The organism is Flavobacterium sp. FlaQc-49 (assembly GCF_044005985.1).
Classification (GTDB): Bacteria; Bacteroidota; Bacteroidia; order Flavobacteriales; family Flavobacteriaceae; genus Flavobacterium; species Flavobacterium cupriresistens.
On record NZ_JBIPCS010000006.1, the window covers coordinates 170,480 to 228,150 of the forward strand.

At 35.2% G+C, this 57,671-nt stretch carries 14 protein-coding genes (2 of these 14 running past the window's edge); all 14 read left to right on the forward strand.

The window, feature by feature from the left end:
* Window positions 1–37 carry the final stretch of an outer membrane beta-barrel protein gene (locus tag ACHRV3_RS14355; protein ID WP_047773459.1) on the forward strand. The gene continues 665 nt to the left of window position 1, outside the view, so 37 of the gene's 702 nt are visible here — the last part of the coding sequence; the start codon falls outside the window, past its left edge; it ends in the stop codon at window positions 35–37.
* 14 nt (window positions 38–51) lie between these two features.
* A complete protein-coding gene (locus ACHRV3_RS14360; protein WP_395435107.1) occupies window positions 52–786 on the forward strand; it encodes an outer membrane beta-barrel protein in 735 nt (244 codons plus the stop codon).
* 28 nt (window positions 787–814) lie between these two features.
* Window positions 815–2,779: a T9SS type A sorting domain-containing protein gene (locus ACHRV3_RS14365; RefSeq protein WP_395435106.1), complete on the forward strand. Its 1,965-nt coding sequence runs from the start codon at window positions 815–817 to the stop codon at window positions 2,777–2,779.
* Between the two features lie 71 nt (window positions 2,780–2,850).
* Window positions 2,851–12,621: a SpvB/TcaC N-terminal domain-containing protein gene (locus tag ACHRV3_RS14370; protein WP_395435105.1), complete on the forward strand. Its 9,771-nt coding sequence runs from the start codon at window positions 2,851–2,853 to the stop codon at window positions 12,619–12,621.
* Window positions 12,614–12,967: a hypothetical protein gene (locus tag ACHRV3_RS14375; RefSeq protein WP_395435104.1), complete on the forward strand. Its 354-nt coding sequence runs from the start codon at window positions 12,614–12,616 to the stop codon at window positions 12,965–12,967. Before ACHRV3_RS14370 ends, ACHRV3_RS14375 begins: the two co-directional genes overlap by 8 nt.
* A gap of 73 nt (window positions 12,968–13,040) precedes the next feature.
* On the forward strand, window positions 13,041–13,427 hold the full coding sequence (locus ACHRV3_RS14380; RefSeq protein ID WP_395435103.1) for a hypothetical protein: 387 nt from the start codon (window positions 13,041–13,043) through the stop codon (window positions 13,425–13,427).
* Window positions 13,428–13,929: 502 nt separating this feature from the next.
* A complete protein-coding gene (locus ACHRV3_RS14385; RefSeq protein ID WP_395435102.1) occupies window positions 13,930–22,629 on the forward strand; it encodes an amino acid adenylation domain-containing protein in 8,700 nt (2,899 codons plus the stop codon).
* Between the two features lie 796 nt (window positions 22,630–23,425).
* A complete protein-coding gene (locus tag ACHRV3_RS14390) occupies window positions 23,426–29,809 on the forward strand; it encodes an amino acid adenylation domain-containing protein (protein ID WP_395435101.1) in 6,384 nt (2,127 codons plus the stop codon).
* An 8-nt stretch (window positions 29,810–29,817) separates the two neighbouring features.
* Window positions 29,818–33,213, forward strand: coding sequence for an amino acid adenylation domain-containing protein (locus ACHRV3_RS14395; protein WP_395435100.1), 3,396 nt, complete (start codon window positions 29,818–29,820; stop codon window positions 33,211–33,213).
* 1 nt (window position 33,214) lies between these two features.
* Window positions 33,215–37,687, forward strand: coding sequence for a MupA/Atu3671 family FMN-dependent luciferase-like monooxygenase (locus ACHRV3_RS14400; RefSeq protein WP_395435099.1), 4,473 nt, complete (start codon window positions 33,215–33,217; stop codon window positions 37,685–37,687).
* A 52-nt stretch (window positions 37,688–37,739) separates the two neighbouring features.
* A complete protein-coding gene (locus tag ACHRV3_RS14405; RefSeq protein ID WP_395435098.1) occupies window positions 37,740–42,143 on the forward strand; it encodes a beta-ketoacyl synthase N-terminal-like domain-containing protein in 4,404 nt (1,467 codons plus the stop codon).
* A 9-nt stretch (window positions 42,144–42,152) separates the two neighbouring features.
* On the forward strand, window positions 42,153–45,545 hold the full coding sequence (locus ACHRV3_RS14410) for an amino acid adenylation domain-containing protein (protein WP_395435097.1): 3,393 nt from the start codon (window positions 42,153–42,155) through the stop codon (window positions 45,543–45,545).
* Window positions 45,546–45,643: 98 nt separating this feature from the next.
* The gene (locus tag ACHRV3_RS14415; RefSeq protein ID WP_395435096.1) at window positions 45,644–50,014 is read left to right on the forward strand and encodes a beta-ketoacyl synthase N-terminal-like domain-containing protein; all 4,371 of its coding nucleotides are present in this window, start codon (window positions 45,644–45,646) and stop codon (window positions 50,012–50,014) included.
* 3 nt (window positions 50,015–50,017) lie between these two features.
* On the forward strand, window positions 50,018–57,671 hold the 5' portion of the coding sequence (locus ACHRV3_RS14420; RefSeq protein WP_395435095.1) for an amino acid adenylation domain-containing protein. The gene runs 3,434 nt beyond the window's last position; only the first 7,654 of its 11,088 coding nucleotides appear in the window; its start codon is at window positions 50,018–50,020; the stop codon falls past the right edge of the window.

Genomic DNA, 57,671 nt, shown 5'->3' on the forward strand with positions numbered 1-57,671 from the left:
TTGTTTCTCTTTAGGTTATAGTTTTCATCAATGGTAATTTCAATTAAAAAAATGAAAAAATTTATTTTGCTTCTTCTTTTAGTAAGCACAAAATCTTTGTTTGCACAAGGCGACAGAGAGATTACGTATGGCTTTTTTGCAGGTGGAATTTATTCTAAAATGTCTAATCTTCCGAAAGTAATTATTCCAAACGAGAGCCTTTATGCTGGTTATAATTTAGCTGAAGAAGGGAAATTTGGTGCGACAACGGGATTTGTAATCAATTGGAAATATCCGTATGCCAATGTGGCTATTCAGACCGAAGTCTCTTATTCCATGCAGGGGACAGATTTAAATTATACAGATAAAAAAGGGCTTCGTTATAAAATGACTTTTGGATACAGTTATATAAACGTTGGAGCGTCTTTTAAATATTATCCGATTGAAGGTTTTTATGTTGGTGTCGGGCCTTATGTAGGTTTTAATCTGGACGGCAATAATATAAAATACAGCTCTAACGCTCAGCAAGTGTTTGGTAATTCAGGTGTTTATTTTGAGCCGGACGCCAATGTGCAGAAAGTACTGAAAGAGTCCCTTACCGGTAAGAATTATTTTTACGGAATGTTGTCTGCAGGATACGAATTCAGTTCGAATTTGTCTGTTGGTGCCCGTTATACTTTAGGACTTACCGATGCTTTAACTACCGAAGAAAATGGCCATCGTTACAGTGAAAACAAAAATAAAATGAACAGTATTTCATTGATTATTGGATATTCATTTGATTTTGATGACCTGGGTAATTTTTAATAAATGATCATCTTGAAAATCAGGAGATATGAATAAGAAGATTTTTTTACTGCTAATGCTGCTGTCCACAACGACAGGTAGTTTGGTTTTTGCACAACAAAAAAGCGTACCCGGCAATGTTCAGGAACTTTTTTTTTGGATAAAATCAAGAGCCAATAACGACGCTTACTATTGGGAAAGCCTTACTAAAACAGAAGCAAAAGTACCAACGAATACGCAAAAAGGAACGGCTTTTAATTTTAACCCGAGTATTATTTTTGATACCGCTCAGGATTCTTTAGTCCTGCCTTTGGGCGTTAACAGCAAAAAAAAGCAAACCGTATTTATGGTTTACAAAGTAAAAGACAGTTTGAAAGAACAACTTTTATGGACGATAAATGATACTAAAAAAACGGTTTCTGTTGCAACAAATAAACGCCTTGTTGATTTGAAAAAATACAGTTACAGGTCGTACAACGAAAAAGTCAAACTTCAAAAGGCGAATATTCATTTTTTTCAACAAAACATAACCGACACTGTTGCGAAACCTTCTTCGCTGACTATTGGTTTAAAATCTAAGTTTGAAAAATTACCACCCGAAGAATTCAACGGAAACATAAGCGAAATTTTGGTTTATAACCGTGTTTTATCAGGTGTTGAAACTCAGAAAGTAGCGAGTTATCTCGCGGTTAAATACGGTATTTCATTGTCACAGTTTGAAATCAAAAATTATCTCAACAGTTCGGGAATGACCATTTGGGACAATGATAAACACAAAGGATTTCAGTCTTCGATTACGGCAGTAGGGCGAGACGATGTCAGTGGATTATTGCAGCTAAAAAGCAGTAATATGGCCGAAGAAGGTTTATTGACGATGGAACTTAAAAGTAAAACGAACAAAATCCCAAATGATTATTTTGTTTTTTGGAGTGATAATGCAAAAAATCTTCTCGTAAAAAAGCAAGAACAAGGAGAGCCGGTAGGTGTTGACAGACAATGGCAACTGGATTTTACACGTACTTCAGATCTAAACCTGGATTGGACTTTTGACCCAAAATTTATCAAAGGGACTTTACCTAAAGACACTTATTACTGGTTGTTGGTAGATCATTCGGGAAAAGGAACTTATGAGGAGAATAATTCCGAGTACATTAAATTAGGAAGCACATCGAGTAAAGAAAAATTGGTACTAAAAGATTTTAACTGGGATCAGCAAAAATCAGGCAGTGTTAAATTTACTTTGAAAGTAGCGCCTCAAATGTTCAGTCGTGTCTGGATTACGCAGGCAAATTGTGGTGTAAATGCTTCAGGAGAATTAAATTATACGATTGAAGGTGGAGAAGGCCCCTTCACAGTAACCGTTAAAAAACAAGGAACTGAAACCATTTTAAAACAATGGAGCCAAACAGCAAAAAGCAGCAACGGAGTGAAACTTTCTTCGGGGAATTATGATTATATCGTAAGAGACGCCAAAGGAAATTTATATTCGGAAACTGTTTTTGTGGCAGACAAACAAGGTACAGTTCCCAACTTAAAACCAGAATATCAATTAACAAACGGAAACGCTTTAACGCTGGACGCAAGTCTTGGTTTGCCAACCGGGAATTATGAATATGAATGGTATTACGAGGGTAATTTTATCGATAATAATCCTAAAATTCTCGTAGATCAGCCGGGTAATTATGAGGTAAGATTGTCTAATGAGCAGGAATGTAAAACGTCAAATAAAATTGCAATTGCGACAGATGGAAAAGAAAATACAGACTCAAGTGTATTGATTTTATATCCAAACCCTACTGTTGACGGTCATTTTACTATTGCCATGCAGTTTGCCACAAAAACAAATGCCACGGTTAGTATTTATAGTCCAACGGGTACTTTGGTACAACAAAAGCAGTTTTCTCAGATTGAAAATTACATTTACGATGATGTGATTAAAGCCTCATCAGGAATGTATCTCGTTACCGTTAATTCAGATTTCGGAACAAAGACTTTTAAAGTTATTGTGCGATAATCTGACTGCTTAAAATTTAAATATTTTATACGAATAAACAAAATAAACGATTGCTCCCAGTCGATTACTATATGAAAAATAAAATTATAATTCTTGTCCTTTTAGTAAGCTCCTTTTTGTTTGCAGTGAATTTTAAGAACTATCCTGTAGTTTCTTCGTTTGCACAAGATCTTTTTGAAAATGAAAACGAAAGTAAAGCTCCAGTAGCAGATTCAATTGATACGGCTCCAAAAGCAGTTAATAAAATAAAAGTATTTGATGCCGATATCAAAGAAGGTTTTATCGGTGTAAAAGACGAATCGGATACGGATGATGCCTACGATAATGTTTTTCATCTTGCGATAAACGAGATGCCTACTGTTTATGAAAATGCTTATTTGGAGTATGAATTATACGGTTACGATCAGTCGGCTTCGATTTCGAGAAGTTTAAATAATCAGGCAAGTATCGGGGGGCAATTTTTGTCTAAGAATACGAGTTGGAGTTTACAATCAGAATTGCTTTCAGAAAAATCTCTGAGACAAGGAGATAACGTAATATTGTTCACCGCTCCCGAAGGAACTTCGAATAATTATAAAGTTAAAAACGTACAAATTGTATATCGTCCATTAAAACTTTCGAGTACGTATACTTTATTGAAATCGGATGATAAATTGTATATCAAAGGGACTAATTTTCCTTCGCATATTAGCAAATTGAGTATTGATGGTATTGCTGTTAATGTCAATCAGCCGGAGTTTGAATTGATTTTGGATCGTAAAGATTTAAATTCGGATCAATATGTTACGGTTTATAAAGAAACCACAACAGGAGTTGGTAGCACTGAAAAATTAAAAATCAATGATTTCTTAAAAGTAGCTAGTTTCAGACCGCTTGAAAATGCTAAAGAAAGTTTTTCTAAGATCATCGATTTTAAAACGGCGAATACCCTTTCGTATAAAGATTTTTTTGCAGTTTTTCCATTAGGAGCATTAAAATCAGATGTTCAGGTGTCGGTAAGTGGTTTGCGTAAAATTGATATTGCGCCTTTAAACTCCGCAATGGTTAACGTTACGGGAGCAAATGCCGGATTCAGATTATTGCCACACGGAACTCTTTTCGAAAAAGCAGTGCGTTTATCACTTCCATTTGATAAAAAAGCAATTCCGGAAGGTTATACGGAGAAAGATATCAATGTCTTTTATTTTGATGAAAACAAACGTCTTTGGCAAGAAGTAAGCAAAGATTCGTTAGATATTAAAAGAGGAATTATCACTGCGAAAACAACGCATTTCACGGATTTTATTGCCGGAATTATAAAAATGCCCGAATCTCCTGAAACTTCAGGGTATACACCAACAAGTATAAAAGATTTAAAAGCAGCAAGTCCGCTAGTTGGAATTCAGTCGATCGCACCACCTTCAGCAAACGGAAGAGGAACGATGAGTACTGGTTTTAGTATTGTTTTACCAAGTGGAAGAGGGGGTATGCAACCTTCGTTTAATTTGCAGTATGATAGTGATGGCGGGCACAGTTGGGCAGGAACGGGTTGGGATGTTTCGGCTCCTGCAGTAAGTATAGAAACCCGTTGGGGAGCACCACGTTATGATGCTCAAAACGAAACAGAAAGTTATGCGATTGCGGGTGAACAGTTAATCCCTAATTCACATAGAGCGACCTGGGTAGGCAGAACAGCAGACAAACAGTTTTATCCAAGAAGAGAAGGCGCTTTCCAGCAGATTATTAGAAAAGGATCTTCGACTAAAGATTATTATTGGGTGGTAAGAGACAAAAGCGGTGTTGCCAGTTATTATGGTGGAAATGCATCCGGTCTGGCAACAAATGCAGTATTGCAGGATGCTTCGGGAAATATTGGTCATTGGGCACTTTGTTTCCAAGTCGATTTAAAAGGAAACTCGGTTAGTTATGAGTACGATAAAAAAGAGGGAGAGCTGTATCTTAAAAATGTTTATTACACCGGTTTTGGATCAGAGAAAGGAAATTACAGTGTCTCTTTCATTAAAAATAGCGATTTAGGAGAAGTCAATAGACCCGATGTTCAGGTTTCGGCCAGACTTGGTTTTAAACAAACGAACAATCAGTTGTTGCGAAAGATAGAAGTTCGCTATAAAAATCAAATGATTCGCAGTTATGAACTGAATTATAAAGAAGGAGCTTTTAAGAAAACCTTACTGAAATCGGTTGCAGAATACGATTCAGAATCGAAATTATTCTACACGAATACGCTGGATTATTTTGATGATGTACGAGAGACTTCAGGCAAATACAATCCTTTTGGACCCGAGCAGGTATGGAGTGTCCCAAGTGATAATATCAAACAAGGATTTACTGGAATTAAAGACTTTGAAAGCAATCATACTTTAGCCGGAAGTACCAATGGAACTTCAACCGGAATCAATTACAGAATAGGTATAGGACTTCCTACTTTAGGGACTTTTAAATCGAATACGATAGGACCACACGGAGGAAATAGCTGGGGATCATCAGACGTTTCTGTCGTTTTACAAGACTTAGACGGAGATTCATTTCCGGATAAAATTTTTAAGATTGGTAATGATGTTTATTATCGCAAAAACTTATACGGTTCAGGGCAAAATGCCTTTGGAGAAGCGATTCGCATTGAGAACCTGGGGAATTTAGGTTTTACGAAATCAAAAACATTCAGTTGGGGAGTTGACGCGACCGTAGGTTTTGGATCGGCTTCTGTAAATGTCGGTTATGACGAACAGCGCTCGACCAATAAAACCCAAAGTTACTTTATGGACTTTAACGGGGATGGACTGGTAGATTTTGCAGATGGCGGAAAAGTATATTACAACCGTATTATCAATGGGGTGCCTCATTTTTTGCCCAACAGTTCAGGAACTCCTTCGCCTGTTTCGGGTGATGGAAATCTAATTATAACGACTCCGGATCGTACTCAGGAATTACAGGAATTATTAGATAAAAATCCTTTGCATGATGTGGTAAGAGTATGGCAGGCTCCGGCAACGGGAGAAATTACTGTGACCCAAAGTTTTGCCTTACTAGAAGATCTTTCCGTAGAACGTCAACAGTATAAAACGCGTGACGGACAAGGGAAAGCAGATGGTGTGCATTTGTATTTTCAAAAAAACAACAATTTGATATGGGATCAGGTTATTGGAGCTGATGATTATGGATTAAAAATAAAACCGGCTACAACTTTGTCCGTTCAAAAAGGAGAACGTTTGTATTTCAGGGTAAGTTCTATAAAGGATGGTAACTATGATAAAGTGGTTTGGGATCCAAAAATAGAATATACCAAAGCAATCGATTATTATAACGAGAGTGGGATTATAAGAAATAAATTAATTGATGTCAATACTGTTGCAGATGCAAACTTATTGTCTTTAAAAACTTATCAGGCTTCGAAAGACTTTTTTGTAAGTTCATCCAATCCGATAATAGTTCCAAAAGCCGGATTGATTCGTTTTTCAGGGCAATTTAAAAAACCGCTGACATCAGATCACGTTACTTTAAAAGTGGTTAAAACGGTAGTGGGTTCGGTAAACGAAACGGTGTTGTACGAAAAGAGATTTTTAGCTTCAGAAGTTGTTACTTTAGATTTAGCGACACTTAGTTTTGCTATTGCAGAAGACAATGCTTTTGTGCGAATGAGGATTGAGACGGTTACGAATATTGATTTGAAAACATTGGTGGTTAATCCAACCGTTACGATTCCGGGAGTAGCAGGAACAAGACCGGAAGACAATATTAAAAAGGTAGAGATCTCGCATTCGTTTTATAATAAAATTGATGGAAACTATATTATAACAGGAAAGAAACCTACTATTAACGGTAAATTAAATCTATCTATAAATCCGGCAGATTACCAATTAATTGCAGGTCCTGTCGCTTCAAGATACAATGGTAGACTAGTAATTTCTGCCAAACAGGGCACTAATTTAGTGGCTAGAAAAACGTTTAATGTGGTCAATGGAACATTGGTAGAAACGACTTCCGTTTTTGATGGTACCTATGCCTATGCAGAGGCTAAAAAAGACATTCCAATTGAATTGGAACTCTATGTAAGTGATCCAACTTTAACAGATATTGTCAGAGCTTATCCTAAAAATAATGCGCTGCAAATTGCTTATAATATAGTTGATGCGATCACAGATCCATTACTACCTGTGGTTTGGAATGACACTACAACTGAGTTTTCAATTTACAGTAACCTGCCATCGGAAGCCATTACTTTAGGATTATTGTACCGAAATTGGGGAAGTTTTATTGTAAATGGAAATCTTGCCGGTACTACAATTGATCAGGCGAGATTAAAACCGCAGACCAATACTGTCGATCCAAACAATTTTCCGGATTTAAACAATCTGAATCCGGATGCGATGCCTCCGGGCTTTGAAAGTTTCAAAGATTATTTTACTCAGTCTACCCAGATTTATTCCGAAAATATAGTATTTGGTGCAGAAAAAGCATCTTTTATTCAAAATGAATTTATTGGAAGTTCCCGTTTAGGAGAAGACGATATAGCGGAGTATGTCGATTTTTCGTTGCCTCCAAACAATTTAGCAGGAGGAGCGACCGCTGCATTTGATATGATCACCGAAAGCAAAAGTAAAAGTTTTGCTGCCGGTGCCAGTGCAGGCCCTGTTGGAGGAGGTTTGAGTACTTCTAAAGGAGATTCTTATGTGGTGCAGACCATGAGTGATTTTAACGGTGATGGTTTCCCCGATTATATCAGGGACGGTCAGGTGCAGTTTACCTCGCCTACAGGAGGACTTACTGGCAATAAAGCTGCGATAGGTGATTTTAGCCACTCCGAAAATACAGCTCAAGGGGGTAGTTTGTCCGGTAGTTATAGTCATGGTTCACCTGCAAATTCACTACAGTTAAGTGTCAGTAAAGCGGCTGTTACAAAAAATTACATGCAAACAGGAGCCTCGGGAGATGCCGAAAAAGGAGGGAAATCCGTTTCCTTAGGTGGAAATATAGGGAAAGGAGAAGACCATTCTGAGCAGGTATTTTCAGACGTAAACGGTGACGGACTGGCAGATAAAATCATAGCTGACGGAAGAGTGTCTTTAAACACGGGATACGGCTTTTTACCCGAAGAAAATTGGACGAATCTTAATTTTATCAATAAAGGAAAGTCAAAAGATTTTAGTGCCAATTTAGGATATAGCATCTATAATGGTTCTTTCTCCGGTGGTTTGAATTACGGAAGTTCTGTTTCTGACGGGACAAATACCTTTATGGATGTAAACTCAGACGGATTAGCAGACAAAATTACGTATCGAGACAATGATGTTTTGGTTGAATTGAATATGGGTAATTATTTTGGTGCCCCTATTACTTATCCAAAATATTCGGCGATGTCAAGAAATAAATCCGTTAGTTACGGAGCCAGTATTGGTGTTTCTTATGATATTCCGTTGGTTCCACCAATTATTGTTATGAAATTAACACCAAGTATCGGTGGTAGTTTTGGAGCCAGTACATCCCGTTCCGAAGCTTCATTTTCTGATGTCGACGGGGATGGCAACATAGATTACATCGTGTCAAAAGATCAGAATAATTTAATTGTACGTCTTTCAAACATAAAAAGAACCAACAAATTAAAAAGCGTTACCAACGCGGCCGGAAACAGCTATGTGGTCGAATATGAGTTATTAAAGCCAACATATGAAAATCCTGCGTCTAAATGGGTTTTGCAATCCGTTGATATTTTTGACGGACATATTGGTGATGGTATTGATCATTCGATTACTAAGTTCAGATATGAAAATGGTTATTTTGATCGTCGTGAAAGAGAATTTTATGGTTTCGGAAAAATAATTCAGGAGCAAATTGATGCTGCCGATAATTCAGTTTTTTCAACTTTTATTGAAGAATTTTACAATCAGGATTATTTCAGAAAGAATCTTCTAAGATATAGTGCTAAGATTGACAAAAATAATAAAACACGTCAGGAATCAGAAAACGAATATAGTTTTATAGATGTGGCTACACAGGCAAGTGTTTCGGTTTCTGACTTGAATTTACCGGTGTGTGATGCCAAACGTATTTTTGTTGGATTGATACATACCAATCAAAAATCGTATGAAGGAGGAAGTGAGTATCTGGAAACTAACCTTTTTAATACTTATGATGCTAAAGGAAACATTACGCAATATGAAGATTTAGGGAATGGTAGTGCAGATGATAAGGTTACCGCTAAAATTACTTATCATGAGAGTACGACACCTTATTACAGTGGAATTGCAAAACAATTAGAAGTATATACTATTGAAGGATTACGTCGTAAAAGAGTAACAGAAATAAAAGCGACAACAGCTGACGTTACCCAAATTAGAAATTACAGCGCAGCGGATAAGATCGCAATTACTGATTTTATCTACGATGCATATGGGAATCTTCAGAAAATAACGGGGCCAGAAAACCACAAAGGGCAACGTATGACACTCGATTATACATATGATCCTGAAAATCATAGTTTTCTAACCGAAATAAAAGATGCTTTTGGATATCATAATACAATGGAATATGATTATCGTTTTGGAGATCTATTAAAAACGACTGATCGTAATGATCAGAGTACAGAATATAAGCTTGACGCCAAAGGTCGTACGGAATTGGTTCGTGGCTCTTATGAAATTGCCAGTGGAAAACCGTATACGATTTTTTACGAATATTTTCCGGAGGCAAAGGTACCATATGCTAAAACAAGAAATTATGATCCTGAATTGGATAAAGATATTGAAACTTACAGTTATACAGACGGGTTAGGACGGGCTTTGCAAGTTAAAAAAACAGCAAGTTTATTTACACAATCCGGCAGTCCTGATCAAGAAGCACAAATTATATCAGGTAAAATTATTTACGATGGTTTAGGACGTCCGACAGCGAGTTTTTATCCAACAACGACGAGTGTAATAGATAACAATTTTAGTACAGGAGTTTCAAATATAATGCCGACTAAAACGGACTATGATGAAATGGGACGTCCCGTTAAAGAAACCTTACCGGATGGAAGTTATAATACAACGAGTTTTGCTTTAGATAACATTGATGGTTTGCCAGTTTTACGTGCCACACAGACGGATGCCTTAAATAACACTATTCAAACCTTTACCGATACTAAGGGAGAAAATATTGCTAGTCAGCACAATGATTTGCTGACTAAGTTTGAGACAAATGCGTTGGGTGAAACTGTAAAAGTAACTGATGCAATGGATCATGTTACTAAAAGTAGCTATGATTGGTTGGGGAGACGCGTTGAGTATATAAATCCGGACGCTGGAACAACAACGACAAAATACGATTTGGCAGGAAACATGACTTCCCGAATTACACAGGATATTAAAAATACAGTTCCAAATGGTGGTGCGATACAATATGAATACAATTTTAACCGACTTGAAAGTATAAAATACCCTAAAAATCCACAGAATAATGTACAGTATAATTTCGGTAAAGCTGACGGAACTGCATCCCGCAGAGGAAGGTTATGGTTTGTTCAGGATGCAAGTGGGGGACAAGAGTTTTTTTACGGAAAACTAGGTGAAATCGAAAAAGAAATTCGTACGCTTCGTATTACTCCTACAGATGTACAAACCTATATTTCACAGTTTGAATATGATACTTGGAATCGTATGCAAAAAATGACTTATCCGGATGGAGAAGTAGTTGATTACACCTATAATCGTGCTGGAAACCTGCAAAGTATGCAAGGTAAAAAAGAAAGTCATGTATATGATTATATAAAACAATTGTCGTACGATGAATTTGAACAGCGTAAGTACTTAAAATACGGAAATAATACAGAAACGAACTATACTTACGATTCGTCCATGCGCAGATTACAGCAGTTACAGGTCAAAAGTGGTTCGCGACAAGTGTTTGACAATTCGTATAGTTATGATTTAGAGGGTAATGTATTAAGCATAAAAAATGTTGCGCCTATTGTAAACAATACTCTTGGAGGTACAGCTTTGCACGAATATCAATATGATGGATTTTACAGGCTAAAATCAGCGAAAGCAACCTATCAGGGAGAATTTGTTAAAGCACAGTATGAGCTGAATATGAGCTATAATAAAATGCATAATATTACCAAAAAAGATTTGGTACATATCGTGAACAATGAGCAAAAAGGTTATGTTTTAGATTATAATTATGATAATGAACTTCATCCTAACGCTCCTAATAAAATTGTAGAAGCAGGAAAGACTGAACCAAGAGAATATGTTTATGATGGTAACGGAAACCCAACGAGTTATTCTGAATCTCAGAGTTTCAGAAAAATGACATGGGATGAAGAAAATCATTTGATGGGAATTAATGATAACGGACGAATACATCAATATACTTATGATTCAAATGGAGAGCGTGTAATAAAGAGTAGTGGTGACAGTCAAAACATAGCCATTAATGGTCAAACTGCTGCAACGATAGTTCATTCGGATGATTACACGGGTTATGTAAGCCCTTATTTCGTAATCAGCAAAGGGAAATTTACGAAGCATTATTATGAGAGTATGCGACGTATAGTAAGTAAGCTGGGTAATGGTGCGTTTGCACAACCATTAGGTATAACAGCCGGAGGTATAAACTATACGAAGCGAACTGCTGAACAGCAAAAAGCTTTGGATGCTTATGTAAAAAGTTTAGGCGTGCCTCCCGGGCCACCAACACAACATGGGATTTATGGAACACCTGAATTTACCGGTGACCCATATCCAGCTGAAGTTATTAAGCCAGTAGAGGAAAATCAGGAACCACCGGAAGGCTGGCCGAGAAATCCAATTTTCAACGCACCGGGTGATGTACCGGGACCACCCGTACAGTTTGGTCCGCCAATTGAACCAACAACAGTTAAAGCAGGTCAAGGTTTTACCGGAATTGGTTTGCCTGAAAATGATATTTTTTATTTTCATCCGGATCATTTAGGAAGTACGTCATACATTACTGTTAAAAACGGTAGTGTAAGTCAACATGTCGAATATGTTGCTTTTGGTGAAATACTGTTTGAGGAGCATAATTCGTCATTTTCTTCTCCTTATTTATTTAATGGAAAGGAATTAGACAGAGAAACAAACTTATCTTATTACGGAGCCAGATACCTGGACATGAAAACCAGTATGTGGTTGTCTGTGGATCCCTTGACTTTAAGAGAAGACTTTTTTGAAGCAGATGAAGAGAATCAATCGTCTACCGTTTTTAATCCTCAAAATCTTTCTTCTTATGTTTATTGTTATCAATCACCAGTAAAATTTAATGATCCTGATGGGGAAAACCCTATATTAGGAGCCGTTTTAGGAGCTGCTGTTGACTATGGTATTCAAGTTGCTTCAAATTATGCTCAGGGTAAAAGAGGGATGGATGCATTTACTAAAAACATAAATTTATCCTCCATAGCGCTTTCTGCCGTTGAGGGTGGACTTACGTCAGGTGGAAGTGTAATAAAGAAAATAGCGGTTAAGAGTGCTGTTTTAGTGGTTAATAATGTTGTCGAAATTAAAACAAATGATAAAGGTGGCTTTGAAGCAAAAGTGGATAAGAACCCTAGAAATATTATTAAAAATATAGCTATTGATGCCACTGTAAATGGTCTTGCTAAAGGGGTAGGAACGAAAGGAGTTAAATTGCTTTCAAAAGCTGATATCAATAAAGGTACAATCGCTAAAACAATTAAAAAAGTTATAAGAGCAAGCGGCGGACGAGTAACTCGTGATGTAAATAATAAGGTTAAGAAGTTTTCAACAAAACTAATAGAACAAACAGCAAAAACTTTAGAAAATACGGCAAAGGCCGCTACATTAAAAACTGTTAATGATGCAAAAGACAAAACAAATGAATAATAAGAAAAAGAACAGTTTTTTAGTAAAACTAAAAAAGAGGATGTATTTACTACTTGCATTAAGTCCAATTCTTTACTTGTGCTTTAGTATATTTAAATGGCCCGTTTATAATTCTTTATTGGATAAGTATGCTGTCGTAAAAGAGGCAACAATTATTAATGAAAAAAACATTCAAGGTAAGGGAGTCATAACTCAGATGTTTACCTATTCATATGCATTTTCTGCGAATGGGAAATTATATAACGGAGATTCCAAAAAAAGAGGCTATAAAATCGGTAATAAAATTGAGGTAGAGTATTTGGAATCTTTTCCAAGTATTAACAGACCCAAACAAATAAAAGAATAAGAGAAAAAGTTTTTTAATTAAGGTCTTTGGGTATTTCTTTATTGGGAATCCTTTGTTTTATTAAACTTTTAGGATGAAAATAAAAGATAAAATGGATACTTATACTAATGATAAAAAAATACCAACCAAGCCAACCACCAAAGAGTACTTTAAATTAGCAGGTGTATTGCTTGGTATTATAGCTTTTTTTGTATGGCTTTGTATCTATCTTATTGATGAAAAAACGGATGAAATTCAATATGTTAAAGAGGATTATACCACTTCGAAAGGAATAATTACTAAAATGTCTTTGTATAAAGGAAAAGCAGTGAGGATTAAATACGTTGTCAATGGAAAAGTATATGAGGAATCTGATGGAATGGGGAAAAAATTAAATAAAGAAGAAGGAGATTCAATAGCCATCAAATATTCCAATAAAAAACCGGAATTAATGATTAGTGAATACAATTGGGATTATTAAAAAATCTCCCGTGTTTTGTCAATATGATTTTCAGTAGGAACGAGCACTGAAAATAAAAAAAATAAGAATAATCGTAAGGATAAGTAAAAGGTACAGCAAAATATTTGACTGTACCTTTTTTTATTTTTGGAGCTTATGAAAAAAGATATCCAGCTTAAAAATCGTTTGACCGCAAAGAATGTGCGTAGATTTGAAAGCTTCGCTTAGGAAAACTGATCAAAGGTTAGGTGTTTGTGAAACCCTTTGTTAGTTGTTTTTCTGTTGCGAATAACTGCCCGTAATTTTTATACCGAAAGTCCGTAATTTTTAGTGGAGTGTTGCTTTTATTTTCGCTTAGGGTCAATTATGCGATCTGCGTTGTGACCTGAATTGCAAGAACATAAAAGTAGATTACAGGCTTCAGATCATTTGTTATATAGCTTCTTGGTAACAAAAGACAACAGTGATTAGCCTGCTTAACTCCTTGTTAAATAAACTAATGGTATAAAAGAATTACACTAAAATGGATCACATTAATCACAAAATTGGTAAAGACTATTGGAATAAAAAAATCAGTAAACTTACTTATTCTAAAGAAAATTTTCCGGAAAACTCTTCAACAGATTTTAGTACCGTTTCGGCTTCTGAACTTTCTTACTTCTATAAATTAACGGCTGAAAATACTATTGTAGAATTTACGGTGTTGATTGCGCTTTATAATATGTTGCTTCAAAGGTATTTTGAAGAGTCTAATTTTGTGTCCTCTAACATGTTTTTGAATGCTGAAAAAGCAGTGTCATTTTATGTATTTCAAGCCATAGCTCAAAAAACGGTAAAGGAATTTATACAGGAAGCAAAAGAAGAAGTTCAAGACGTTTATAAACATACAAACTATTACGAAGAGCATAGTATTGCCATGACATCGAATGTAAATGCTATTCCTTTTCAGTTTAATTACGGAGCAGAAAAAGAACAGCAAGTATTGTGCTGCGGCTGGTCCTTTCAAATCGAAAAACTGGAAAACAAAGATTTTAGAATGGCATTACATCATTCGGATAAATTTGTGGAAAGTGCTCTCGCCGGACATTTTTTAGCAAATTTTAAAAATTTGTTAGCAGGACTAGAAGACAATATTACGACTTCAATTTCTAAGCTGCCTTTAGTTTTGAATGAAGAAAAAGAGTTGCTGTTGCATACTTTTAATGCGACAAAAACGAACTATGATACGACTCTGTCATTAGCCGAAATAGTAGAAAAACAAGTACAGAAAACACCGCAGCATATTGCCGTTGTTTGTAAAGAAACAGCACTTACCTATGAGTCGCTTAATGAGCAGGCCAATCAGGTTTCGGATTGGCTGATTAAAGAGTATGCTATTGCAGCAGGTGATTTTGTCGGGGTTAAAATGGAGAGAAGCGAAAAACTACTGATAACTCTATTAGCGGTTCTAAAGGCGGGGGCTACCTACGTACCCGTAGATGTCAATTATCCGGAGGAAAGAATTGCCTTCATTGAAAAAGACAGTAATTGCAAGCTCGTTGTTGATACTGTTCTTTATAAAGATTTTGAGGAGAAACAGAACAACTACTCCAAAGAAAATCAGTCTGCGAACCGAAAATCAGCGGAGTTGGCGTACATTATATACACTTCAGGAACTACCGGAAATCCTAAAGGCGTGATGATCACACATCAAAATGCTGTAGCCTTAATTGATTGGGCACAAAGAGAGTTTGACACAGATAGTTTTGATGTAGTGTATGCCGCCACATCACATTGTTTTGATCTTTCAGTGTATGAGATGTTCTACACACTTTCTGTTGGAAAAAAAATCAAAATACTAAATAATGCTTTAGAGATTGGTGCAGAATTGGCCAAAGATCAGAAGATTTTATTAAATACAGTACCTTCAAGTATTCGAAAGGTTTTAGAGGAAGGTTTTAGCCTTAAAAACGTGAGTGTAATTAATCTTGCAGGAGAACCTTTTCCGGTAGATATTGCAAAAAAGTTGTTACTAACGAATGCCGAAATAAGAAACTTATACGGCCCTTCAGAAGATACTACTTATAGCACTTGTTACAAGTTATCTTCAGAAAAAAACTACACGACCATTCCTATTGGTAAACCCATTAGCAATACACAGGCTTATATTTTAGATGACGCTTTACAACTGGTACCGGCTGGTATTGTTGGAAAATTATATCTTTCGGGAGACGGTGTGACAAAAGGATATCTCAATCAGCCCGAACTAACTTCGGCCAAATTTATAGAAAATCCTTTTGAGGAAGGGGTCAAGATGTACGATACCGGTGATTTGGCAAAATGGGGGCCTGACGGGAATCTGATTTTCTTGGGAAGAAAAGACCATCAAATAAAACTCAGAGGATATCGTATTGAACTTGGAGAAATTGAGAACGCCATTTCTTCTTTTTCAGAAAACATACTACAAGCCGTTGTGGCGGTCAAAGAGCGTAAAGGGGAAGATGTTTTAGTAGGCTATTATGTAGAAAACGAGTTTATCGATAAAACAGTTTTAAGGGGACATTTAGAAAAACTCCTCCCGGGATATATGATTCCTGCTTATTTTATTAAACTAGAGACAATTCCGTTGACTCCAAATGGTAAAGTAGATAAAAAAGCGCTTTCAGAAATTACGGAAACGGCAATCGTAAAAAGAGAATATGTAGCTGCGGCTGATGTTCTTGAAAAAACACTAGTTGAGATTTGGGAACAAGCCTTAGGAGTAACGCCTATTGGTATGAACGATCATTTTTTTGAAATGGGAGGCCATAGTTTAATGATTTCGCAAATTATTAATGCCATCTACAAAAAACTGGAGAAGAGTGTTCCGTATAAACTGTTTTATACCAATCCAACCCTCTCCGAGTTAAAAAAAGTATTAAAAAATAAAGAATATTTGCCAATTCCTTTGGCTGCTTTTTCAGAATCCTATCCATTGACACATTCACAAAACCGATTGTGGTTGTTAAGTCAACTCGACGGTGGGAATGATGCCTATGAGATTTCAGGAGCGGTGGTGCTAAAAGGAGCGGTCAACCAAGCCAAATTTATTGAAGCCTTTAATCAAGTAGTAGCACATCACGAAATTCTGAGGACTTTTTTTAAGAAAGATCAAAATGGAGCGGTAAATCAATACATTCTGCCCAAAGAAGAATTTCATTTTGCCATAGACACTAAAGATTTTTCTCATCAGCAATCGCCTTACGATGAGGTTAAGCATTATATTGAAGGAAAAAGTAAAAACTCCTATGATCTGACGAAAACTCCTTTATTCAGTGCTTCGTTATTGAAAACTACACCGGATAATTTTGTGTTTTATTTATCAATGCATCACCTGATAAGCGATGGATGGTCATTGGAAGTATTGACCGCACAGGTTTTAGCCTGTTATGATGCTTTGCATATCGGAGAGACAATCAAGTGGTCTCAGGAAGCTGTTCAATTTAAAGATTATGCCGTATGGTTGTTGGAGGAACAGAAAAAAGAGAACTATCAGACCGCTAGATTGTATTGGCTTAAACAATTTGAAGACACCGTTCCGGTACTTCAATTACCGGTTTATGCGAACCGTCCCGCAGTAAAAACGTATGGAGGAAGTCAGTTGTATCATGTTTTAACGGCAGAAGTACTTACTGAGCTAAAAAACCTTGCCAAAAACTATCAGGTAACGCTTTTTACAGTGTTAATGGCGGGTATAAAAGCAGTATTATCCCGATATAGCAATCAAGACGACATTATCATCGGAACGCCAATAGCAGGGCGGGAGCATCCTGATTTAGAAGATCAAATTGGGTTGTTTACCAATACGCTGGCCATACGAAATTCAGTAAATCAAAACGAAGGATTTTCGACCTTACTTCAAAGAGAAGGAAAACTGCTTTTGGAAGCTTATGAGCATCAGAATTTTCCATTTGATGCCTTGGTAGAAGAACTAAAAATAGCAAGAGACACCACAAGATCACCTTTGTTTGATGTGATGGTAGTGCTGCAAAACCAACAGCAATTAGCCAACTTTAAGCACTCCGATTCTTCTACGGTAACGATCGAAGAGTTCGAAATCAACAGAGCAATTGCTCCTTTTGATATTGTATTTACTTTTACAGAAAAAGAGGAACTTACTTTAGAAATACTTTACAATACAGACCTTTATACAGAGAATTTCATCAAAGGATTGTCGCAACATTTGGAGAATCTTTTTGTTCAAGTGATAAAGAGCCCCGAAATGGTAGTAGGAGAAATAGATTTGGTTTCCGAAAATGAAAAAGAAACTTTACTACAGGTATTCAACGATACTGATATCGCTTTTGATACGGAGAAAACGATAATCCATTTGTTTTTAGAGCAAGTAGAAAAAACGCCACACCATATCGCTGTCCGATCAGAAAATCAGTCTTTGAGTTATGCCGAACTGAATAAAAGATCAAATAAATTGGCGAATTACCTGATTGAGAACTATCAAATTGTTCCGCATGATCTGGTAGCAGTTTTATTAGAAAGAAACGAACACTTGGTGGTTTCCTTGTTGGCCATACTAAAAACTGGTGCTGCATATGTGCCAATAGACAAGAATTATCCCGAGAACAGAATTAAAGATATTATAGATGATGTTGCGGGCAAAGTAGTGATAGACAATGCTTTTTTGGATGTTTTTTATAATGAAAAACAATTGTCCGCCGTTCAACCCGATGTAAAAACTGAAAGTACAGATCTGGCCTATGTAATCTATACTTCCGGATCTACCGGAAAACCGAAAGGCGTGATGATTGCACATCAGGGATTGGTTAATCTGTGTTTTTGGCACAAAGAAGTCTACAACGTTACAGCATCCAGCAGAGGAACTTTGTTTTCTGGGGTTGCCTTTGATGCATCGGTTTGGGAAATCTATCCGTATTTGCTATCAGGCGCCACACTTTACCCTATTGAAAACGAAGAAGTACGTCTGCAAACCAAATTGTTGACTTCTTTTTTGAAAGAAAACGAGATTACGCACGCCTATCTGCCTTCAAAAATATGTCAGGATATCATGGCAGATAACGGTTTGGCGGTATCAACTACGATACTTACAGGAGGAGAGAGTTTAAATTATGCAGTGGATACTTCTTTACAAGTATATAATAATTACGGACCAACAGAAAACACGGTCGTAACAACCTATTACGATTGTAAAGAAAGCACAAAAGAGAAAGTATCGATCGGAAAACCTATCGCAAATACAAAGGTTTACATACTGTCTGAAAGTTTAAAATTACAACCAATTGGCGTTATTGGAGAATTGTGCATTTCAGGAATCGGACTTTCAAAAGGGTATTTGCATCAACCGGAGCTTACAGCTGAAAAATTTATTCAAAACCCATTTGCAACAACAGAAAAATTATACAAAACTGGAGATTTAGCCCGATGGTTGCCCGATGGAAATCTTGAGTTTATAGAAAGAAAAGACAATCAGGTAAAAATAAGAGGCAACAGGGTTGAATTGGCAGAGATAGAACATGTGATCAGAAGCTATGAACCTGCAATTTCTAATGCCCTGGTTCTGGCCAAAGAAATCAACAATGAACAAACCGTTATTGCCTATTATACCGCAACGGTGGCTATAGACAGAAAAGCACTTAGAGCCTATTTAAAAGAACAGTTAGCCGATTATATGGTGCCGGCGTATTATATTGCATTAGAAACAGTGCCCTTAAATGCAAACGGAAAAATTGACCTTGCCAAGCTACCTGCAATCACCGAAGCCGATGTTCTGAAAAAAGAATACGTGGCACCGGTTAACGAAACTGAAACAAAAATAGCCGTAATCTGGCAAGAACTTTTGGGGCATCAAACCATAGGTAGCACCGATGATTTTTTTGAACTTGGAGGACATAGTTTACTCCTAACAAAATTAGTAAGCGAATATCAAAAGACATTCAAAATAGCGATTCCGCTAAAAACGCTTTATGCCAATACCAGTCTGAGAAGCCATGCCGCTCTTTTAAATGAATTAGCTCCAGACGTATATGAGATTGATAAATTGCCTTTTCAGGAATATTATGAATTGTCTCCATCGCAAATGCGCTATTGGTTGCTTTATAAAATCAAAGGAAAATCAAGAGAGTTTAATATATACAGTACACTGCAATTACCGGATAACTTTGATCTAACCGCTTTTAAAACCGCTTTTGATCTTCTTTTAAAACGTCATGAGATTTTAAGAAGTGTATTTGTAGAAGAGGCCGGAATTCCAAAGCAAAAAATCCGATCCCATTTATCAGTAGAAATTCCATGCTTCGAATCGGAATCGGTTGCTAAAAAAGAGGTATTCGAACAAGAGTTTGATCTCGAAACAGATGTTTTGTTTAAAGTCGCTATTTTGAAAGAAGGCTCGGCTCACCGTTTGTATTTTAACATCCATCATAGTATAAGCGACGGCTGGTCTATGGGAATTATATCCAGAGATTTGATGGATATTTATACGGCCACCATAAGCAACAAGCCCGTTGAACTTCCCGAATTGGCGATACAATATAAAGAATATGCCCACTGGCAAAATAAGGTATTACAGTCGTCGGATGTTAGTGTTTCCGAAAAATACTGGAAAGAACAGTTTGCCGGACAATTATCGTATTTGCAATTGCCAACAGACTACACGGCAAAAGTAAAAACGAACGATGGAACCTCTTCATCTTATACCGTTTACATTTCAGAAGAACAGAAGAAAAAAATAGAAAAACTATCGGGAGAAAAAAAGACGAGTGTTTTCGCAATTTTTGTGGCTACGCTAAAGATCCTGTTGTTCAGACTCACTTCCGAAGAAGATATTACACTGGGGATTCCGGTGGCCAACCGAAATCATTACCAATTAAAAGAGGTAGTGGGTTGTTTTATAAATACGCTTATGTTGCGGGATAAAATAAGTGAGAAGGAGTCTTTTGAAACCTGGTTGCAACGCGTTAATGAAACTTTAATAAACGCTCTGGCACATCAGAACTATCCTTTTGAACAGTTATTGGAGCTCATAGAGGCACCCCAAAATGATAATGGTTTTCCGCTAAGTCCCGTGTTTTTGAATATGGTTGATTTTGATACAAAACCGTTGGAAAGGATAGCCGATTTTAGTCCAAATCACGAACTATTGGAAGCAACTCCAAAGTTTGATATAGAATGTTACATAAAAAGTTTTACAAACGGATACAGTATCAACTGTGTATACGATCAGGAACTCTTTAAAAAAGAAACCATAACCTATTGGATAGACGCCTATTTGTCAATCATAGATCAGGTGTTGGTCGATGACAAAAAAGCAGTACAGGACATACAAATATTTGAAGACTATATTTTTGAGGAAGACGATTCAAAACCGACCAATGATTTTGATTATTTTGAAGCGAGTGAAATTGAACAAAGTATCACACAGCGATTTGAAAAACAGGTAGCCAAATTTCCGAATCATTCCGCTGTATTCGCAAATCAAACGGTACTTACTTACAAAACGCTGAATAATTGCGCCAATTATTTGGCATTAGAAATCAATAAAAAAGCCAATCCGCAGACACGACGAGTAGCCTTGCTTTTAAACCATAATGAAACCTGTGTAATAGGAATGTTAGGAGTGCTCAAAGCTGGTTATGCCTATGTGCCCATAGATGCGAACAGTCCTTTGAGCAGAATTCAGTACCTTATTGAAGATTCAGGTTGTACGCTTTTGGTCTGTAATGCAACCACTGTAGAAAAAGCCCGACAGTTGGAGCAGGAAGTACCAGAGTTAGCTATTATAACGATATCTGAAAATTATACTCTTCCCGAAATTTCAAATCCAAATAAGAGTATAAGTGCTTCAGCGGAGGCTTATGTTTTGTACACTTCCGGTTCTACGGGAATGCCAAAAGGAGTTTTGCAAAAGCAAAGAAATGTACTTCATTTTATCAGAGTATATACCAATAATGTTCGCATTGCGATAAAAGACAACTTAAGTGTTTTCTCTACTTATACTTTTGATGCTTCGGTAAAAGATATTTATGGTGCGATTTTAAACGGCGCTACCGTGAGCATTTACGATATTGTTGAAAATGGTCTTGACCCGCTTTCAGACTGGTTATTTACGCAGAATATCACAATTATACATATGGTACCCACGATCTACAGGAATTTTTTAAAAGGACTGGAAGAGGACAAAGTCTTACCAACAGTGCGATTAATAGATTTGGGAGGAGAATCATGTCATAAGCCCGATTTGGATTTATTTAAAAAACATTTCCTTGAAGGTGCTTTTTTAGTAAACGATTATGGGCCGACGGAATCTACTATTGTGGCTCAAAAATTCTTAAAACACGCCTCACAATTAACGAGAAGCAATGTCCCTCTGGGCAAATCGGTTGAGGAAACGGAGCTCTTTTTATTGGGTGAAAACAACCAGCGAAGAGGGGTTTATCAAACAGGAGAAATTGTTTTCAAAAGCGACTTCCTTTCATTGGGCTACCTAAACAGGGAGGAATTAACAGCGCAGGTTTTTACAACAGATCCCGCGACAGGAGAAGGAAGAATTTATAAATCAGGCGATATCGGAAAGATGCTTCCTACCGGTGAAATTGAGTTTCTGCAACGCAAAGATTCTCAGGTAAAAATCAACGGATTTCGCATAGAACTGTCTGAAATAGAATACCAATTAGAACAAATTGAGTGGATAAAAGAGGCCGTGGTTTTACTTAAAGAATTAAATGGAAATAACCACATAACGGCCTATATAAAGGTAACCGAAGCTTTAGAAGTAACAAAAATTAAAATGCTTTTAGGACAAATATTACCTAAATATATGATTCCGACGATCTATATAACCATGGAAGAATTTCCATTAACGAGAACCGGAAAAATAGAACGAAAAGCATTACCAAACCCTGAGGTATCGGATTTAAAAACCGTTCCTTATGTAGCGCCGAAAAATGACATAGAAAAAACTTTGGTCACGATTTGGGCTGAGGTGCTGAAAATTGATGCGCCAATTATAGGAACCGAAGATAATTTCTTCGAATTAGGAGGCAATAGTTTACAAGCCGTTGTTTTAATCAATAAAATAAATAAGACCTATAATACAGTATTTTCAATCGCTAATCTTTACGAAACTTTAAACGTTCGGGATTTATCAGCTTTGTTGCACTTTTCCATACTTCAGAATAATGAAGATGATACGGTCTTGCAGGAATTGGATCAGGACGAAATTATTTTGTAATCCGTCAATAAAAAACAATCAAAATTTGAGTAGCCGTTGGTTTTAACCAGCGGCTATTTGCGTTTGAGTCAGGAAGCTTTAAGAAAAAAACAGGGGAGTAAAGTTTTGGCTAAAGCCCTGTATTAAAAAACGCCTACTAACCTGATTTTGATTATTAAGTTGTTGATTTTTTACTATCGAGGTTTTCCTGCAAGGCTTTTTTTTGACCTTGTGGGTATCCTAATTTATGCTTTACACCGACAAGGCCCAAAAAAAGACCTTGGAGGAAATAGAATAATTTATAAAACACAATATGGATTGAACGTACTGCGCGTTTTGTAAGTTTTTTCTAAGGTAAAAATTCAGTGTTTTTGATGTTTTATAAAAGAATCAATTTTTTTTAGTTAAAATTAACATGCTTATTTGTTTGATTCTTAATGTTTTAGGGGCTTCACTGAAAAGACCGTAAATTAGATATCAAAAGTCCGTAATTTTTATTATTTGGTTACTGATATTTTTGATTAAAGTATTTTATGTGTAGATACTAGAAGGGATTTTTATATGGCACATAACTGTAAATGAGGATGGTAAATGTGTGTTTTTTTTTGAAAATTAGATTTTTTGCATCTCGTGCAGTTTACAAAGATTGGCGTTTTTATATCCGTTAAAGTTTGTGTTGAGAAAAAAGCTTGCGAAGTATTAAGAAACTAATCCATTATTTTTTTAGCAGTAGTTAAAGAATGAGGTAAATGAAAAAAAAAGAAAATGATCTGGAAAATAGAATAAAATACAAGACTAGATTAAAACTGTTTTTTTTATGAAAAATGAAATGATTAATAAGCTTCTTTCTTTGGGAGTTCAGTTGAAAATAATTGACGGAAATCTTAAGGTGAATGCTCCAAAGGGAGTATTGACAAAAGAGTTGCTGGAAGAGATTAAAGAGCACAAGGCCTACTTGATTAGCTTGATCTCTTCGAATATTTCAATTTCTAAAGCTAAGGTAATGGAAAGTTACCCGCTGACTCCCACGCAATATTTTATGTGGTTTACTCATGAATATCTGGGAGGAAACAAAGCTTACAACATCACTTCGACATTGAAGTTAAGTGGAAAACTCAATGCGACACTTCTGGAACAAGCATTTCAAAAAGTGGTTGCACGACACGAATCACTTCGAACCATTTTTAGAAAAAATCAAAAAGAAGAAATACAACAATATATCCGGACTAAGGAAGAAGCAAATTTTAAACTTCAAACCATAGTTTCGGAGGATTCCTCTGTAGTGCAACTTCACGATCAAATAAAGAAAGAGTACCAAAAAGCTTTCGATCTGGAAAAAGATCTTTTGCTGAGCGCTACTTTATTAAAAAGAAACGAAGAAGAGCACATTTTGTTATTTGTGTTGCACCATATCATAGGCGATGGCTGGTCCTTGCAAATTCTAACCAGAGAAGTAATGCTGGTTTACAATAGTTTAGTCCATAACCAGGAAATACAATTGGCAGAACTGTCGATACAATACAAAGACTACAGCGAATGGCTCAATGAGAAACTTACAAGTTCTGAGTATAATAACAAATTAGAATATTGGAAGCAACAGTTTGAAACCAATTCCCCTCTATTAAATTTAGTTCCGGGAAAACGTCCGGTCATGAAAACGTATAACGGAAATATTCTTCAACACGAATTTTCAAAATCGTTTTTAGCAGCATTAAACACATTTGGTAAAGAACAACAAATGACTTTGTTTATGCTCTTAGTTGGAGGCCTTAATGGATTGTTTTCCAGATATACAGGTCAGAGCGACATAACCCTTGGTACTACGGTGGCAGGAAGAGAACATTCTGATATTGAGAATCAAATAGGATTATACTCTAATGCACTGCCAATTCGAACACAATTTGATAAGGAAGACAGCTTTTTGGAACTCATGCAGAAACAAAAGCAGACGCTTATCAAAGCATACGAAAACAAAGAATACCCTTTTACAGCGCTTGTAAATCAATTAGCACTTCCTAAAGACCAAAGCAGATCACCGTTGTTTGATATTATGGTGTTGTTGCAAAATCATCAGGGATTGGAACTAAACGATCAAAAAGAAATAGATGGGATTGTGGCTACTGAATACAGCGAAATAGAAAGAGGTGTAAGCCAACTGGACATTAGTTTTGTATTTGTAGAAAGTGAAAAAGGACTGACATTAAACGTAGAATACAATACAGATATCTATCAGGAAAATTTTATAGCTAATTTGTTACAGCACTTTGAAGCTTTTGTAAGTTCGGGTTTGAGAAAGCCCGAACAAGCAATAAATGCTATTGAAATTGTATCTCCGGTAGAAAAAAATAAACTTCTTAACGAGTTCAATACGGCACTAACGCCTTACGATTCTTCTTTGACAGTAGTAAATCTTATACAATCAAAGTCTAAGGAAGACCCAAATCAAACCGCATTTGTACACCAGGGAGAGGAAATCAACTATGCCCAATTAGAAACCTACAGTACTAAACTGGCCAATTGTCTTTCGCAAAAATTCAATATAAAAAAAGGTGATTTTGTTGGAATTGAACTGGAAAGAAATCCATGGATGATTATTGCGATTCTGGGCGTATTAAAAGCAGGAGCGGTCTACGTACCCATAGATCCTGCCTATCCGGAAGCACGAAAAAAGTACATACAAGAAGACAGCGGATGTAAGCTGATTGTCAATACGCAAATCATAGACGAGTTTAAAAATAATGTAGAGCAATATGCTGAGACGCCTGTTGCTACGATTGCCCAAGAAGATTTAGCTTATGTGATCTACACTTCGGGATCGACCGGAAATCCAAAAGGGGTTCAGATTACACATGAGTCTTTTGTAGATTATGTGTTAACGTTTAAAAATCATTTTCGATTAACGGCTCAGGATAGTGTAGTGCAGCAAGCCAGCATTTCTTTTGATACCTCTATAGAAGAAATATTTCCGATTCTTAGTAGCGGAGGAACCTTGTTTTTTCATGACGAAAAAGGTGATTTTGATGCCTTATTCAAGCTTTGTGAACAGCATAAAATAACAGTTTTAAGTACGAATCCTTATGCATTGCAATACCTGAATGATACATACGATCAATACGATCTTGGGATCAGAACACTGATTAGTGGCGGAGATACTTTACAAGTCGATCATGTTAGTAATTTATGGGACAAACTTGCCGTATTTAATACTTATGGCCCCACAGAAAGCACCGTTTGTGCGACCTATTATCAGCTAACAAATAAAGAAACAGTCATTCCAATTGGTAAGCCAATAGTGAACAGGCAAGTATATATTATGGAGTCGGGTGCTACTCAATTAACTCCTGTTGGAATTGTTGGTGAACTTTGTATTTCGGGAAAAGGAATAGCGGCCGGATACTTGAATCAGCCTGAATTGACGAGAGAGAAATTTGTCTCCAATCCGTTTAATTCTGATTCGTTACTGTACCGCACAGGAGATTTGGGTTATTGGATGCCCGACGGAAACATCGGTTTTATAGGCCGAAAAGACCAGCAAATAAAAATTAGAGGATACCGTGTAGAACTTGGCGAGATCGAACAGGCACTACAAGAAGATAAAACCGTAACCACGGCAGTAGTACTAGCCAAAGAACGAGCCGGAGAGCAAGTTCTTGTGGCTTATGTGGTCGGTACAAACATCAACATAGAAGCTTTAAAAAACGGCTTAAGAACAAGTTTACCGGACTATATGATTCCTGGGTTTTATGTAGAACTGGAAACAATTCCTTTAACTTCTAATGGAAAAATAAACAAACAAGCGTTATTGGCCATTGAAGATCTTGGCGTAAAAAATAACGAATATGTGGCCCCCGGAAACGATCTGGAATCTCAAATGGTTTTGTTATGGGAAGAGATTTTAGGAATATCCAAAATCGGCATTACCACCAGCTTTTTTGATTTGGGAGGACACAGTCTGAAAGTGATAAGACTCATAAACAAATTAGAAAAACTAGGATACAAATTAAAAGTCAAAGATGTTTTTGAATCCCCGACCATACTGGGAATTATAGCAAAATTGCAACTGTCTTCGAGTGCACAATTTACCAAAATACCGGAACAGGAATACTATCCGGTGACTTCTTCACAAAGACGTTTATGGACACTAAGTCAATTTGAGGGAGGCAGTGCGGCTTACAACATTGCGAATGTATTAGAATTGAAAGGCAAATTAGACCTGGCATTATTTCAACAATCAGTAAATAAACTCATTGACCGACACGAGAGTCTTCGCACGGTTTTTAAAGCAGATGAATCGGGAGTGTTGAACCAATATGTACTGCCTGCAGCATCGGTTGTTTGTCCGATAGACGTGCATCATGGATTAAATGAAGAAGCGTTATCAGCAAAAATAACCAGTCATGTCAACCATCCTTTTGATCTGGGTGAGGCACCACTGCTAAAAGTGGAAATCATAAGCTTTAACGATGCGCATCATTTACTCTTGTTTAATCTGCATCATATTGTAGGAGATGGCTGGTCGATGGAAATTTTATCCAGAGAAATAGTAGCCCAATACAACCATCTAAAGCAGGCCACAGGAATTGCGTTACCGGATTTACCGATTCAATATAAAGATTACGCACATTGGTACAACAGTGTGCCAAATCAGGAAAAATTAGCCGAATCAGGAAGTTACTGGCGCGAACAATTTGCAGGTAATCTTCCGGTATTGGAATTGTTGACCACAGCCACACGTCCAAAAGTAAAAACGTATAATGGCGATAGTATTTCACATGCTTTCTCAATAGATTTTATCACCAAGTTAAAGGGTTTTTGCCAACAGCATCAAGCTACTTTGTTCATGGCAGTAATGGCAGGATTAAACGGCTTGTTTTACAGATACAACGGACAAACTGATATCATTCTCGGAACTCCGGTGGCTGGACGAGATTATCCGGATTTAGAAGATCAAATAGGATTATACCTGAACACACTGGCAATTCGAACTCGTTTTGAAGTAACCGATACGTATGGCAGTTTAGTAAAAAAACAAAAGAAGGTATTGCTGGAAGGGTATGAGAATCAATCTTATCCTTTTGATGTACTGGTAGAAGAATTGGGGTTAAAACGAGACCTTTCAAGATCGGCACTTTTTGATGTTATGGTTGTTTTACACAATCAGCAAGATCTTTTTTCTAAAGAAGAAACTTTCGAAGAAATAACAATAGCACCCTATAAAAAAATACAAAAGAACACAAGCCAGTTTGATTTGAGTTTTTCTTTTGCGGAAGGAAAAGAGAGTCTGAATCTGACGTTGAATTACAATACTGATATATATACCAAGGGTTTTGTTCAAAAACTGGTACATTATTTAGAAAAATTTATTTCTGAAGGGATAGAAAAACCGAACGATAGCATTGCCAAAATTGACTTTGTTTCTAGTGAAGAAAAACAACGTTTGCTGCACAATTATAACGCGACAAATAGAGCCTATCAAGAAAACAGAACTATAGTAGATTTGGTTAACGCTCAAATGCGTAAAACACCCGATGCCATTGCGCTTGTTTGTGAAGATAAAACGATTACGTACAAAGCGTTATCGGAAAAATCAAATCAATTGGCACACTACCTGTTGGAGAAATGCGCAGTACGTCCGGGAGATTTTGTAGGTATAAAAGTAAAAAGAGATGAATGGTTGGTTATAGCCCTGCTAGCGGTATTAAAAACCGGAGCGACTTACGTTCCTATCGATTTAAATTATCCGGAAGAACGAATCGCTTATATCGAACAGGACAGTTCTTGTAAAATTACAATAACCGAAAAAGTATTGCATGATTTTGAACAGGCAAACATAGCGGTTGCAGAACTGCCGGAAATTAAAATAACATCCGATTCATTAGCGTATATCATCTATACTTCAGGGTCTACCGGAAAGCCAAAAGGCGTTATGTTAACCCATGATAATGCTGTAGCCTTTTTAGAGTGGAGTAAAGAAGAATTTGCTGCTGCTGATTTTGATATTCTCTATGCAGCAACTTCACATTGTTTTGATTTATCGGTATTTGAAATGTTTTATCCACTGAGCACCGGGAAAAAAATCAGAATCATTACCAACGGATTGGCCATTGCCGATTATGTAGGCAGCGACCAAAAAATATTCATAAACACAGTTCCTTCTGTAGTGGATAATTTACTGGAAAGAGAGATTTCTTTAAAAAATGTTTCGGTATTAAACATGGCGGGAGAACCTATTCCGATAGCGTTGAGCAATGCCTTGATCAAATATCCGATCGAGATAAGAAATCTGTACGGTCCGTCTGAAGATACGACTTATAGCAGTTGTTACAGGATTGAGAAAAAGCAGGAACATTCGCTTCCAATTGGAAAACCTATTTCTAACACCCGTTTTTATATCGTATCAGAGGAATTAGCCTTACAAGGAGAAGGACTAATAGGCGAAATCTGTATCTCCGGAAAGGGATTATCGGTGGGTTATTTGAATCAACCTGAGCTGACTAAGGAGAAATTTGTACCAAATCCGTTTGATCCCGGAACTGTCATGTATCGCACGGGAGATTTGGGCTATTGGATGCCCGATCAAAACATAGGTTTTGCGGGACGAAAAGACGATCAGATAAAAATTCGCGGATACCGTATAGAGCTGGGCGAAATAGAACATGCTTTACAAGAAGAAGAAACCATAAGCAATGCAGTAGTACTCACCAAGGAGCATGACGGAGAAAAACAAATTGTTGCTTATTTAAAAGGTGAGAATATTGACATGCAACAAATTCGTAAAAGCCTGTCACAAAAACTGCCGGGTTATATGTTGCCAACCTATTCTCTGTTGTTAGACGAAATACCCTTAACAGCTAATGGTAAAGTTGATAAAACGGCACTTTTAAAACTGGAAATTTTCAAAATAAAAGCTTCAGACTATGTAGTACCAACCTCAGAAACAGAAGCAAAAATAGCCGCCATATGGCAGGACATACTTGGTTTGGAAAAGGTAGGTATAACAGATGATTTCTTCGAATTAGGCGGACACAGTTTAAAAGCGACTGAACTATTATCAGTTCTTCAAAAACAATTTGATGTATCGATCAATATTCAGGAATTATTCCTGCGTCCTACCATTCAGAATTTAGCAATGAATATTGAAAATGTGAAATGGGTGGAAGAAATAGATAACGAACGGTCTGTAAAAAAGATACTAATATAAAATTACACATGGAAACAATCTTTTTAATTAAAGAACTAAGAGAAAAAGGAGTAGCGGTAAAGCTAGTCGGGAATCAGCTGGAAGTATCTCTGTTAAAAGAGACTGTGGAGGATGAGGTAGTGGAAATAGTAAGAAATAATAAAGAGCAGATTATAAGTTATTTACTATCTATTTCGATCAATAAATTTAAAGAAATACCCAAAGCCAAAGAAGCACTTAGTTATCCCGTTTCCAATGCGCAATTTAGAATTTGGTTTGAATCACAGTCCACTACGGCCTCTATAGCCTATCACATTCCTTTTGAAGTTAAACTAGAAGGCGATTATGATCAAAATAGCTTAGAAGAAGCTATAATTTATGTCCTGAACCGACATGAAATATTGCGTACCGTATTTCGACTCAATGCAGAAAAAGAGCCACAACAACAGATACTATCCGTACAGGAATTAAACTTTAATCTCGATTACGAGGATTATTCAGAAGCTGTGGACTCTTTGTCCAAAGTAAACGAATACATCAAGGAAAAAGCAAATGTACCGTTTGATTTAGAGAATGGTCCTTTGTTAAGAGCTGCTTTATTAAAGTATGACAACAACAGCTATTATTTCTCCTGTATTTTACATCATATTATCTGTGACGCCTGGTCAATTCCAATTTTAAAGAGCGAAATATTGACAGCGTATAAGGCTTTACAGGCGAATAAAGTACCCGCACTGGAAGAATTAAGAATTCAGTATAAAGATTATACGTTATGGAATTTGGATAATCTTGAAGGAGCATCTTTTCTAAAACAAAAGGACTATTGGTTGGCTAAACTTTCAACCGAAACGCCGGTTTTAGAATTACCCATTACAGGTACACGTCCACCCGTAAAAACGTATAACGGGCAAACGCTGAAAACCTATTTTAATACCGACATTTCTAATGCTGTAAGCTCTTACCAAAAGAGCCAGGAAGGTTCATTGTATATGGTAATGTTAAGCACTTTGCATGTGATGTTGGCGAAATACACGGGAAATAATGACACTATTATAGGAAGTCCTTTTGCTGCCAGAGAGCATACGGATTTACATAATCAAATAGGGTTTTATACCAATACTTTGGCCATTAGAAACAAAGTAGAACAATCCGATTCATTTGATACTTTTTTTACAGCTGTAAAACAATCCATATTAGAAGCACATAACAATCAGCAATATCCTTTTGAAGAAGTAGTAAAAGCTTTGAATTTAAAAAAGGATGCTTCGAGAAACCCTCTTTTTGATGTGATGCTGGTGGTTTTGCCAAAAGAAGGAGCAAAAAACGAAGAACAATTTGACAACGAAGCTTTTTTAGAAGCAATTACAGTCGAAAAATATACGACCAGTAAATTTGATTTATTAGTGTATGTAGAAGAGACCGAAAATGACTTGTTATCACTTAAGGTAGAATACAATACTGATTTATTTGAGGAAAAATTCATAGCACAGTTTATCACGCATTATAAAAAATTAGTACACCTATTATTGACGCAACCTGCAAAAAGAATAGGAGCACTTAACTATCTTACAGAGAAGGAAGGAGTACTTAAACAAGAAGCTGCAACGGAAAAATATGTAAAAAAATGCGTGATAGAATTTTTTGAAAATCAAGTACAACGCACGCCGGAAAATGTAGCGGTTAAATACGAAGATATTTCATTAACATATAAAGAAGTTAATGAATACACCAATCAATTAGCACATTGCTTAAGAGAAAAATACAACGTAACTCCACAAACTAATGTAGGAGTAATTTTGGGACGTTCGCATTTAAATGTCCTGGCAATGATAGGCATTATAAAAGCCGGTGGATGTTATGTTCCAATTGATCATAAATATCATATTGAACGTAAAGAGTATATCGTAGAAGATGCTGAAATAAAAACGATAATTTCAACAATAGATTTATTTGACGAAGAATTATCAGAAAAGGCAGCTATAATCAATTTAGATCAATTTGCATTTTCTGAATGGGATGATAGTAATTTGAATATCGTAAATCAATTAGATGATCCTTCCTTCGTTATTTACACCTCAGGCTCTACCGGACATCCTAAGGGGGTGGTACAAACCCATAGAATGCTCAGCAACTTAATTCAATGGAATATTTATGATTCGGGTATAGAATCAGGATTAAAGCATTTGCAATATACTTCCTTTAGTTTTGATGTTTCCTTACAGGATTGTTGGTTTGTGTTAAGTAGTGGAGGGATTCTGTTTATAACTCCGGAAGCAATGAAAATTGATTTCAGGAGACTTTTAGATTTCATTGTTGGCAATGCTATTGAAGTGTTGTGTTTTCCATTTTCTGCCTTGACGAACTTTTTTGATTTTCCAAAAGAAACATTTGTTAAAAACCATGAGATTAAACACATTATATCTTCCGGGGAGCAATTAATGGCGAATAATACGTTACAAGAATTTTTGATACAAAACCCTAAAGTTAAATTACACAACCATTATGGCCCTTCAGAAACCCATGTAGTGACCAGTTATACAATGTGTAAGGAAGAAAACGAGATCGTATCTTATGTACCAATAGGAAAACCTGTAGCCAATACCGCCATATATTTATTAGATAAGGATCAGCAACCGGTACCCAAAAAAGTAATAGGTGAGATCTATGTTGGAGGGGAACATTTAGCGCTGGGTTATTTAAAATTAACTGATCTGACTAACGAGCGATTCATTGCCAATCCGTTTGAAAAAGACGAGCGTTTATACAAAACAGGAGATTTAGCCTATGAAGATTATACCGGCAATATCATCTATTTAGGCAGGAATGATAATCAAATAAAAATTAGAGGATATAGAATTGAATTAGAAGAAATTAAAAACGTTATTCTGATTCAAGATCATGTAAATCAGGCTTTTGTTGATGTTGTGAATAAAGAAAAGGAGCAACTGATAGTGGCTTATATTGTACCAACTGCAGCCATTGACAGACTTTACTTAAAAAAACAATTAAGCAAGGTTCTTCCGGACTACATGTTACCTTCTCATATCGTTATCTTGGATGAAATCCCGCTTACACCTAACGGGAAAATCAATAAAAAAGCATTGCCTGAGATTGATGACAGTGCTTTAGTTACTACACAATATACAGCACCGGAAACGGAGATAGAAAAGCAATTAGCAGAAATCTGGAAAGACCTATTAGGGATTGATAAGGTAGGAATCCTGGATAACTTTTTTGAATTAGGCGGGCATAGTCTGAGAATGCATAAAATGTTAAATCAAATAAAGACAGAGTTAACTACTGAAATAACATTTGAATTGTTTTTAAGTGATCCGACTATTGAATCGGTAGCGCTACATATCGAAAATTTAAAGTCGTTACAAAATCAAGTAACATTAACGGAGAAGAAAAAAATTCTTATATAAAATGAAAGCAGCCTCTATTTTAAAAGAAATAAGATTAAAGGGTTTAGATGTGAAACTATCCGGGGAAAATCTTGAATTGATTTTTCTGGAAGAAGATATTGATAACTCGCTCATTGAACTGGTAAAAGAAAATAAAGAAAGTATTCTCGATTACTTAAAGAAAATAACATTAGTTAGTTCTTCTAATAAAATTCTTAAAGCAGCTAAAAAAGAGTTATACCCGGTAACCTCTTCTCAATTGCGATTTTGGATTTTATGCCAAATGGAAGATATTAACAGTGCCTACAATTTGCCTATTGTTTTAAAATTGGAAGGCGATATAAATACCGGTAAATTACAACAAGCGGTTAATGCGCTTGTGATGCGACATGAGGTTTTAAGAACGCATTTTGTACTACAGGAAAATGGCGAAATAGCTCAAAAAGTTTTACAAGAAGCTGACTTTCAAATGGAAGTCAGAAATAATTGTTCGGAGGAAGAAATTAAAAGTATTGTAACCGATTTTATAAAGTCACCGTTTGAACTAAAAGAATCTTCTTTTTTGAAAACGCTGTTATTGCACAAAAACGACAAGGAATATTATTTAGGAATTAATATCCATCATATTATATCGGACGGGGCCTCTTTAGAAATTTTGATGTCTGACTTAGCACAAATCTATAATAGTTTAGTTTCCGAAAACCCGATTAATTTACAGGAGCTGCCGATACAATTTAAAGATTATGCCGAGTGGGTTAGTGATAAAGAAAATGTAAAAAGCGAAGAAAAATATTGGTTAGAAAAATTTTCAGGAGAATTGCCGGTAATTAACTTACCAACTTATCAATCCCGACCAGCTTTAAAGACCTATAAAGGATCCAGTTACACACATACAATAAGTCAGAAAAATTTAAAAAGCTTAAGAGTGTTTTCAAGCGAAAACAAAGGAACTCTTTTTATGTCATTGATGGCTGCCGTAAATGGATTATTGTATCGATATACTTCTCAAACGGATATTATTTTAGGGACTCCAGTTTCCGGAAGGAATCATGCCGAACTTCAAAATCAAATTGGCTTGTATATTAATACGTTGCCAATACTCATGCAATTTCAGGGAGATAGTTCTTTTTTAGATTTATTCAACCTGCAAAAGCAAACCTTAGAAGAAGCGTATTCAAATTCAGGTTATTCATTTGGAGACTTGGTAGATAAACTTAATTTAAGCAGAGATGTAAGCCGCTCTCCTTTGTTTGATATTCTGGTGGCACATCAGCAAAAAAACGACGAATCAATTAGTTCTGATTTGTTTTTTGAAGGATTAAAATGTTCTTTTTATACCAATTATGAGAGTACAGTCAGCAAGTATGACTTAACATTTACCTTTTTTGAAGACGAAAGCAATTTGAGCTTATCTATAGAGTACAATACGGATCTCTTTCAGAAAAAATTCATTGAAGACCTGGCGGTTAATTATGAAAACTTCATAGCACAAAGTGTCAAAGAACCACAATTGGATATTAAAAGCACAAAGTATTTGGATAGTAAACAAATAGAAGAGCTCTTAAATAAATTCAATGCTACGACGCATCAATACGATACGAAAGCAACAACTGTTTCTTTGTTTCAAAAGCAAGCCATGTTGTTTCCTGAAAAAATTGCTTTGGTATGCGATGGAAAAGAGATGACTTATAAAGAACTGGACGAAAAATCTACACGATTGGCGTCCTATCTTCACAAACAGGATGTACAATCCAATACTACAGTAGGTGTTTGCTTGGGACGTTCTATGGAAATGATGATTGCGATTCTTGGAATACTAAAGTCAGGAGCTTCCTATTTGCCATTAGATCCATTTTACCCATTGGATCGTATTGACTATATCATAGAACACAGTAAAACAAAAATTGTTTTAACAGACCAGCAGACCCAAGACATAATTTCTAAAAGCGTTAAAACCATTTCCGTAGCTACCTTGGATGCGGAGTCATTAGAAGCGTTTTACCTGCCAGAAATCGAAAGTTCGTCATTGGCATATGTTATTTATACTTCAGGCTCTACCGGTAAACCAAAAGGGGTAAAAGTATCCCACAGGAATTTAGTGAACTTCATGGAGGGAATGAATCTGAAGTTTGATCAGACAACTCAGCATGAAGTGTGGTTAGCCATGACCAGTATAAGTTTTGATATTTCAATTCTGGAATTGTTATGGACCTTAACTCGTGGAAGTAAGGTTGTAATTCATTTAGAAAGACCGGTTCCTATTCTGCCTAAACCTAAAATGGATTTCAGTTTGTTTTATTTTCCTACCGGAACAAGTTCGGAAACCAATAAATACAAACTACTTATTGAAGGGGCCGGATATGCCGATAAAAACGGATTTGAAGCGATCTGGGTTCCGGAAAGACATTTTCATGATTTTGGAGATCAATTTCCCAATCCGTCAATTGCCGCTGCCGCAGTTTCAACCATTACAAAAAATATAAAACTTCGCTCAGGAAGTGTGGTATTGCCGCTACATGATCCTGTAAGAGTTGCCGAAGAATGGTCAATGATCGATAATTTATCTGAAGGAAGAGTGGAATTATCTATTGCTTCCGGATGGCATCCAAACGATTTTGTTTTAGCACCCAATGATTATCAGAATCGTCATCAATTGATGCATGAAAAAATAGACCTGCTAAAAAAGTTATGGAGAGGAGAAACCTTAACCCGTAAAAACGGAATAGGGAAAGACTTTGAATTTAAAATACATCCTACACCCGTGCAAAAAGAACTCCCAATTTGGGTGACTGCCGCAGGAAGTGTAGAGACGTTTAGATATGCAGGAAGCATTGGAGCCAATGTTCTGACCCATTTGTTAGGCCAGAGTATTGAAGATTTAGGAGAGAAAATAGAAGTATACCGACAAACGCTTAAAGAGAACGGATTTGATCCGCAGAAAGGAAAAGTAGCGTTGATGTTACATACTTATGTTGGAAATAATGCGGAAGAGGTAAAGAATATTGTTGAAGAGCCCTTTAAAAATTATTTAAGAAACTCGCTGGATCTTCTAAAACCTCTTGCAGAAGAGCAAGGGCTGGACTTAAAAAGTGACGAAGAAGCCTTATTAGATATGGGTTTTTTAAGATTTTATAAAAGCAGTAGTTTGTTTGGAACTCCGGAAACCTGTTTGGAAATAATAAACCGCGCCTACAATATTAATGTTAATGAAATAGCATGTTTGATTGATTTTGGAGTAGAGGAAAAAAAGGTACTGGAAAATCTGGATCATTTATTTAGCTTAAAAGAGTTGGTAAGAAGATCTAAAGTTCAGTATGACTTTATTGTAAATCGCATGAATAAACTAACATCGGATGAAGAGGTGACAACACTTATTCAGCAGCATAAGGTTACTCACATGCAATCTACACCATCGTTTTACGAAGAATTTTTATTGAATACGAAAGGAAAAGAAGCACTACAGCAAATAAAGACGCTTTTAGTTGGTGGAGAAGCATTAAAAAAAGCACTTGCAGAAAAGCTGCTTAGTGAAGTCAAGAATGATATTTATAATATGTATGGGCCTACAGAAACAACGATTTGGTCTTCTGTAAAAACGGTAGCAACAAGCAACGATGTAACTTTAGGAAAGCCTATTGCAAATACAAAAATTTATATCCTGGATGCCTATAACCAGTTATGTCCGGTAGGGGTCTCAGGAGAGTTATGCATAGGTGGAGATGGGGTATCTTTAGGGTATTTGCACAATGATGAACTAACATTGTCACAGTTTATAGACAACCCTTTTGAATACAACCAAAAAATATATAAGACAGGTGATTTGGCTCGTTGGATTTCTAATGGAGAGTTAGAATATCAAGGAAGAATAGACAGCCAGGTAAAAATTAAAGGGCACAGAATTGAATTAAAAGAAATAGAAAATGTAATTCTTGAGCACGAACTGGTAACGCAAAGTGCTATTTCAACTTTTGAAAACAAAGGACAAACTTTCCTTGTAGCTTATATCAAAACGGCAAGTTATACAGAAGAAAACAGCATCAAAGAATTCTTAAGATTGCGTTTGCCTCACTACATGATACCTCAATATGTAATAACGCTTGATGACTTTCCGCAAACACCAAACGGCAAAATTGATTATAAAAAACTGCCTGCTCCGAACGAGGAAATTAGTGCAACTAAAAACTATGTAGCTCCAAGGAACGAAATGGAAGAAAAGCTGGCAACATTATGGGGTGACTATTTAAAACTGGAGCAAATTAGTATCGATGATAACTTTTTTGAAATTGGAGGTAATTCCATGAAAGCCTTTCAGTTGCTAGCCATATTGAACACCGCTTTGCATACAGATTTAAAAATCATATCCTTTTTTCAATATCCGACGATACGAACTTTGGGAGAAAACCTGAATCAGGATAAGTTATCCAATACAGTAAAAATAGAAGAAAATGAAATGGAAGATGTGGAGGAATTAATGGATTTTATGAACGATTTGTAAGATTAATAAAAGAAGTGGTGAATTAATTGAAGAATCTAATGTTACGTACGAAATGAAAAAAGATATAGCTATAATTGGATTGTCGGGAAGGTTTCCAAAATCAGATAATATAGAGGAGTTTTGGAAAAATCTGGTGGAGGAAAAAGAATTGATCCATTTTTTTACGGACGATGAGCTGAAAGAAAAAGGTATTGAAAAAAAAGTGTTGAACCGTAAAAATTACATAAAAGCGGCCTCATTTGTAGCCAATACAAATTTCTTTGACTACCCCTTTTTTAAATATACACTGGACGAAGCAAGAATAATGAATCCTCAAACAAGGATGATGCATCATTTGGTTTGGGAAGCTATAGAAGATGCTGCATGTGACATAGAGCGATATACTAAAAAAATCGGAGTCTTTTTAGGTGCCAACAAGGATTTAAATTGGAGTTTATATACGTCTTTGACAAATGATGTTAATGTTGATGAATTGACGAAGAGTAAGATGTCTAACCCCAATTTTATGGCCTCTCTGATAGCTCATAAATTAAATTTTAAAGGACCTTGTTATTTTATTGATACCGCTTGCTCAACATCCTTAAGTACGGTGCATCTGGCCTGCCGCAGTTTGCTTTTAAGTGAATGCGGAACTGCCGTAGTAGGTGGTATAAGATTACTTTCAGAAAATGATTACGGTTATAAATATCAGGAAGGATCGATCATGTCAATCGACGGACATAATCGAAGCTTTGATAGTCAATCATCGGGGACAATTGGTTGTGATGGTGCCGGTGTAGTCGTTTTAAAAAGACTGGAAGAAGCAATTAAGGATAACGATAATATTTATGCCGTTATAAAAGGTTCTGCCATGAATAATGACGGAAATGCCAAAGCCGGATATACAATGCCCAGCGTTGCGGGACAAATAGAATGTATAAAGTTGGCTCATAAAATAGCAGGAGTTGAGCCGGAAGACATTTCTTATATAGAAGCTCATGGTACAGGTACTAAAATTGGAGATCCTATCGAAATAGAATCCCTAAATATTGCATTTAATAATAGTACAAGTCATAAGTGTGCTATTGGTACGGTAAAATCAAATATGGGGCATGCCGACGAGGCAGCAGGAATTGCAGGATTAATAAAAACAGCTTTGTCACTAAACCACAAAACTATTCCGGCAAGTTTACATTATGAAAGCCCTAATCCAACGATCAATTTTAATGAAGGTCCCTTCTATGTCAATCATTCCTCTAAAAAATGGGAAAATGTAGATGGAAAGGCTCGTACGGCCGGCGTTAGTTCGTTGGGAATTGGCGGAACAAATATTCATGTAATTCTTCAGGAAGCACCCCTAAACGAAAATACAAAAGTAAAATCTAAATATAAATTAGTTCGATATTCTGCTCAAACAGAAAATGCTCTGGAGCGTTATGAAGAGAAGCTTTTAAAATTTATTGAGCATAAAAAAGAGGTAAGTATAGAAGACTTATCTTATACCTTACAAATAGGAAGAAAACAATTTGACTTTAGAAAATACCTGATCGTAAAAGAAGGCGATGATTTGATACAAGCTCTCAAGGATAAGAATACGTTCGCAACCGCTCTTTCTCCTAAAAATAATATAATCTTTATGTTTTCCGGTCAAGGAAGCCAATATGTGAATATGGGTAAAGAGCTTTATCAAACCTACCCTTTATTCAAAGAAACGTTAGACCAAGGGTTACTGTATTTAAAGGAATTTAACGATTTTGATTATAAAAATATCTTATTTGATGCGGATGGAGTAGCCGATACGAGAATAAACGAAACGTTGTTTACCCAACCGATTCTCTTTTTGTTTGAATATACACTTGCTCAATTGCTGATTTCTTTTGGTGTTAAACCCAATTATATGATTGGTCATAGTCTGGGAGAATATGTCGCAGCTACAATTGGTGGGGTTTTTACTTTTAAAGACGCTTTAAAAATTGTCGCTAAAAGAGCTGAGTTAATGTCAAAAGTCCCAAAAGGAGAGATGTTAAGCATTGGAATATCAATTAACCAGATCAAAAAAGAAATAATTGAAGGTGTTTCCATTGCTGCAATAAATGCTCATGATTCTTTTGTTGTTTCCGGTACAGAAACAAGTATCGCTTTAGTTAAAAAACAACTAGAGGACGAAGAAATTCCATTTGTACTATTAAAAACGTCACATGCTTTTCATTCAACAATGATGAACGAAATACAGGGAGATTTTGAAAAAGAATTAGAAAGCATAACACTCCAAAAGTCTGAAATACCATTTATTTCTAACATAACCGGAAAATTTATAACTGATGAAGAAAGCACTTCAATAAAATATTGGTCTAATCATATATTAGAAAAAGTAGAATTTGAAAAAGGAATAAAAGAGCTTATAGCACTCAATAATTCTTTATTTATAGAAGTAGGGCCTGGCAGAACATTGGCAACATTTTATAAAAAGAGCCAGAATATAAATTTGGAAAACGATGTAATAACTACCGTAAAACATCACAAAGAAACAGTAGATGACGACAAGTATTTTACTGATTTTTTAGGGCAGTTATGGAGCAATGGAATAGACATTAATTGGGAGGTTTATTATGAGGGAGGAAAACCGAACAGACTCTCAATTCCTACCTATGATTTTGATCGTTATGATGTTCCGTCTAAAGTAACTATAGACGAAAATTTTCTAAAGAGAGATGCTTTGGAACCCGGAAAAAAAGAAATTTCAGAATCCGTGTACATACTTTCATGGAAATATATCCCAAGAAGTAAAAACAAAGGAACTCTATTTTCTAAAGCCGAAAAATATCTTTTTTTTAATGACGGATCATTATTTAACAATGAATTGATCAAAAAATTAAAGACAGATGGCAAACACATAATTGAAATTGTCAAAGGAGAACGATTTGAAGCGGAAAATCCTAATAAGATAATTGTAAATCCTGAGGTGTTAGGAGATTATGAGGAGCTTAACTCGCATTTAAGAACAGTAAATTTCAAGTTCGATTTTATTATTTATGCTTGGGAACTGTCTCATAAGAATGCTACAGAAGTACATAGAAAGTATCAGGATTATAACCTTACGTTTAATACTATTCAAACAATAATTAAAGCTTTTAAGTTAGACGAAATAACGGAACCTAAAAAAATAGCTGTAATTAATGATAAAAATAATACAGTTACCGGAGCAGAAGACAGCACTAACATCAATCAGCACACGGAGACTATGTTAAACGTTCTAACTCAGGAGTTTGTCAATATATATGCCACTTCTATTGATATTGATGTAAATGATGAACTCGAAAAATCAGTTCTCGAAGTATCCGGCGAGTTGGAAATGGAAACCAAATATTATAAGGTAGCCTTTAGAAATGGGCGCAGATGGATTCCGAATTACGAATCTTTAGAGATAGGGCAAAAGGATAAATACAGAGCCCCAATCATAAAAGAAAAGGGGAATTATTTGATCATCGGAATGTTAGACGATATTGAATATGCTTTGGCCTCCCACCTCTTAAAAGAGTACCAAGCTAATGTAATAATCTTGTCTAATGCATTTCCCCAGCAATGGAATAAAAAGCAGAAACAATTATATGAAAAACTAAAAGAGTATTCAGGGACCATCACTTCTTTGCATGTTGATATAGCGGATTATGAAAGTTTTTTACTGGCATTTGAAAGTATCGAAAGTGAACATGGAACTATTGATGGGATTGTTCATATGGCAAGGAATATTGATATCACAGAAATTGCATTAGTAAATACGATTACAGATAATAGTATAGAAAAGCATTTTTCACCAAGAGTAAACGGATTTTTAAATATTGAAAGAATTACCAGAGACAGAAAAGTAGATTTTGTAAAAGTGATATCAAGCTTGTCTTCTTTTTTAGGTGGAATTTCTTATGGCGCATATGCTTCTGCCTCTGCATTAATGGATAGTATAGTGCTGCAAAAAGCAAAAGCCAATTGGTCTATTATAAATCTGGATAGAGTACAAGAAGAAGAACCCTGGATCAATCAAAAAGAAGTAGTGACAACTTTTCATAACTCATTTATTTATGAGGATATAAAACAAATTATAGTCTCCAAAAGAGATATTCACAATCCAGTAAGTGCCATTAAAAAGGAAGTTAAGTCGATACTAAATGCTGAAATAAACAGGAAAACGCTTAAAACCAGTTATGCCGAACCCAAAACGGAAAAGGAATCTCAAATGGTTAAAATCTTTGAGGATTTATTTGGTTTAAAAGGAGTTGGAACACAAGATGACTTTTTTTCATTAGGAGGAGATTCATTGAAGGCGATGGTGCTGATTAATATTTTGAAGAAAGAAACAGGTATCGCAATTACAATTGCGGAGATCTTTTCAAATAAAACAGTATACGACCTTTCCTTGTTAATAGAAGAAAAGAAATGGTTACAAGAAGATAAAATACAGGTTAATCAATTGATAATTTGAGGCTAAGCAATGAAAAATTTATTAAAAGAATTAAGAGAAAATGAAATTTATATTTCATTAGACGGGGAGGATTTAAAACTAAAATTTAACCATCAGGAAATACCGCAAGAGCTTATTTCCAGAATCAAAAAAGATAAAGAAGCTTTAGTTCAATACTTAAAAGAGCAAAAAACAACTAGTGATGTAGCATTGGCAATTGCTCCGGTATCGGTATCAATTGACGGGTATCCGTTATCTTCATCACAACAGCGTCTTTGGGTATTAGATCAATTCGAAGAAGGCTTGTCCTCTTATAATATAACGCAGCAGGTAGAATTAAAAGGAGACTATGACATAAAGCTTTTTCAAGAAGCCGTATTTGCAGTTATAGAACGCCATGAAATTTTAAGAACTGTTTTTAAAAAGAACAGTAAAGGGCAAATATCGCAATGGGTCTTGAATAGGGATGAGGTAGATTTTTTTATTGGGTATGAAGACTTTTCAGGTGAAGAACAGCCAATGAATGCTGTATCCTCTTATATTCAAGAAGATAAATTGAAACTATTTAATCTGGAAAAAGGGCCTTTATTAAGAGCCGCAATACTTAAGACTGCAGTAGATCAATACGTTTTTCATTACAATATGCATCATATTATTGGTGATGGTTGGTCTATGGGTGTATTAGCAAACGATGTAATGTCATTTTATAAAGCATTTACAACCAAAGAAAAAGTACAATTATCGCCACTGTCAATTCAGTACAAAGACTATGCAGCCAGTCAATTGGAAGGATTGAATAAACCGGAAAAGGAAGGACATAAAAAATATTGGTCAGAGGTGTTGTCGGGAGAGTTGCCAATAATAGACTTACCAAGTAGCAAAACAAGACCGCCATTAAAAACCCAAAAAGGAAATACTTTAGAGGTCTATTTATCAAGTGAGTTAACTAATTCTCTAAAGCTTTTTACGAAAGATCAGGAAGGCAGTTTATTTATAAGTCTGTTAGCACTTTGGAATGCTTTGGTTTACAGATATACGGGACATGAGGACCTTCTTATTGGTACTCCGGTGGCTGGTAGAAACCATATAGATCTGGAAAATCAAATAGGATTTTATGTTAACACCTTGGTATTGAGAAACAAAATCAATCCGGAAGATGATTTCTTAACCCATTACAAGAAAACCAAAGAGCAAGTATTAAGTGCTTTCTCACATCAGGAATACCCATTCGATCAGATTTTAAATGATTTGAATACTAAAAGAGATATTAGTAGAAGTGCCATTTTTGATATGATGATGGCGCTTCAGAATACCGGCGATAAAATTAAAGGGGGACATACTATTGAGGCAAATGTTATTGTAGATAAAGGAGAAGAGTTATCTAAAATGGATTTGGAAATAAACTTTGCCGAAATTGGCGATAAGTTACTTTTTAAACTAAACTATAATACCGATGTTTATAGTAAAGCCACTATGTCCGGAATAATGATGCATTTTATTCAATTGGCTGAAAACAGTATCCTGACACCAAATGTTTCAATAAAGGCATTGAATTATTTGAGCAAATCTGAAAAGAATCTGTTAGTTACTCTTTTTGACAAAACAGACACCCCTTTCCCTAATGAAAAAACAATAATTGATTTATTCGATGAACAAGCTTTAAAACATCCGCAGAGAATTGCTTTAACGTATGAGAATTTCTCTTACACCTATAAAGAATTAGACGAAATATCAAATCAGTTTGCGCAGTATTTAGTTGACAATAATACTATTCAGCAAGAAGATTTAGTAGGTCTGTTACTGGAGCGAAGCCAATGGGTGGTTATAGCAATACTGGCGATATTAAAAACCGGTGCTGCCTATCTTCCTTTAGGAATCGATTATCCAACAGAGCGATTGGATTATATTAAAAAAGACAGCGGTATAAAAATATGTATCGATACTGCCGTAGTTACTGAATTCGAAAACAAGAAAGACCACTATACCAAGTCTGGTTTTAGTAGAAAAATCAATCCAAATAACTTAGCCTATGTTATTTACACGTCAGGAACAACAGGTAATCCTAAAGGTACTTTAATAGAACACCGCAATGTAGTTCGATTATTCTACAACAAAGACTTTCAGTTCGATTTCAACGAAAACGACGTTTGGTGTCTTTTTCATTCCTATTATTTTGATTTTTCAGTTTGGGAAATTTTTGGAGCCTTATTGTTCGGTGGTAAACTGGCAGTTGTGACAAAAGAGGATACAAAAGATTTTAATGCTTTTTCTAACTTCATAGCTGAGCAAGGTGTAACCGTATTGAATCAAACGCCAACAGCTTTTAAACATCTTCAAAAAATAGTTTTAGGCTCAGATAAATCTTTTAGTACCCGATATCTTATTTTCGGAGGGGAAGCTTTGATAACATCCTCTTTAAAAATATGGAAAAACCATTTCCCTGATTGTAAAATAATCAACATGTACGGTATCACAGAAACAACCGTCCATGTCACTTATAAGGAAATAACTAAAAAAGAAATTGCTTCAATCGAAAGTAATATCGGGCAACCGATACCTACTTTAGGCTGTTTGGTATTAGATAAATTTCAACAAATAGTCCCTTTTGGAGTAGTTGGAGAATTACATGTTTATGGCGAAGGATTGGCAAGAGCCTATCTTAATAATAAAGCGCTTACCGATACAAAGTTTGTGACGCAGGAAATAGAATCAATTGGTAACATTAGACTATATAAAACTGGAGATTTAGTTAAATGGGTAGAAACAGGAGATTTAATTTATTTAGGTAGAAAAGATAACCAGGTTAAAATTAGAGGGCATCGAATAGAATTGGAAGAAATAGAGCATTATTTAATTGATAAAGAGGATATCGAAGAGGTTTCTGTCGTTGTGAATAAAAATAATGAATCTGAAAATGAATTGATTGCCTATTTCGTTTCGAGTAAAGTACAAAATGCCTCGGACCTTAGAAAATACCTTGCCAGCAGAATACCGGATTATGCGATCCCTTCCTATTTTGTTCAATTAGATGGTTTTCCTCTAACCACAAATGGAAAAATAAGCCATAAAGATCTTCCGGATCCTAAGGAATATAAGGTAGTTACAAATGAAAATTATGTAGCGGCCAGAAATGAAACAGAACAAAAATTAGTTCAGATTTTAGCGAAGGAACTAGAAAGAAGCCATCAGGAAATAGGAATTCACGATAACTTCTTCGACCTCGGAGCAAATTCTATCAAACTTATAAAGATTTTGAATGAGATTAATACACAGTTTAATACCACTATTAAACCGGTTTTATTATTTCAATATTCTAATATAAGTGACTTAATGGAGAATGTATTCCATCAATCAGAGGATGAAACGGAGAATGAGAAAGCCTCTTTTTCTGATGAAATAGATGAAATTATAGATTTTCTATAGGAGCAATTTTGCGAGTCAAAGCAAACCAATAATAGTAAACGTGCATCGTAGATTTTATCTGTTGATAAATTAATTTTTATAAAGACCTTCTTCTAATAATGGAAAGTAAATTAAATAGTGTAAGAAAAAAAGATATTGCAATTATTGGAATGTCCGGTAAGTTTCATAAATCAGAAAACATTGAAGCTTTTTGGAATAATCTTGTAAAGGGTCAGGAACTGATTCATTTTTATGACGATGAAGAATTAGAAAAATTGGGTATAGGCAAAGAGTTGTTAAAAAACCCTAATTATATCAAATCAAGCGCCTTTATTGACAATTCTGAAAGCTTTGATTATTCTTTTTTTGGATACACAAAAGAAGAAGCAGAACTTATGGATCCCCAAATAAGAATCATGCACGAACATGTTTGGTTGGCATTAGAAGATGCAAGCTATAATCTGGATCAATATAAAGAAAAAATAGGGTTGTATTTATCTGCATCAGATAACTTAAACTGGAGAGCTGAAACGCTATTAAATCCAAATAATGCTGTAGGTTCTTTTATGACAGCGAGACTCGCAGATAAGAATTTCATCAGTACTTTAATTTCATATAGCCTAAATTTTAAAGGGCCTAGTTTTTATATAAATACAGCATGTTCAAGTGCCTTAACAGCATTGCATATTGCCTGTAGAAGTTTATTATTAAAAGAATGTTCAACTGCTTTGGCTGGCGCGGTGAGCATTAATACGACGACGGAGTATGGGTACTTGTATGAAGATGATTTAATATTTTCAAATGACGGTCACTGTAGAACATTCGACAAAGATTCCTCCGGTACTACTTTCGGAGAGGGCGTGGGTGTTGTCGTTTTAAAAAGACTGGAAGATGCTCTAAATGATAAGGACCATATTTATGCCGTTATCAGAGCAACTGCGGTAAATAATGATGGTAAAAGAAAGGTAGGATATACAGCGCCAAGTGTTAATGGTCAAGCCGATTGTATCAAATTAGCCCATAGTTTTGCCGGAATAGCTCCTGAAGATGTTAGTTATATAGAAGCACATGGAACAGCAACTAAATTAGGAGATCCTGTTGAAATAGAAGCTTTAAACAAAGCATTTAATTATAATAAAAACCATTCTTGTGCCATTGGTTCTGTTAAATCAAATCTGGGCCATCTTGATGCGGTTGCAGGAATTGTCGGGGTTATAAAAACGGCTTTGTCACTTAAAAATAAGATGCTGCCTCCTTCTATAAATTATAAGGAAGCAAACCCTGAAATCAATTTTGAATCCGGACCTTTTTATGTAAATGATAAACTGCAAAAGTGGGTGTCTAATCAGGATCAATTATTAAATGCCGGCGTAAGTAGTTTTGGTATTGGAGGTACAAATGCCCATGTTGTTCTGGAAGAAGCTCCGGAGTTTAAAGAGAATTTCGATTCAAACTTGTACCAGCTGCTTACTTTTTCTGCTAAAACAAAAACAGCTCTTAAAAATTACGAAAAAACGCTCAGAAATTTTTTAGAAAAGAACGAAGAGGTTAAGATTCCTGCTTTGGCCTATACGCTAAACACGGGGCGTAAAGATTTCAGATACAGAAATTATATTGTTTGTAAAAATAAAGAAGAAGCGATAAATCAATTGATTCAGTTTGATACAGTTCCGGAGCAGGAGCTTATCAATAACAGGAAGAAAAAGATTGTTTTCATGTTTTCCGGTCAAGGCAGCCAGTATTTTCTGATGGCTAAAGAAGTGTATTTGAATAATCCTTTCTTTCAATCAATAATTGACGAAGGATTTAAAATAATAACCAAATTAACCGGAATAGACTATAGTATAATCTTAGGATATAGCGACAGTGAAACCGTTAATAAAGAACTAATTAATAATACTTTTTATACACAGCCATTATTATTTTTAGTAGAATACGCTTTTGCAAAACTCTATATAAAATTAGGTGTTACACCTGACAGTATGATAGGGCATAGTTTAGGAGAATATGTAGCGGCTTGTATCAGCGAGGTTTTTTCATTTGAAGATGCTCTGTATGTAGTGACAAAAAGAGCTGAGTTAATGGCAAAAATTGAAGAAGGTGATATGATTGGTATTGGGGTAAATCTAGCTGAGATTAAACCTTTACTTCCAAAAAATGTGTCTATTGCTGCCATAAATACGGCAAATTCGTTTGTTGCATCCGGAACAAAAAAGGCTATTTCAGAGTTTACGGAAATACTGGGTGAAAATAACATAAGTTATGTGCCTTTAAAAACCTCTCATGCTTTTCATTCCGATATGATGGATAGTATTCTGGAAGAGTACGAAGAAATTATTAAAAAAGTCACGCTTTCGTCCCCTAAATATCCATTTGTATCTAATCTGACAGGTGAAGAAATAACCAAAGAGGGCGCCACTTCAGCAAAATATTGGGTGGCTCATTTAAGAGGGACAGTGAACTTCTTTGACGGTATAAATTATTTATTACAAAAAGGAGATGGAATCTATATAGAAATTGGCCCTGGACATACTTTGACTTCTTTTCTGAAACAAAATCAGTATTATAATTCGGATCAAACAGCTGTTCATTCGATTAGGCATATAAAAAATGATGTCAATGATTATCAGTTTTTTAACGAGTCTTTAGGCCGTATTTGGGAACACGGAATTGAGGTTGACTGGGAAGCCTATTATGATTATCAAAAACATTATAAAATACCGGCTCCTACTTATGTATTTGACAAAACAACATTACCGGTTAAAGTAAGTCCGATTACCCAATTGATGAATAATGGAGGCGCTTTTAAAAATGCGGAAAGAAGCATTTTCAATTCCTATTATATAAACAATTGGAAAAAATCGTTAATCGAGAGCTCAGAAAAAAAATCCGAAGAAAAAGGAGTTTATCTGATCTTTTCAAATAGTGGAAAAACCATAAAAGCTATAGAAAATCAAATGTTATCGCTGGGTAATGAGGTTGTTATGGTTACTAAAGGATCTTCGTTTGTAAAGTCAGATTCAGGTATTTATAGCATTGACCCTAATAACAGTACTAATTTTCAGGAACTGTTTGCTGATTTAAAAGCAAAGCAAATTAAAGTTATAAATGTCATATATAACTGGTTGATTGATGCTCCAAAGGAAGAGGATGTAAACTACAATCCTATAAAGTTCTTGTATGAATCAGTAAATCAATTTTCAATAAAAGTAACTTTCTTATCTAAGTTCAATACTAGAGTTTTAGGAAATGAAGTAAGCAGTATTTCAATGGACTTCGCAATAAAAATGGCGGATTTATTTGACAGAAAAGAAAGGCTGTTTACGAATTATATACTAGACGCAGACCAGGATCAGGATGATCCGGTACTGATCGAAAATATTGTTAATGATCTAATATTTAACGAAAAAGATAGCACTGTAGCCTATAGAAACAACAATCGTTGGGTACCCTTTTTTGAAAATATAAAATTAAACAGTACTAAAAAAACCGCGGAATTTGAAGGGGAGAAGAATTATTTGGTAATTCATTCTACAGCCGGTATTGTGAAACCGATTGTGGATCATCTCTCCTCTTTATCGAATACTAGCAACGTTTTATTGCTTTGCGGTAATACGACCGCTAATGAGGACTCAATAGCTGAAAATGTAATAAAATATCAGACCAATTTAGAATGTCCAAAACAATTTAAAGAAACTATTGAATTCATTCTTAAAGAACATGGGAGTATTTCCGGAATAATTTGCAATCCTGAACTTTGGAACGATCAAGTAGATTTAGAGCCATTAGATGTAGCTGATTTGGCGACTGAAGTTAGGGCTAAAACTATGTTTATTGACAATCTTTACGAGGCTATTAAAAACATGAATATAGATTTTGTTTGGTTTCCTCTAAGACTTTCTTCCACAATAGAAGGCTCAAAATACAGACCGGGTGTTTTATCTGAAATTTATACCACCTTATTCAAAGAACATAAGAGCGATGAACTGAGTCATTGGATCACAGTTTATTTTGATGATTTAACCGGTAGAAAATTAACCGATGAAGAAATTATTACGGTGTTTAAAAACTCATTTTTGACTAAAAATATTTCGAGTTTAATGGTATCTCACCGTGATCTGAATCATATTATAGCAGAATCTAAGAAAACCGAAGATCCAGTATTAACTACTAAAAATACTATAGAACGTCCAGTCGTAGTGACCGCCTATACCGCTCCTGAGACCAAATTGGAAGCGGAATTGTGCGAGATGATACAAGATTTTTTTAATTATGAAAAAGTCGGAATCACAGATGATTTCTTTGAGTTAGGAGGAGATTCCCTAAAAGCCATGATTTTTATAAAACGAATTGAAAAACAATACAGTATTCTATTAGACTTACAGGATTTTTATCAGAAAGCAACGGTAAAAATGATTGCAATGGAAATCGATTTGGCGACCAAGATTTTGAATGTTCAAACAGCAAAAACTAATATGATTAAGATATAAATTATGGAAATAATTGAATTAATAAAAGAAATTACCGATCATCAAATAAGCTTAACCTTAGATGGTGATGATTTGCAAATCAGTTTTGACGGGGATCAATTGGACCCGAATATCATTTCAAAATTAAAAGAACACAAAGCAGAGTTAGTAGCCTACTTTAAAAAATATGCTTCAGCTAAAAAATTTGAAGAAATCAAAAAAATTGAAGCTCAGGAAAGTTATGCCTTATCGCATTCTCAAAAGAGGCTTTGGGTTTCATCTCAATTTGAAGGCGTTTCCGAAGCTTATAATATGCCTGCATCGATTGAATTGAAAGGGGATTATGATATTGAAAAATTCAAAAAAGCAATAGTCTCCGTAATTGAAAAGCATGAAATATTACGTACTGTATTTAGAAAAAACGATAATGATGAAATTCGTCAATGGGTTTTGCCTGTTACAGAACTCAATTTTGTTATCAATTACAAGGACTTTAGTGATAAACCGGATCAATTAGAAGTCATAGCAGATTATATACAAGAAGATTCATATAAGAAGTTTGATTTAGAAAATGGACCACTATTGAGAGTTTCAATTTTCAAAACTTCCGGTAATGAATATACCTTTTATTATAATATGCATCACATTATAAGTGATGGATGGTCTATGGGCGTATTAGCTAAAGATGTTTTAAATCATTATAAGTTATATGCATCTGGGAGAGAGAATGAAATTGAAAAGATGGAAATTCAATACAAAGATTATGCAGAATGGCAGCTACAACAATTAGCAAAACCTGATGCTACCCATAAAGACTATTGGGGAAGTGTTTTCTTTGAAGAGTTACCAAGAATTAATTTGCCTTCAGGTAAAAAAAGACCATTATTAAAAACACATAATGGTGCGTCAATAGAAACATATTTATCAAAACCTTTAACAGAAAAATTAAAGCAATTTTCTAACGATAATAAAGGCAGTCTTTTTATAACCTTACTGGGAATATTAGATGTATTAATTTATAGCTACACGAATATAAATGATATCGTAATCGGGGCTCCTGTCGCTGGTAGAAACCATTCGGCCTTAGAAAACCAAATAGGTTTTTACGTAAATACTTTGGCACTCCGAAATAAAATTGACGCTCAGCATTCGTTTAAAGAATTTTATGAAGAAGTTAAAAAGAACACGTTGCAAGCGTTTTTACATCAAGAATATCCTTTTGATTTATTAATTGAGGATTTAAATTTAACAAAAGATGTTAGTCGTAGTCCTCTTTTTGATATCATGTTAATTCTTCAAAACACCGGTGATGATACAGGAGAGATGTTTGAAGAAAAAAACAGTATCGATATAGAAAGTAAAAACCTGTGCAAAGTATTATTTGATATAGAATTTCACTTTTCAGAAACAGATGGGCACCTGTTTTTAAAAGCAGTTTATAATACAGATTTGTATGAAGAGGACATGATTAAGACACTGATAGGTCATTTCAAACGAATTTCAGAATTAGTAGTATGCTCCAATGATCCAATAGAAAAGCTTGATTTTTTAAGTGCCGAAGAAAAAAATGAGCAATTAGTCCTATTTAATAACGTAAAAAATAAATCTACTTTAAGTAAGTCAATAGTGGATGTAATAGAAGAAATAGCCAAAGAATTTCCTGATGAAATGGCTATATCTGATAAAGATACTAAACTTAATTATAGTGAATTCAATAAAATTTCGAATCAATTTTCAAGCTATTTGATTGAGCAATTTAATGTTCAGCCAAATGATTTTATCGGAATAAAATTAGCTCAGGGGCATTGGGCTATAATTGCTATTTTTTCGGCACTAAAGGCAAATGGAGCTTATGTTCCAATAGATGTTAATTATCCCATAGAAAGGATTGATTTTATTGAAAATGATGCTCAATGTAAAGTAATAATAGATGATAAAGTAATAGAAGAATTTATTACAAGAAAAACATCTTATTCTGATGAAAATAGGATATTAAATATCAAACCTTCAGATTTGGCGTATGTTATATATACTTCCGGTTCTACAGGAAAACCAAAGGGGGTTTTAATTTCACATAAAAATTTAATGCATTCTAATAATGCAAGAATACAAGCTTATGAAAAAGTAAATGCTTTTTTACTCTTATCTTCTATTGCTTTTGATAGTTCTATAGCTGGGATCTTTGGAACACTTAGCGTTGGAGGTAAATTATGTATACCTCCTGCAGATATGTTAGAGGATATTGAATACCTGACAGATTTCATCCGGAAAGAAAAAGTAAGTCACTTTTTAACTGTGCCTTCCTATCTTAAAATATTATTGCAACCTCTTTCGCAAATGAACAATGATTTAAAAGAAATCATTGTAGCAGGAGAATTATGTCATACCTCATTGGTTGACGAATTTCATGCGGTTAAAACATTAAGCGATTGTACTTTATTTAATGAATATGGACCTACAGAATGCACCGTCTGGAGCTCTGTATACAAATATAATAGGAATGAGCCTGTCATTTCTACCATAGGGAAGCCTATTGGTAACACCAAAGTTTACCTGTTAAATAAGGAGCAAAGGCTTATTCCTAAAGGAGCTATAGGTGAATTATATATTTCGGGAGAAGGTGTAGCACAAGGATATTTAAACAGGCCAGAATTGACCTCAGAAAAATTTATAGAGAGTCCATTTGAAAAAGGGGTAAAATTATATAGAACAGGAGATGTAGCGATATGGTTGTATGACGGCAATATTGAATTTCTTGGAAGAGCAGATAATCAGGTAAAAATTAGAGGATATAGAATTGAGCTTGGAGAAATAGAATCTTATATAAGACAGATTGAAGGTATCCGGGAAGTTGTTGTGTTAGTAAAAAAAGGAGTTGCAAATCAAGAGGAGCTATTCGCTTATATTGTTGCAGATAGAGCATTCAATGTAGCGGAAATAAGGAATTTCCTGATCGATAGAGTACCTAATTACATGATTCCCGCACACTATCAGCAATTTGAGAAATTTCCACTTACACCTAATGGTAAAATTGATACTAAAAAGTTGCAACAACTTCATGAAAATCAATTGTCAATAAAAGTTGATTATATAGCTCCCAGAAATACAAAAGAGGAAGTTTTAGTGACGATATGTCAAGAAGTGTTAAAACATAAACAAATTAGTGTCAAGAATAGTTTTTATGAATTAGGAGGTGATTCTATAAAATCTATTCAAATAGTTTCCAGATTAAAACAAGCTGGGTACACTCTAAAAGTCGAGCAAATATTAAGGAATCCTGTCATTGAGAATTTAGCATTGCTTTTAACTTCAAGTGTAACCATAATTAATCAAAAAGAAGTTGTAGGAGAATCTCCTTTAACTCCTATACAACATTACCTTTTCGAAAACCCTAACGTTAATGCGCCACAGCATTACAATCAGTCAGTACTGTTAAAAAGTGAGTCAAGAATAAAAAGCATCGTATTACAAGATTGTATCCATAAGTTATTGGAGCATCATGATGCTTTGCGAATCGTCTTTAAAGAAGAGAATGGAAAAAGGATACAATACAATAATCCTTTTGATGTAAGAGATTATATAGTAATTGATCATGATCTGACGACTTATGAAAACCCATTAGACGAAATGACTGCTGTGTCTGAAAAGCTGCAAAAATCATTTAATCTTACTAATGGTCCGTTACTTAAAGTGGCACATTTCAAAATGAATGACGGGGACAGACTGGCAATAATAGTGCACCATTTAGTAATAGACGCTGTTTCGTGGAGAATTCTAATTGAAGATTTATTAACACTATACAATCAGGCAGAAAAAAATGAAAAGTTAGTATTGCCATTAAAAACAAATTCATTTCAACAATGGGCATTATCACAACAAAAACATGCCTATAGTAAAAAAATGATTAATGAAGCATCATATTGGTCTACATTAAGTCAAGAAAAAGCAGCTCGAATAAAAACAGATTATAAAATCAATGAGAGCGCTGCAGCCCTGGAGAATCAGTTCACTTTTAGCTTAGACAGACAAACAACAGAGTTGCTACAAACCAAATTTCATAAGGTTTATACAACAGAAATCAATGATGTATTGTTAACGGGTTTAGCATTGGCCATAAAAGAAGTGTTTGAACAGGATCGTACCATAATTAAGATGGAAGGCCATGGAAGAGAAGATATAATTGAAGATATAGATGTTAGCAGAACCATTGGTTGGTTTACAACAGAATACCCTTTAATATTAGACATTTCAAATACAGAGGAAGATATAGATAGCCTAATAAAAGTAAAAGAAAATATTAGAAAAATACCTGCCAAAGGAATAGGTTTTGGGATTTTAAAATACTTGAATGAGGACTATGGAGCGCTGGAAATAAATTCATCCATATCGTTTAATTATTTGGGAGATTTTGATAACTCTTTCTCAGAAAATTTTCAATCTGATTTTAGTTATTCCTCCGAATCTATTGGGGATAACATTGCAAAAGAAAATTCAGATATTTCTCTTTTAAGTATTACAGGATCTACAGAGTCAGGAAAACTTTCTATGACTATAATGTACTCTGATTTGATGTATTCTCACGATACAATTAAAAAATTATCAGAGGCTTATCAAGAAAAATTATTATTGTTAATTGAGAAGGTATCAAAGAAAAACGAAACCTATAAAACACCTTCGGACTTGCTGTTCAAAGAATTAACGGTAAATGAATTAAGTCAGATTAAGTCAACGCAAACTATAGAAAATGTATATGAGCTTTCGCCATTGCAACAAGGTATCTATTATCACTGGCTAACCAGCAAGTCGAATTCGTTATATTTTGAGCAAATATCCTACAGATTGCAAATAAAAAATATAGAGATTAGTGAAGTTCATGAAGCCTATAAAAAATTAGTTGAACGACATTCGGTACTGAGAACGGGTTTTATAAATAATATAACTGACATACCGCTACAAGTAGTTCGAAAAGAAGTAGCGGCAAATTTTTATTTTGAAAAACTGCCTGCTTCTATAAAAGAAAGGAATATTGATGACTATGTTAAGCAATTTAAGTTGAAAGACAGAGAGGAAGGCTTTATACTTTCCGATAGTTCATTAATGCGATTAAAAGTACTTGATTTAGGAAATAATTATTATGAGTTTGTATGGAGTCATCATCACATATTAATGGATGGATGGTGTATGAGTATATTGATTAATGATTTTAATCAGTTATTAATGGGTATTAGTGGAAATAGTACTGTTAACATGACTGAACCAAAGCCATATTCAGAATATATACATTGGTTGAGGTCTGTAGACACGGATGAATCGATGGGGTACTGGAAAAACTATCTGGAAGATTATAACACTGTGGCAATTCTACCTTTTGTTAAAGATTTAGCACAAAGTACTTATACGGAAGGGACACAATCCTTAAAGATAGAAGGGGAGTTATTTACAAAAATGCAAACTTTATGTAATTCAGCCGCTATTACACAGAGTACTTTTTTACAATCTGTCTGGGGATATTTATTATCAAAATACAATAATACAAATGATGTGGTTTTCGGAGCTGTAGTATCTGGCAGACCTGCAGACTTAAGTGAAATTGAGGATATGATAGGATTGTTTATTAATACAATCCCAATCCGAATAAAACATCAAGAAAAGGATACTCCGCTTACGCTTCTAAAAAGAATGCAACAAATGGCAATTGATAGTAATGCACATCATTATCAAAATTTAGCAAAAGTGCAATCTCAAAGCGAACTAGGTACCGAATTGATTAATCACATTATGATTTTCGAGAACTTCCCAATTCAAGAGGCTGTAAAAGAAAGTGCCAGCTTGATTAATAGGAGTGACGAATCAGATCAGAACTTATTTGTTGAAGCTATCGAGGTCTTTGAACAAACAAATTATGATTTTAATCTTATGGTGTTGCCATCGACGACCTCCATGCGGATTGATTTTAAGTTCAATAGTGAGAAATATGACGCAGCCTCAATAGAAAAATTATCACGTCATTTATTTAACGTTATTGAACAATTTGCAACTCTGGAGAATAAATATTTAACCGAAATTGATTGCCTATTAGATGATGATCGCGATTTAATATTGAATGTATTCAATGCTACTGCAGTTAATTATGAAGAGGATAAAACAGTATTAGATTTATTTAAAGAATGTGTTTCAGAATTTCCGGATCACACAGCAGTGAGTTATCAAGATACAATCATTAGTTACCAGCAACTGGATGTTCTTACAGATCAGTTGTCCTATTACTTATGCGAAAATTTTGAAGTTCAGTCAAATGATTTAGTGGGTATAAAACTAGAGCGCAGTCAAAAAATGTTGATAGCTATCTTGGGGGTTCTAAAATCCGGAGCAGGATATGTCCCAATAGATACGCATTATCCTGAGACTAGATTAGAATATATAAAAAGCGATAGCAGTTATAAGATCTGCATAGATGATGCCGTATTAGAAATATTTGAAAGAGAAAAAAGCAACTCTAAAATTCCAGCAGTACAGAGAACTGTTTCGGGCACAAACATAGCCTATGCGATATACACATCCGGTTCAACAGGTAATCCTAAAGGAGTTTTAAATGATCACTCAGGATTATATAACAGGTTGTTATGGATGCGGGATGATCTTAAAATTAGCTCAAAGGATGTTATTTTACAAAAAACGCCCTATACTTTCGATGTTTCCGTTTGGGAACTTTTAATGCCTTCTATAACCGGATGTGAATTAGTCTTTGCTCAACCTGAGGGACATAAAGACCCTGCATATCTTCAGGAAATAATAGCAGAAAAACAAGTTACAGTTATGCACTTTGTGCCTTCGATGTTAGGCATTTTTCTGGAAGAACTAGATCCTTCAAAATGCAAAAGCTTGCGTCATGTAGTTTGTAGCGGAGAGGCTTTACCGGGAGTAATGGTTGAAGAGTTTAAGCAAAAATTACCTTGGGTTCGAATTCATAATTTATATGGACCAACAGAAGCTGCTATCGATGTCACTTCAATTGATTTAACAGAAGTAGATACAAAAAGAGCAGGAGTTACTATTGGAAAACCGGTAGCTAACACAAAAATCTATATCGTAAATAAGCAAATGTCATTGCAACCTGTAGGAATCCCCGGAGAACTTCTTATTGAAGGGATTCAGGTAGCCAGAGGCTATCTGAATAATCCGGAATTAAATTCCGATAGATTTATACCTAGTCCATTTAATAGCCAGAAGCGCGCCTATCGCACAGGAGATTTAGCAAAATGGCTTCCTAATGGAGAGATTTCTTATCTGGGAAGGATTGACAATCAAGTTAAAATTCGAGGAAACAGGATAGAATTAGGCGAAATAGAAACCAGGATTCAAGAATTCGATTATGTAGAGCATGTTGCCGTATTGGTAAAAGGTGATTCGACTCTTCGTAAATATCTGGTAGCTTATGTTATTTCAAAACCAGGATATACCCAAGAACTGTTATTTGACCACCTAAAAGATAGTTTACCGGATTATATGATTCCAAGCAGGATAATAGAGTTGGATAGTTTTCCATTAACCAACAGTGGAAAATTAAATAGAAAAGCCTTATCAGATCTAGAAGAAGAGACAGCTGTTTCAAGTTATGAAGCTCCTAGAAATGAGATGGAATCTGAGCTGGTATCGATATGGGAAGAAGTTTTAAATC

What these genes read in the sequence shown, in the direction of transcription:
- ACHRV3_RS14360 (WP_395435107.1), top strand. Translation starts at nt 52, where the DNA reads ATGAAAAAATTTATTTTGCTTCTTCTTTTAGTAAGCACAAAATCTTTG.
- ACHRV3_RS14365 (WP_395435106.1), top strand. Translation starts at nt 815, where the DNA reads ATGAATAAGAAGATTTTTTTACTGCTAATGCTGCTGTCCACAACGACA.
- ACHRV3_RS14370 (WP_395435105.1), top strand. Translation starts at nt 2,851, where the DNA reads ATGAAAAATAAAATTATAATTCTTGTCCTTTTAGTAAGCTCCTTTTTG.
- ACHRV3_RS14375 (WP_395435104.1), top strand. Translation starts at nt 12,614, where the DNA reads ATGAATAATAAGAAAAAGAACAGTTTTTTAGTAAAACTAAAAAAGAGG.
- ACHRV3_RS14380 (WP_395435103.1), top strand. Translation starts at nt 13,041, where the DNA reads ATGAAAATAAAAGATAAAATGGATACTTATACTAATGATAAAAAAATA.
- ACHRV3_RS14385 (WP_395435102.1), top strand. Translation starts at nt 13,930, where the DNA reads ATGGATCACATTAATCACAAAATTGGTAAAGACTATTGGAATAAAAAA.
- ACHRV3_RS14390 (WP_395435101.1), top strand. Translation starts at nt 23,426, where the DNA reads ATGAAAAATGAAATGATTAATAAGCTTCTTTCTTTGGGAGTTCAGTTG.
- ACHRV3_RS14395 (WP_395435100.1), top strand. Translation starts at nt 29,818, where the DNA reads ATGGAAACAATCTTTTTAATTAAAGAACTAAGAGAAAAAGGAGTAGCG.
- ACHRV3_RS14400 (WP_395435099.1), top strand. Translation starts at nt 33,215, where the DNA reads ATGAAAGCAGCCTCTATTTTAAAAGAAATAAGATTAAAGGGTTTAGAT.
- ACHRV3_RS14405 (WP_395435098.1), top strand. Translation starts at nt 37,740, where the DNA reads ATGAAAAAAGATATAGCTATAATTGGATTGTCGGGAAGGTTTCCAAAA.
- ACHRV3_RS14410 (WP_395435097.1), top strand. Translation starts at nt 42,153, where the DNA reads ATGAAAAATTTATTAAAAGAATTAAGAGAAAATGAAATTTATATTTCA.
- ACHRV3_RS14415 (WP_395435096.1), top strand. Translation starts at nt 45,644, where the DNA reads ATGGAAAGTAAATTAAATAGTGTAAGAAAAAAAGATATTGCAATTATT.